The organism is Limnohabitans sp. 2KL-3, assembly GCF_001269405.1.
Classification (GTDB): domain Bacteria; phylum Pseudomonadota; class Gammaproteobacteria; order Burkholderiales; family Burkholderiaceae_C; genus Limnohabitans_A.
The window spans coordinates 1-51,614 of the sequence record NZ_CXON01000025.1; the positions used below are offsets into that span (position 1 = coordinate 1).

52 protein-coding genes are annotated in these 51,614 nt (G+C 58.4%); 20 read left to right on the forward strand and 32 right to left on the reverse strand.

Going from position 1 to position 51,614, the window contains the following annotated elements; genetic code table 11:
- Positions 1 to 1,385, reverse strand: a 1,385-nt coding sequence (gene istA, locus AMM41_RS19470; RefSeq protein WP_194944888.1) for an IS21 family transposase, incomplete at its 3' end; no start/stop codon positions are given.
- 275 nt (positions 1,386 to 1,660) lie between these two features.
- Between istA and AMM41_RS19475 the strand changes: the two genes are divergently transcribed.
- Positions 1,661 to 2,626, forward strand: coding sequence for a helix-turn-helix transcriptional regulator (locus AMM41_RS19475; RefSeq protein ID WP_089963308.1), 966 nt, complete (start codon positions 1,661 to 1,663; stop codon positions 2,624 to 2,626).
- Here AMM41_RS19475 and AMM41_RS19480 read toward each other — a convergent pair.
- On the reverse strand, positions 2,612 to 3,190 hold the full coding sequence (locus AMM41_RS19480) for a macro domain-containing protein (RefSeq protein WP_089963310.1): 579 nt from the start codon (positions 3,188 to 3,190) through the stop codon (positions 2,612 to 2,614). The genes AMM41_RS19475 and AMM41_RS19480 overlap by 15 nt on opposite strands.
- Positions 3,191 to 3,275: 85 nt before the next feature.
- Between AMM41_RS19480 and AMM41_RS19485 the strand changes: the two genes are divergently transcribed.
- Positions 3,276 to 4,922, forward strand: coding sequence for a nuclease-related domain-containing DEAD/DEAH box helicase (locus AMM41_RS19485; protein ID WP_158273286.1), 1,647 nt, complete (start codon positions 3,276 to 3,278; stop codon positions 4,920 to 4,922).
- Positions 4,923 to 5,138: 216 nt separating this feature from the next.
- Here the strand turns inward: AMM41_RS19485 and AMM41_RS19490 are convergent, their stop codons facing one another.
- The gene (locus AMM41_RS19490) at positions 5,139 to 5,423 is read right to left on the reverse strand and encodes a hypothetical protein (RefSeq protein ID WP_089963314.1); all 285 of its coding nucleotides are present in this window, start codon (positions 5,421 to 5,423) and stop codon (positions 5,139 to 5,141) included.
- A 118-nt stretch (positions 5,424 to 5,541) separates the two neighbouring features.
- A complete protein-coding gene (locus AMM41_RS19495; RefSeq protein WP_089963316.1) occupies positions 5,542 to 6,435 on the reverse strand; it encodes an NYN domain-containing protein in 894 nt (297 codons plus the stop codon).
- A 176-nt stretch (positions 6,436 to 6,611) separates the two neighbouring features.
- Between AMM41_RS19495 and AMM41_RS19500 the strand changes: the two genes are divergently transcribed.
- On the forward strand, positions 6,612 to 7,337 hold the full coding sequence (locus AMM41_RS19500) for a CoA pyrophosphatase (RefSeq protein WP_228769370.1): 726 nt from the start codon (positions 6,612 to 6,614) through the stop codon (positions 7,335 to 7,337).
- Positions 7,338 to 7,344: 7 nt separating this feature from the next.
- Positions 7,345 to 8,304 (forward strand): CobD/CbiB family protein, encoded by a 960-nt coding sequence (locus AMM41_RS19505; protein WP_089963318.1) that lies wholly within the window; start codon positions 7,345 to 7,347, stop codon positions 8,302 to 8,304.
- Between the two features lie 50 nt (positions 8,305 to 8,354).
- On the opposite strand, the gene rsgA is transcribed toward AMM41_RS19505, so the two are convergent.
- From rsgA to AMM41_RS19520, 3 genes are read right to left on the reverse strand one after another with little or no spacing between them, the layout of a single operon-like run.
- Positions 8,355 to 9,347, reverse strand: coding sequence for a ribosome small subunit-dependent GTPase A (rsgA, locus tag AMM41_RS19510; RefSeq protein WP_089963320.1), 993 nt, complete (start codon positions 9,345 to 9,347; stop codon positions 8,355 to 8,357).
- Entirely contained in the window at positions 9,348 to 9,665 is a 318-nt protein-coding gene (locus AMM41_RS19515) for a 4a-hydroxytetrahydrobiopterin dehydratase (protein ID WP_089963322.1), read from the reverse strand.
- Entirely contained in the window at positions 9,662 to 10,921 is a 1,260-nt protein-coding gene (locus tag AMM41_RS19520; RefSeq protein WP_089963324.1) for a M48 family metallopeptidase, read from the reverse strand. Before AMM41_RS19520 ends, AMM41_RS19515 begins: the two co-directional genes overlap by 4 nt.
- A gap of 89 nt (positions 10,922 to 11,010) precedes the next feature.
- Between AMM41_RS19520 and orn the strand changes: the two genes are divergently transcribed.
- Positions 11,011 to 11,595: an oligoribonuclease gene (gene orn, locus AMM41_RS19525; RefSeq protein WP_089963393.1), complete on the forward strand. Its 585-nt coding sequence runs from the start codon at positions 11,011 to 11,013 to the stop codon at positions 11,593 to 11,595.
- Positions 11,596 to 11,856: 261 nt separating this feature from the next.
- On the forward strand, positions 11,857 to 13,941 hold the full coding sequence (locus AMM41_RS19530; RefSeq protein WP_089963326.1) for a DEAD/DEAH box helicase: 2,085 nt from the start codon (positions 11,857 to 11,859) through the stop codon (positions 13,939 to 13,941).
- A gap of 217 nt (positions 13,942 to 14,158) precedes the next feature.
- On the opposite strand, the gene rplS is transcribed toward AMM41_RS19530, so the two are convergent.
- From rplS to rpsP, 4 genes are all read right to left on the reverse strand, one after another.
- Positions 14,159 to 14,542: a 50S ribosomal protein L19 gene (rplS, locus tag AMM41_RS19535; RefSeq protein WP_062405559.1), complete on the reverse strand. Its 384-nt coding sequence runs from the start codon at positions 14,540 to 14,542 to the stop codon at positions 14,159 to 14,161.
- Between the two features lie 166 nt (positions 14,543 to 14,708).
- Positions 14,709 to 15,458 (reverse strand): tRNA (guanosine(37)-N1)-methyltransferase TrmD, encoded by a 750-nt coding sequence (gene trmD / locus AMM41_RS19540; RefSeq protein ID WP_089963328.1) that lies wholly within the window; start codon positions 15,456 to 15,458, stop codon positions 14,709 to 14,711.
- A 28-nt stretch (positions 15,459 to 15,486) separates the two neighbouring features.
- A complete protein-coding gene (gene rimM, locus AMM41_RS19545) occupies positions 15,487 to 16,104 on the reverse strand; it encodes a ribosome maturation factor RimM (RefSeq protein ID WP_089963395.1) in 618 nt (205 codons plus the stop codon).
- Between the two features lie 16 nt (positions 16,105 to 16,120).
- The gene (gene rpsP / locus AMM41_RS19550; protein ID WP_089963330.1) at positions 16,121 to 16,372 is read right to left on the reverse strand and encodes a 30S ribosomal protein S16; all 252 of its coding nucleotides are present in this window, start codon (positions 16,370 to 16,372) and stop codon (positions 16,121 to 16,123) included.
- Positions 16,373 to 16,509: 137 nt separating this feature from the next.
- On the opposite strand from rpsP, the gene AMM41_RS19555 reads away from it, so the two are divergent.
- On the forward strand, positions 16,510 to 17,031 hold the full coding sequence (locus AMM41_RS19555) for a GNAT family N-acetyltransferase (protein ID WP_089963332.1): 522 nt from the start codon (positions 16,510 to 16,512) through the stop codon (positions 17,029 to 17,031).
- Positions 17,032 to 17,039: 8 nt separating this feature from the next.
- On the forward strand, positions 17,040 to 17,486 hold the full coding sequence (locus tag AMM41_RS19560; RefSeq protein WP_089963334.1) for a TM2 domain-containing protein: 447 nt from the start codon (positions 17,040 to 17,042) through the stop codon (positions 17,484 to 17,486).
- A 70-nt stretch (positions 17,487 to 17,556) separates the two neighbouring features.
- On the opposite strand, the gene AMM41_RS19565 is transcribed toward AMM41_RS19560, so the two are convergent.
- The 8 genes from AMM41_RS19565 to AMM41_RS19600 all read right to left on the reverse strand — a co-directional run bounded on the left by AMM41_RS19565 (position 17,557) and on the right by AMM41_RS19600 (position 24,195).
- Complete coding sequence (locus AMM41_RS19565; RefSeq protein ID WP_089963336.1) at positions 17,557 to 18,570, reverse strand: inorganic phosphate transporter; 1,014 nt, start codon at positions 18,568 to 18,570, stop codon at positions 17,557 to 17,559.
- Positions 18,571 to 18,591: 21 nt separating this feature from the next.
- Positions 18,592 to 19,239, reverse strand: a complete 648-nt coding sequence (locus tag AMM41_RS19570) for a DUF47 domain-containing protein (RefSeq protein ID WP_089963338.1) — start codon at positions 19,237 to 19,239, stop codon at positions 18,592 to 18,594.
- 96 nt (positions 19,240 to 19,335) lie between these two features.
- Positions 19,336 to 19,698 carry a DMT family protein gene (locus AMM41_RS19575; RefSeq protein WP_089963340.1) on the reverse strand — a complete coding sequence of 121 codons (363 nt, stop codon included), beginning with the start codon at positions 19,696 to 19,698 and terminating at the stop codon, positions 19,336 to 19,338.
- Positions 19,695 to 20,174: a 2-amino-4-hydroxy-6-hydroxymethyldihydropteridine diphosphokinase gene (gene folK, locus AMM41_RS19580; RefSeq protein ID WP_089963398.1), complete on the reverse strand. Its 480-nt coding sequence runs from the start codon at positions 20,172 to 20,174 to the stop codon at positions 19,695 to 19,697. Before folK ends, AMM41_RS19575 begins: the two co-directional genes overlap by 4 nt.
- A 31-nt stretch (positions 20,175 to 20,205) precedes the next feature.
- Positions 20,206 to 21,759, reverse strand: coding sequence for a polynucleotide adenylyltransferase PcnB (pcnB, locus tag AMM41_RS19585; RefSeq protein ID WP_089963342.1), 1,554 nt, complete (start codon positions 21,757 to 21,759; stop codon positions 20,206 to 20,208).
- Positions 21,756 to 22,424 (reverse strand): histidinol-phosphatase, encoded by a 669-nt coding sequence (locus AMM41_RS19590; RefSeq protein WP_089963344.1) that lies wholly within the window; start codon positions 22,422 to 22,424, stop codon positions 21,756 to 21,758. The genes pcnB and AMM41_RS19590 overlap by 4 nt, the downstream gene beginning before the upstream one ends.
- A complete protein-coding gene (gene hda / locus AMM41_RS19595; RefSeq protein WP_089963346.1) occupies positions 22,421 to 23,107 on the reverse strand; it encodes a DnaA regulatory inactivator Hda in 687 nt (228 codons plus the stop codon). The genes AMM41_RS19590 and hda overlap by 4 nt, the downstream gene beginning before the upstream one ends.
- Complete coding sequence (locus AMM41_RS19600; protein ID WP_089963399.1) at positions 23,104 to 24,195, reverse strand: AI-2E family transporter; 1,092 nt, start codon at positions 24,193 to 24,195, stop codon at positions 23,104 to 23,106. The genes hda and AMM41_RS19600 overlap by 4 nt, the downstream gene beginning before the upstream one ends.
- Before the next feature lie 156 nt (positions 24,196 to 24,351).
- Between AMM41_RS19600 and purM the strand changes: the two genes are divergently transcribed.
- Positions 24,352 to 25,383, forward strand: coding sequence for a phosphoribosylformylglycinamidine cyclo-ligase (purM, locus tag AMM41_RS19605; RefSeq protein ID WP_089963347.1), 1,032 nt, complete (start codon positions 24,352 to 24,354; stop codon positions 25,381 to 25,383).
- Between the two features lie 76 nt (positions 25,384 to 25,459).
- Here the strand turns inward: purM and AMM41_RS19610 are convergent, their stop codons facing one another.
- On the reverse strand, positions 25,460 to 26,320 hold the full coding sequence (locus tag AMM41_RS19610; RefSeq protein WP_089963349.1) for a SirB1 family protein: 861 nt from the start codon (positions 26,318 to 26,320) through the stop codon (positions 25,460 to 25,462).
- A gap of 18 nt (positions 26,321 to 26,338) precedes the next feature.
- Positions 26,339 to 27,904, reverse strand: coding sequence for a murein biosynthesis integral membrane protein MurJ (murJ, locus tag AMM41_RS19615; protein ID WP_089963351.1), 1,566 nt, complete (start codon positions 27,902 to 27,904; stop codon positions 26,339 to 26,341).
- 211 nt (positions 27,905 to 28,115) lie between these two features.
- Between murJ and rpsT the strand changes: the two genes are divergently transcribed.
- Entirely contained in the window at positions 28,116 to 28,424 is a 309-nt protein-coding gene (rpsT, locus tag AMM41_RS19620; RefSeq protein ID WP_089963354.1) for a 30S ribosomal protein S20, read from the forward strand.
- Positions 28,425 to 28,541: 117 nt separating this feature from the next.
- On the opposite strand, the gene AMM41_RS19625 is transcribed toward rpsT, so the two are convergent.
- Complete coding sequence (locus tag AMM41_RS19625) at positions 28,542 to 28,853, reverse strand: DUF3579 domain-containing protein (protein WP_089963356.1); 312 nt, start codon at positions 28,851 to 28,853, stop codon at positions 28,542 to 28,544.
- Positions 28,854 to 29,064: 211 nt separating this feature from the next.
- Between AMM41_RS19625 and AMM41_RS19630 the strand changes: the two genes are divergently transcribed.
- From AMM41_RS19630 to AMM41_RS19665, 8 genes are all read left to right on the forward strand, one after another.
- Positions 29,065 to 30,267 carry an aspartate aminotransferase family protein gene (locus AMM41_RS19630; protein WP_089963358.1) on the forward strand — a complete coding sequence of 401 codons (1,203 nt, stop codon included), beginning with the start codon at positions 29,065 to 29,067 and terminating at the stop codon, positions 30,265 to 30,267.
- Positions 30,264 to 31,232: an ornithine carbamoyltransferase gene (argF, locus tag AMM41_RS19635; RefSeq protein WP_089963360.1), complete on the forward strand. Its 969-nt coding sequence runs from the start codon at positions 30,264 to 30,266 to the stop codon at positions 31,230 to 31,232. The genes AMM41_RS19630 and argF overlap by 4 nt, the downstream gene beginning before the upstream one ends.
- Positions 31,233 to 31,278: 46 nt before the next feature.
- A complete protein-coding gene (locus tag AMM41_RS19640) occupies positions 31,279 to 31,587 on the forward strand; it encodes a YkgJ family cysteine cluster protein (protein WP_089963362.1) in 309 nt (102 codons plus the stop codon).
- Between the two features lie 68 nt (positions 31,588 to 31,655).
- Positions 31,656 to 32,282, forward strand: coding sequence for an arylformamidase (kynB, locus tag AMM41_RS19645; protein WP_089963364.1), 627 nt, complete (start codon positions 31,656 to 31,658; stop codon positions 32,280 to 32,282).
- Between the two features lie 22 nt (positions 32,283 to 32,304).
- Complete coding sequence (gene kynU / locus AMM41_RS19650) at positions 32,305 to 33,591, forward strand: kynureninase (protein ID WP_194944889.1); 1,287 nt, start codon at positions 32,305 to 32,307, stop codon at positions 33,589 to 33,591.
- 10 nt (positions 33,592 to 33,601) lie between these two features.
- On the forward strand, positions 33,602 to 34,513 hold the full coding sequence (kynA, locus tag AMM41_RS19655; RefSeq protein ID WP_089963366.1) for a tryptophan 2,3-dioxygenase: 912 nt from the start codon (positions 33,602 to 33,604) through the stop codon (positions 34,511 to 34,513).
- Between the two features lie 1,028 nt (positions 34,514 to 35,541).
- Complete coding sequence (locus AMM41_RS19660) at positions 35,542 to 36,009, forward strand: (2Fe-2S)-binding protein (RefSeq protein WP_089963368.1); 468 nt, start codon at positions 35,542 to 35,544, stop codon at positions 36,007 to 36,009.
- On the forward strand, positions 36,006 to 38,273 hold the full coding sequence (locus tag AMM41_RS19665) for a xanthine dehydrogenase family protein molybdopterin-binding subunit (RefSeq protein WP_089963371.1): 2,268 nt from the start codon (positions 36,006 to 36,008) through the stop codon (positions 38,271 to 38,273). The genes AMM41_RS19660 and AMM41_RS19665 overlap by 4 nt, the downstream gene beginning before the upstream one ends.
- Before the next feature lie 71 nt (positions 38,274 to 38,344).
- On the opposite strand, the gene AMM41_RS19670 is transcribed toward AMM41_RS19665, so the two are convergent.
- From AMM41_RS19670 to AMM41_RS22320, 8 genes are all read right to left on the reverse strand, one after another.
- Positions 38,345 to 40,384 (reverse strand): acyltransferase family protein, encoded by a 2,040-nt coding sequence (locus tag AMM41_RS19670; protein ID WP_089963373.1) that lies wholly within the window; start codon positions 40,382 to 40,384, stop codon positions 38,345 to 38,347.
- A gap of 585 nt (positions 40,385 to 40,969) precedes the next feature.
- Entirely contained in the window at positions 40,970 to 42,379 is a 1,410-nt protein-coding gene (locus AMM41_RS19675) for a mannose-1-phosphate guanylyltransferase/mannose-6-phosphate isomerase (protein ID WP_194944890.1), read from the reverse strand.
- 604 nt (positions 42,380 to 42,983) lie between these two features.
- The gene (locus AMM41_RS19680; RefSeq protein ID WP_228769371.1) at positions 42,984 to 43,736 is read right to left on the reverse strand and encodes a YdcF family protein; all 753 of its coding nucleotides are present in this window, start codon (positions 43,734 to 43,736) and stop codon (positions 42,984 to 42,986) included.
- Positions 43,737 to 44,470: 734 nt separating this feature from the next.
- Positions 44,471 to 44,974, reverse strand: a complete 504-nt coding sequence (locus AMM41_RS19685) for a GNAT family N-acetyltransferase (protein ID WP_089963375.1) — start codon at positions 44,972 to 44,974, stop codon at positions 44,471 to 44,473.
- Complete coding sequence (locus tag AMM41_RS19690; protein ID WP_089963377.1) at positions 44,971 to 45,249, reverse strand: type II toxin-antitoxin system TacA family antitoxin; 279 nt, start codon at positions 45,247 to 45,249, stop codon at positions 44,971 to 44,973. The genes AMM41_RS19685 and AMM41_RS19690 overlap by 4 nt, the downstream gene beginning before the upstream one ends.
- A gap of 217 nt (positions 45,250 to 45,466) precedes the next feature.
- Complete coding sequence (locus AMM41_RS19695) at positions 45,467 to 45,802, reverse strand: helix-turn-helix domain-containing protein (protein WP_089963380.1); 336 nt, start codon at positions 45,800 to 45,802, stop codon at positions 45,467 to 45,469.
- On the reverse strand, positions 45,799 to 46,161 hold the full coding sequence (locus tag AMM41_RS19700; protein ID WP_089963382.1) for a type II toxin-antitoxin system RelE/ParE family toxin: 363 nt from the start codon (positions 46,159 to 46,161) through the stop codon (positions 45,799 to 45,801). Before AMM41_RS19700 ends, AMM41_RS19695 begins: the two co-directional genes overlap by 4 nt.
- Before the next feature lie 584 nt (positions 46,162 to 46,745).
- Positions 46,746 to 46,979, reverse strand: a complete 234-nt coding sequence (locus AMM41_RS22320) for a hypothetical protein (protein WP_228769375.1) — start codon at positions 46,977 to 46,979, stop codon at positions 46,746 to 46,748.
- On the opposite strand from AMM41_RS22320, the gene AMM41_RS19705 reads away from it, so the two are divergent.
- Positions 46,908 to 48,161, forward strand: coding sequence for an IS4 family transposase (locus AMM41_RS19705; RefSeq protein ID WP_228769374.1), 1,254 nt, complete (start codon positions 46,908 to 46,910; stop codon positions 48,159 to 48,161). The two genes, AMM41_RS22320 and AMM41_RS19705, sit on opposite strands and share 72 nt — an antisense overlap.
- Positions 48,162 to 48,205: 44 nt before the next feature.
- Here the strand turns inward: AMM41_RS19705 and AMM41_RS19710 are convergent, their stop codons facing one another.
- Entirely contained in the window at positions 48,206 to 48,736 is a 531-nt protein-coding gene (locus tag AMM41_RS19710; protein ID WP_255350452.1) for an asparagine synthase-related protein, read from the reverse strand.
- A 373-nt stretch (positions 48,737 to 49,109) separates the two neighbouring features.
- Here AMM41_RS19710 and AMM41_RS19715 point away from each other — a divergent pair, with 373 nt between their 5' ends.
- Positions 49,110 to 50,339 (forward strand): IS4 family transposase, encoded by a 1,230-nt coding sequence (locus tag AMM41_RS19715; RefSeq protein ID WP_228769373.1) that lies wholly within the window; start codon positions 49,110 to 49,112, stop codon positions 50,337 to 50,339.
- On the opposite strand, the gene istB is transcribed toward AMM41_RS19715, so the two are convergent.
- Positions 50,285 to 51,049 carry an IS21-like element helper ATPase IstB gene (istB, locus tag AMM41_RS19720; RefSeq protein ID WP_089963387.1) on the reverse strand — a complete coding sequence of 255 codons (765 nt, stop codon included), beginning with the start codon at positions 51,047 to 51,049 and terminating at the stop codon, positions 50,285 to 50,287. The genes AMM41_RS19715 and istB overlap by 55 nt on opposite strands.
- Positions 51,050 to 51,614 lie beyond the last annotated feature (565 nt).

Below are 51,614 nucleotides of genomic sequence, written 5' to 3' on the forward strand. Positions count from 1 at the left end.
GACGGTGCGGTAATAAGGACTGCCGTGGGCCATGGCGCGGTGGCAGGCCGCCTCCAAGACCTMTTGGTMAAGCCGATAACGCCTTGTGCGGCGCGCAAGCGCTCCACAATCTTGTCGCTGAGCAACCAGTCGATGACCTGCTGGCAGTGGGGTCCGACCTCGCTGGCTTGCTCGTCCAGCCACTGGCGGTCACGGCCAAAGAACCACTGCGCCTGGGGTGGCAAGTGGTCGGGGGTGGTCACGCGCTGGCCCTTGCGCTGTCCGCGCGGGTGGGTGGCCACCAGCACATGGCCCTCATACAGGGCTACACAACCGTCGTTGGCGCGCAGCCACAGCGCCTTGCCCACCAGGGCAAACGGGGCCGAATACATCACATGCTCGAACTTGACGTGGCAGTCCCGGTGCGGGGTGACGGGGTGCCAAACCCCCAAGTCCGGTACTTGCGCAGGCAGGGGTTTCAAAAACGGCTGCTCCAGCGCAAACAGCGCCAGGGGCTGCTGGCGTGTGGTGCCGTGGGTACGCTGTCCCGCCTCGTGCTGCACCCAGCTCTTGGCCTGGGCGTTCAGCTCGGCCAGGTCGCGGAACTCACGGGTGGCCAGGAAGTTGCCTTTGACGTACTTGACGCCCGACTCGACGATGCCCTTCTTCTGCGGGTCATGAGGCGGGCACGGGTCAATCTTGAAGTCATAGCCTTCGGCGCACTCGGCATACGAGCGCTGGACCTGGGGGTCAAAGCGACAGGCTTTGATGATGGCGCACTTGGCGTTGTCGATGATGACGCGCTCGGGCACCCCGTTGAACCACTCAAAGGCGCGGCGGTGGCAGCCCAGCCAAGTGGACACGGTCTGATCCCAGACGAACTCCAAGTACTGGTGGCGGGAGTGGCACAGCGTCATGACGAAGGCCCAAGTGCGGCGCATTTGGCCATCGGGGTGCATCAAGAAAGGGCCAGCGCCAAAGTCGACCTGTGCGGCCTCGCCGGGCTTGAAGGACAGGCGCACAGTCAGATCGGTGCGGGGCAACTCCTGTGCGATGTCCTGCATGAGGCGATAGACGGACGAGTAACTGCCTTGGAACTGGTGCTCGCGCACGAGGGCGGCGTGGATGGCTTTGCCCTCAACGCCAGCGGCCATCCAGCGGGTGACCGCCTCGCGCCAGGGCTGGGCTTTGGAGACGGTGCTGGCGGCGCGCTTGGGTTTTGGGGCCAGGCTTTGGGCGAAGGTGGGCACATCGGGCAATGGCGCGGAGGGTTCAAGCCAGCCCAAGCTGAGCGCCAGAGCGCGAAACTGGGCAACTTTGACGCGGCCCATGAGGCCCAGGCGTGCGATCTCGCGGTCACGGTCGCCTGCGCGCAGGCGAATGAGGACGTTTCGGAATTCATGCATCTCGATCTTTCTGCGGCCCATCCATCGCTCCTGAACAAAAGGTTCAGAAGGTAGCGATGGGCAGGGTTCGAGATGTCTGTTGAGCGCAGGCGGCTGGCTCCTATATGCCGAAATTCAGCTGGCCTGTAAGTGCCGAAAACGCACTGGCTCCTATATGCCGAAAACGGGGTGGCTCCTAAATGCCGAAAACGGATTGGCCTCTATATGGTGAAAAGTGACACACGGCGCACCAAGCCAGCGCATTAGACTGCTCAAAAATAGAACCTCACGCCGCCATGTCTGAAATCGACCGCCTGTACCGCTACAAAACCTTGCTCAGCAGTCGCCGGGCCATGTCGCGAGAAGACATCTTGAACGCGCTGGAAATTTCACCGGCCACCTTCAAACGCGACCTGGCCAAACTGCGTGACCGGCTCAACTCGCCCATCGTGTTTGACCGCGACCTGGGTGGCTACCGACTTGAAAAAGCCGACAACGCCACCGAGCTGCCGGGCTTTTGGTTCAGCCAGGACGAGATCCTCGCCCTCATGACCATCCAGAGCATGATCGAGCAGCTTGAACCCGGGCTGCTGGGCCCCAAACTTCAGCCCCTTCGCAAACGGCTGGACGACATGCTCACCCACCAAGGACTCGACCCACTGCTGTTGACGCAACGGGTACGGGCCGTACACGCTGGCAAGCGACACCTGCCGCTTTTGGCTTTTGAGCATGTGGCCAAAGCCACCTTCGAGCGCAAACAAGTGCGCATCCAGCACCACAACCGCATGAGCGGCCAGACCCTCGAGCGCGACATCTCACCGCAGCAACTCATCCACTACCGCGACAACTGGTATGCAGACGCCTGGTGCCACCTGCGCAAAGAAGTGCGCAGCTTCTCGATCGACGCCATCCAACATGCCACCGTGCTGGACAAGGACGCTAAAAACATTGACCTCCAAGCCATGCGACACCAGCTCGACGGGGGCTACGGCATCTTTGGCGGTAGCCCCAAAGATTGGGCCGAACTGCGCTTCAGCGCTGCCCGTGCAGGCTGGGTGCAACACGAAAGCTGGCACCCGCAACAGCAAGGTCTGCTGCACCCTGACGGCAGCTACACCCTGCGCCTGCCCTACGCCGACGAGCGCGAGTTGATGGGCGACATCTTGCGCTTTGGCGCAGAGGTCGAAGTGATGAAACCCATGGTCTTGCGTCACCAGGTGCAAACCGAAATCGCCCGCATGGCCGCGCTATACGGGCGCTGATACAGCCGCTGACTCGCCCTGCGAAGAAGTCAATGAAGCGGGCTGCGACACAACAAGCCCTGCAGCCCGCAGTGCACCCGTGTAAAGGTCGCGCAAAAACTCGCTGGCCACACACAGGCGCAAGCGCTGCAAGTGCGGCGCAGCATCCTCGGCACACGAGAGCACCTTGGCCATGATCTGAGCCGCCAGGATGGGCGGAAACGCAAACACCCCTGTGCCTATCGCAGGCAGGGCCATGGTGCGTATGTCGTTTTGGTGAGCGCCTTGAATGGCCGCTTGCAAGGCCTGCTCCAGAATGGCTGGCGCATCGTCGTGGTGGGTGTACGAAGCCGCACGGACATGGATCACCCAAAGGTTGGGCAAATTAAATCCCGGCGTGACCAAAAAAGCGCCATAGGCCAGCGGTGCAAAAGGCTTGCAATGCTCTTCCAGCTTGGGGCCTGCGGCGGTGTGAATGGCCCCCGCCACGCCCGAGCCCAAACGCAAATTGGCATTGGCACTGTTGACCACCGCCTCCACATCGGGCTGTTTAACGATATTTCCCACAACGACTTCGATCTTCATGGCTTAACTCCTTTGAACGATCGAATCTTGAACACCCACAGGCTCAAGGCGTGAGCTATCCAAAATGGGCGTGCCAAAATTGCCCATGGCCCGAATTCACCCCAGCTTCCCACTGCACGCCCCTGCCCACCTGGGTGGCTACCGAGAACGCGACATTTTGCGCACACTGCAATACGGTTTGCCTGATGCGTTTGACGTGTTCCACAACCTGTCCTGGTCGGGCATGCAAGGCCATCAGCAAAGCTTTGGCGAATACGACTTCGTCATCGTCTCGCCCGGCGGGCAACTGCTCATTGTCGAAGTCAAAGCTGGCGACGTGAACGACAGCGAAAACGGTCTGACCAAACACTACACACGCCAAGGCCCCAAAGACATCGGCCACCAAATGCGGCGCATGCATTCAAGTTTTCTGCAGCGCATGGACAACGGCGATCTGCCACAAGTCCATGTGGGTGCACTGCTGGTGCTGCCCGACTTTCGCATGCAAGGCCCCATCGTCGGCTACCCGCCTGAGCGCATTGTCGATGCCACTCAGATCGACCAGCTCTGCCACACCATCCGCCAAAGCTTTACGCCCCACACACTGCCCGCCGACCAACGTCAACGCGTGCTGGACTTTCTGGCCAACCGCTTTGACGTAACGCCCGACGTGGCCACACACATTGGGCAATTGCAACACGCCACCACCCAACTGGCCAACGGCCTGGCCAGCTGGGTACCGCGCATCACACACGCCGACCAGCTCTACCAAATCGAAGCCACCGCAGGCTCAGGCAAAACACAGCTGGCCCTGGCCCTGCTGCGCCAAGCCGTGGCCCAAGGCCACAAAGCCCGCTATGTGTGCTTTAACCGCCCACTGGCGGACCACCTGGCCCGCCTGGCCCCGGCCAGCTGCGAAGTCACCACCTTCCACCAACTGTGCCGCGACCACGCCGAACGCCAAGGCCACACCCTGGACTTTGCAGACCCCCAAGTGTTTGCCCGCATGACGCAGCAATACCTGCAAGACGCCGCCACCCTGCCCGCCCGCCTGGGCCTGCTGATCCTGGACGAATCACAAGACCTGGACCTGGCCTGGGTCGACGCCCTGTCGCAAGCCCTGCTGCCCGAAGGCCAGCTGTATGTGATGGGCGACAGCCAGCAACAGCTGTACGAGCGCGAAGCCTTTGCGCTCGGCAGTGCCGTGCAAGTGCGCTGCATGGACAACTTCAGAAGCCCCCAACGCGTGGTGCAGATGATCAACCGCCTGCAACTCACCCCCGAGCCCGTGCTGGCCCGCAGCGCCCACACCGGAGAGCTGCCGCACTTCCATGTATGGGAGTCTGGCCTGAGCAGCGCACAAGGCCAACTGAACCAATGCCTGAAGCAGCTGTGGCAAAGCGGCTACACACCAGAACAAGTGGCCGTCATCAGTTACCGGGGTGTCCAGCAATCTGAAGCCCTGCGCCAAGACCGCTTGGGCGGGCACGCCACACGGCGCTTTACGGGCCAATACGACAACGCAGGCAACCCGCTGTGGCGCGATGGCCCGCTGCTGGTTGAAAGCCTGTACCGCTTCAAAGGCCAAAGCGCCCCCGCCGTGGTGCTGTGCGAAGTCGACTTTGAAACCCTGACCGAGCGCGACCAACACAAACTCTTTGTCGGCCTCACCCGGTCACAAATGCGTGTGGATGTGGTGCTGAGCGAACGGGCGGCGAGGGCGCTGGCCGAGTGCTTGTCGAATACACCTTGACGCCTGACTTTTACAGCAGTTCAGAACTCAATCACAAAGGACGGTTTCGGTCTGCCCCAGACAACCCATGATGGGCGCTGGGCTGAATTGATCGGTATGAGATCCTCACCGTCGTGGCGACAGGTGGTGGGTTGTGGGGCGTCATCGCGACGAGGGCATCGCTGCTACAAAAAAATCTACAGCCCCAACCAAGCTTGGCTTAAACGTGGCAAGCCTTCAGGCGCGACCCGTCATTTGTGCACCTGAGCCGAGCGACAGCATTTCAAGCCGGTTCAAAGCGCCCAAGGCCTGAACGGCTTTGCGGGTTGCGCTGGGCACATTGCCACCGCTGGCCCGCAAATAATGGAGCGCCATGGCCAGCGCGTTTTCTGCCTCTTGGTGCATCGCCAACGTGAAATGGTCTTGTGGCAAAGCGCCCGCTGTTGAGCCAATGGCTTGCGGCGTGAAGTGTGCTGCTGTTGTCATGACTTGCTGCTCCAGTTGGAAGATGTTTGATCGCATGGTCAGAATTTAGCAGCCTCAAAGTTATTTTTGTTACTTTAATGACTATTAATTGCAACAAATTGATAACAAGAAAAACCTTCCTGCAAGCACTGGCTCAACGGGGCGCGTGACGGTCTCAATCCTCGATGTCGGGGGGCAAACCGTCGCCCACCAGGGCGGGAGCAGCCGGCTCAGACACCACGGCACGCAAGGTTTCGCGCAACATTTTCTTTTCAGGCAGGCTCAAGGCCCGTGCCAAACGGTGACGCATGCGCAGCAGCAATTGACGGTCCACCTCTTGCGGAATGCCTCGGCTGATCATCAAGGCTTCTTTCAAGTCTTCGCGCAAGTCCTCGGGTTCGTCGGCCCACCATGCGGTGATGACTTCGTGCATGGATTTGCGCAGTTCTTCCACGTCTTCAACGGCCAGTCCCATGCCGGTGGGCATCTTGCCTTGCAGCATCTCGGCCAGGGCCTGTGAGTTGACCACCACGCGGCGGTCGGCCTGGGCCAAGAGCCTGGCCCAACCTGGATCGGTGCGCACCATTTGCGGCATGTTGCGGGCCGACTCGTCGGCCAGCAAATGCACGCTCACGCCGCTGAGCTGGGCTTCATCAATGGTGGCCAAAAACCGTTCATCGTCGCTGGCCACCAGCACATGGTCGCAGGCATGGTGCTCGGCCAGTTGCTTGAGGTCATGGCCCAAAGAGCGAAGCAAAGAAGCGCCGCCGTCGGCGTCGTGGGCTTGCACCAGCCGAACGATCTGATCATCAATCACCAGCCCATCCGAGCGGTCGCTGTACCAATAAATGCGTTTCAAATCAACGTCCAAGGCCGACTGCGAAAGCGCCTGCGACAACAAACCGAGCAGCCCCTGGCGGTTGACCGTCTCGCCTGTAGCACCCATGGCACCTTGCTGCGCCATCCAAATCAAAAAGCGCCCGTCAATCAGGGCCATGCAAGTACCGCTGCGGTGTTCGCCAAAGCGGCGTTCAGGACGGGCGTCGTGGGAAAAATAATCGCGTTTCATGGATTGACCTATTTGAATATGAAAAATAAAGCCGCTAAAGAATGCGGCTGTTACATTCTAAAGCCTGACCTCTGTCTCGATGAACCCAAGGCCATGTTGGGTGACATGCCTCACATCGGTGTTGAGATGGGCCATCAAGGTCTTGCAAGCTGCAAGGTCGGTTATAAATCACCCCTGTGCCTAAACCTTTGAACTTTGACCCCCGCACCGTCCCTTTTTGGCGAGTGGACCACGACATGCCTGCGGTATCGCCTGAGCTGTTGCACCCCGATGCCTTGAGGGCCCGGTTTCAGCAAAACCTGGCTTGGCAGCCTGAAGTGGAGCGCGAACCGTCCTTTTCTGACCGAACACCGGCCAAAGCGGCGGTGCTTGTGCCGATTGTGATGCGGGGTGCACACGCCACAGAGCCCACCCTTTTGTTGACGCGCCGTGCGGCCCACATGTCCACACACTCGGGGCAAATTGCCTTTCCGGGTGGCAAAGTGGACCCGGAGGATGCCGACATGCAAGCCACCGCGCTGCGCGAAGCCCAAGAAGAGGTCGGACTGCACCCGCGCCATGTGCAGGTCTTGGGTGAATTGCCTCTGTATGTCACCGGGACCGCGTTTTGGGTGACGCCTGTGGTGGCCTTGGTCACACCGGATTTTGACCTGACGCCCAACCGGGATGAGGTGGACGATGTGTTTGAGGTGCCTTTGTCTTTTTTGATGAACCCAGCGCACCACAGACGCCACAACGTGGACTGGCAAGGCAGCCAAAGAACGTGGTTTTCCATGCCTTACCTTGAGCACCAACATTTACCGTCGGGGGAAGTGCAGACTCACGAGCGGTACATTTGGGGCGCAACAGCGGCCATGCTGCGCAATTTCTACCGTTTTTTGGCCGCCAACCCGAACCCCTGAGGAAACCATGAGTTTTTTTGCCATTTTGCTGGCCTTGGTGCTCGAACAAGCGCGACCCTTGAAGACCCACAACCTGGTCTTCACCACCATTGGGCGATGGGCCGCCTGGGTTGCCCGCACCTTTGACGCGGGCACACGTCAACAAGCCTGGATCACATGGGGCATCGCGGTCATTGGCCCTGCATTGTTGAGCATGCTGGTTCACTGGGGATTGGAATTTGGCTTGGGGTGGTTCATGGCCGTCCTCTGGAACGTGGCTTTGCTTTATCTGACCTTGGGCTTTCGCCAATTCAGCCACCATTTCACGGGCATTCGGGAAGCCCTGGAAAACAGCGAAGAAAACAAGGCGCGTGAACTGCTGGCCGAATGGCAGCAGGTGCAGGTGGGGCAAATTCCGCGCAGCGAAATTGTGCGACACGTCATCGAATACTCCATGGTGGCCGCGCATCGGCATGTGTTCGGCGTGTTCTTTTGGTATGCCGTGTTGTCCATCATTGGCCTGGGGCCTGTCGGTGCGGTGGTTTACCGTTTGACCGAATTTGTGCAGCGCAAATGGCCCATGTCGGCCAACCCCAACACCGTGTCCAGTGAAGTTCTGTGTGCTGTGGCCGCCCGCGCATGGGTGGCCATGGATTGGTTGCCGTCGCGCATGACCGCGCTGGGCTTTGCGATTGTGGGCAGTTTTGAAGAGGCCATGGATGGCTGGCGAAACCACGCGCAAAATTTTCCCGAAGACAACGATGGTGTGATTTTGGCGGCCACGGCGGGGGCCATCAACATCCGACTCGGGGGCGCATCCCTTCAATCCAGCGATGACGACAGCGCTGTCTCCTCGGACAGCAGCAGCACGCCCGGTCGCTCGCCCGAGATTGCTCACTTTGCCCAAGTGGTCGGTTTGGTTTGGCGCACAGTGATCATGTGGTTGGTGCTGGTGGCCTTGCTCACCATGGCCAATTTGGTCGGTTAGTCACCCGTGTACGGCCTGGCTTCGGGCAGAACGCCCAGAGCCTGAACCGTTCACCAGCGCTGCTGGCCCAATTCCTCAAACAGCTGCGCGTAAATGCGGTGACGGCGCACGCTGATGGTGCCGGGGTGCTGCTCGGTTTCAACCTGCGCCAACACGGCGCAACCGGGCTCGTGCAAATGCGTGCAGTTGTAGAACTTGCAGCCGCCCAAGTGCTTTCGCAAATCGGGCATGCAGTCGGCCAGGCGGGTGGGCTCGATGTGGTGCAGGCCAAACTCCTGAAAACCGGGTGAATCGATCAAGGCGGTGCGTGCAGCGCCCGTTTCAGCACCCTCTTGAGCAAGCCCGTCCAGCGCGGGCACCCAGTACCAACGCGTGCTGGTGGTGGTGTGCTTGCCCGAGTTGAGGGCCAGAGAAATTTCACCCGTCTCGACCAGCGCACCGGGTACCAAACGGTTGATCAGCGTGCTTTTGCCACTGCCCGACGGGCCCAGCACCAAGGTGGTCAGGCCTTGCAAATGCTTGCACAAGGCGGCCACGCCATCGTCGGCCACCGGGCTGCGCGGGCTCAGGCTGATGGGCATGACGCTGTAGCCCATGGCGCGGTAAGGGGCCAGGCGCTCCCAAGCTTGGGCAAAGGGCTGGGCCAGGTCGCTTTTGTTGAGCGCGATGATGGGCGTGATGCGCTCGGCCTCGGCGGCCACCAAGGCGCGCGAGAGTTGGCTTTCTGAATACTCGGGGTCGGCCGCGATCAGGATCAGCACGCGGTCCAGGTTGGCCGCAAAAGATTTGGTGCGGATTTCGTCTTGCCGGTAGAACAGGTTGCGGCGCTCTTGCAGTTTTTCGATGCTGCCCTCGTCGCCTGCGATTTGCCACAGCACCTGGTCACCCACCACCACCTGGTTTTTCTTGCCCCGGGGGTGGCAAATCAGGCGTCGGCCTTCGGGGGTTTCGACCAGGCAGTGGCGGCCATAAGTGGCGACCACCAAACCCGGCTCCAGATCGAGGGCCTGGGGCAAGGCCGGGCGTGTTTTGGGTTTGTTCATTCAGGCTTTTGCCGCTAACAAGGCGTCGGTCTGGGTGGCCGCCTCAAAATCAAGTCGGCTCAGGCCGCGCACATCGTGCGTGTTCCAGCGAACCACACATCGTTTGTAAGTCAAGACCAGCTCGGGGTGATGGTTGAGCTTTTCAGACAACCAACCCACGCTGTTGACGAAGAGCAAAGCATGTGTGTGGCTGTCAAATTCAAAGGTCTTTTCAATAGCAACGTTCTCACCATCGCCCGACAAACGCCAGCCCGGAATCTGGCCCAGCGCCATGATCACTTCGGTGGGTTTGAGGGCCCTGACTTCTGGGGTGCTCATGCGGTTTTCATCCTCAGCAAACGCTCGCTGGCCGGGGGGTGCGAATAATAAAACTTCACATACCAAGGGTCGGGCGTGAGGGTCGAGGCATTGTCTTGGTACAGCTTGAGCAAGGCCGAAGACAAGTCCTTGCCCGGGGTTTGCGACACCGCATAGGCATCGGCCTCGAACTCTTGCTGGCGCGAACGCCACGAAGACACGGGCGCAAAGAACAAGGTGAACACGGGTGTGACCAGCATGAACAAGACCAGCGCCAGGGCATCGTTGCTGCCCGACAAATTCGGCATCACGCCCAGACCTGTGTAAAACCAAACCTGCTGCGCCAGCCAGCCCAGCAAGGCCAAACCGGCCAACGTCATGGCAAAGCTGGTCGCCATCATCTTGACGATGTGTTTGTGCTTGAAGTGACCCAGCTCATGGGCCAGCACCGCTTCCATTTCTGCCGGGCTCAGTTGCTTGAGCAAGGTGTCAAAAAACACCACGCGCTTGCTGGCCCCAAAGCCTGTGAAAAACGCATTGGAATGCGCCGAGCGGCGGCTTCCGTCCATCACAAAAAAACCTTTGGCGGTGAAGCCTGCGCGTTGCATCAGGCCCTGCACGCGGGCCTTGAGCGACTCGTCTTCCAAGGGCGTGAATTTGTTGAAGAGCGGCATGATCACATTCGGCGCAATGGCCATCAAAAACAACTGCCAGCCCACCAACACCCCCCAGGCCCACAGCCACCACCATTGCCCCCCGGCTTGCATGAGCCACAGCACCACCCACAAAAGCGGCAGGCCCAGCACCAAACCCAGCGCCAGGCCCTTGGCCATGTCGCCCAGCCACAAAGCCGGTGTGATCTTGTTGAAACCAAAGCGCTGCTCCACGCCAAAGGTTTGCATGAGCGACAGGGGCAATCCAATCAGACCGCCGACCAGCGTGAAGCCCAGCACCAGCGCGACTTGCTGCGTCATGCCCGGGCCCATCCAGCCCAGCAGCACCTGGTTGAGCGCATCGAGCCCGCCCAGCAGCGTCCAGCCCAGCAGCACGGCGGCATCCAGGGCAATGTCAATCTGCGACAAACGCGCTTTGGCCAAGGTGTAATCGGCCGCTTTTTGGTGGTCGGTCAAGGTCATGGTGTCGGTATAAGCCTGCGGCACCGCATCGCGGTGGCGGGCCACATGCCGCACCTGGCGGGCGTTCAGCCAGAACTTGAGCGCCACATGGGCCAGCAAGGCCACCACCAGAGTCAGGGTCAAAGTCAGGGAAGCATTCATCGCTGTATTGTAGAAGCGGCCTTGTCTGGCTGAGCTTGGCAAGGGCTTGTGTGCCCGTGCAGCGGGCCAGCATCAGCGACAATCTGCGCATGTCTGATGTGAACACCACCCCCCAAGAAGCCGCAGAGCTGCCCAAGTCCGACCAAAACCTGGTCTGGATCGATTGCGAGATGACCGGCCTGGACCCTGAAAAAGAGCGCCTGCTGGAGATCGCCGTCATCGTGACTGGCCCGCACCTCACGCCCCGCATCGAAGGGCCTGTGCTGGTGATTCACCAAAGCGACGAGCTGCTCAACCAAATGGACAAGTGGAACAAGGGCACCCACGGCAAAAGCGGCTTGATCGACAAGGTCAAAGCCTCCACGACCAGCGAAGCCGATGCCGAAGAACAGATCCTCGCGTTCTTGAAAAAATACCTGCCCAAGAGCGCGTCACCGCTGTGCGGCAACACCATCAGCCAGGACCGGCGTTTTCTGGTCAAGTTCATGCCCAAGCTGGAAGCGTTTTTCCACTACCGGAATTTGGATGTGAGTACGCTCAAAGAACTGTCACGCCGCTGGAAGCCCGAGGTGTATGCCAACTTCAAGAAGCAGCAAAAGCACACCGCCTTGGCCGATGTGCACGAATCCATCGACGAATTGGCGCATTACCGCGAGCATTTCATCCGACTGTGATTTTTTTCAGGGAAAACCCTAGCGTTTTTTCTTGATCCGTGCCATAATAGTGGGCTTGCTGCATTTCAGGTGCGGCATTTCTTACATCTCCCTTCATGCCTTGACCCAACGATAGGGTCACTCACATCGGCCAGGCTCCACGCCCAGCGCCCTCGCGAGCACCGTTTGATGGTTGATGTTTTTTCAACCTTGCGGTGCTAAGACCTTATGCAACAGCTTTCTGTTGGCGGTCGTTGTTCCGTGCGAGTTTTTTATACACACATGACTGACACTTTGAACCCAGTGCAGAGCGACTTGTCGCCTGCCGAAATCACATCCATGGCCACCGAGTCGACTGCACAAGCTGCAGCAAGCAACTTGGCCCTCGAAATCATGGCCGCCGCTGCAGCCGAAATCACCCCCGAGCCAGCCGCTGAAGTCGCGACTGAAGCAGCCGAAGAAGTGGAAGCCGTCGCCGACGTGCCCAATGGCTTCATCGAACTGGGCCTGGCCCCTGAGCTGGTGCAAGCCGTGGCCGATCTGGGTTACACCCAACCCACCGCCGTGCAATTGCGTGCCATTCCTTTGGCACTGCCCACTGCGGGCGGCTCCAAGGACGGCAAGTCCAATGGCTACACCGACCTGATGGTCTCCAGCCAAACCGGCAGCGGCAAAACCGCCGCCTTCTTGTTGCCCGTGCTGCACACGCTGATCCAGCAAATGGCCGAACAAGAAGCCGCCGAACGCGCTGAATTTGAACAAGCCTGCGCCGACGCTGCCGCCAAGGGCGAGCCCGCCCCCAAGCGTGCCAAGCGCAAAGACCCCACCAACCCACGCAACTTCAAGGCCCCAACACCCGGCGCCCTGATCCTTTGCCCTACACGTGAATTGGCCCAACAGGTGGCACAAGACGCCATCGAGCTGGTCAAGCACACACGCGGTCTGCGCGTGGCCAACGTGGTTGGCGGCATTCCTTACCAGCTGCAAATTGCCAAGCTGCAAAACGCCAACCTGGTCGTGGCCACCCCCGGCCGTTTGCTCGACCTGCAACGCTCCATGCAGATCAAGCTGGACCAAGTGCAGTTTTTGGTGGTGGACGAAGCCGACCGCATGCTTGACCTGGGCTTCTCGGACGACTTGGCCGACATCAACGACATGACCAGCCAGCGTCGCCAGACCATGATGTTCAGCGCCACGTTTGCGCCGCGCATTCAGCAACTGGCCATGCGCGTGATGCACGACGGTGGTTCTTCGGTCCAGAAAATCCAGATCGACAACCCCCAGGAAAAGCACAACAACATCAAGCAGGTGCTGTTCTGGGCCGACAACGCCCAACACAAGCGCCAGATGCTGGACCACTGGTTGCGTGACGCCACGATCGACCAAGCCATCGTTTTCTCCAGCACCCAAATCGAGTGCGACGGCTTGGCCGCTGACCTGCAGCAAGACGGCTTCTCGGCTGTGGCCCTGCACGGCGCCCTGAGCCAGGGCATGCGCAACCGCCGCCTGATGGCGCTGCGCAATGGGCAAGTCCAGATCCTGGTCGCCACCGACGTGGCCGCACGCGGCATCGACGTGCCCACCATCACCCACGTCTTCAATTTCGGCTTGCCGATGAAGGCCGAGGACTACACCCACCGCATTGGCCGCACAGGCCGTGCAGGCCGCGATGGCCTGGCTGTGACCTTTGCCGAAATCCGTGACCGCCGCAAAATCGGTGACATCGAGTCCTACACACGCCAGCCCTTCAAGGCCGAAGTGATTCCAGGCCTCGAGCCCAAAGTGCGCATGCCCGAAGCCCGCAAGCCCATGGGCCGTGGCGGTGACCGTTTTGGTGGCGAGCGCAACTACGCCAATGCTGGCGGTGGTTTCCGTGGTGGCCGTCCCGCCCCCGGTGGCCGCGACTTCGGTGGCAACCGTGACCGCGACAACGGTGGTGGCTTTGACAACCGCGCCCCGCGTGGCAATTTCCGCGACGAGCAGCCCCGCTTTGAGCAGCGCAGCGAACCCCGCTTCGATGCCCGCAAAGAGGGTGGCCGTTTTGACGCCCCACGCGGTGAGCACCGCGGTGGTGATCGCTTTGAACAGCGCGGCGCACCTGCGCACCCTTGGGACAAGGGCGACAGCCGCCCTGCCCCACGCCAAGACGCTCGCCAGGACGGTCCACGTCAAGGTGGCCGCTGGGAAGACCGTGGTGGTGACAACCGCAACGCCGCCCGTCCTGCCCCACGCGGCGCGGCAGGTGCAGGCGACAAGTTTGCACGCGGCCCCAAGCAGTTTGGTGCCAGCAACTTCAAGCCCCATGCAGCAGGCGAAGGCCCTGCCAAGCGCGGTGGCACCCGTGTGCTGAAAATCACGCGCGGTTGATGGACAGGGCGTTCAGACGCCTCTAGCGCTCTGGGCTTGATATGGCCCTGAGTCGCCCAAACTTGAAAGCCTTGCAGCCCATGCAAGGCTTTTTTTTGGGCTGCGCATATGGGGCCCGTGCAGCTTGTTCAAGACAAAGTCTGTGCTATGGCACAAGGCACAAAAAAACCGCCCTGGGCGCAAACCCGGGCGGTTTTTTTGTATGGCCGAGAAGGCTTTACGCTTTGGCAGCAGGAGCTGCTTTGCGCTGAGGCAACTTTTCTTTGATACGTGCCGACTTGCCGCTGCGGTCACGCAGGTAGTACAGCTTGGCGCGGCGGACATCACCACGACGCTTGACTTCGATGCTCGCGATCACGGGGCTGTAGGTTTGGAACGTACGCTCCACGCCTTCGCCACTGGAAACCTTGCGCACAGTGAAGCCGCTGTTCAGGCCACGGTTACGCTTGGCGATCACAACACCTTCGTAAGCTTGGACACGCTTGCGCGCACCTTCCACCACGTTGACGCTGACGATCACGGTGTCGCCGGGGGCAAATTCAGGAATCACTTTACCCAAACGGGCAATTTCTTCCTGCTCAAGAGTTTGAATCAAATTCATTTTTTGAACTCCGTCCGATCATGCCTCGCTACACAAGGGGCGTTTTGTGCTGTAAAGGCCATGCTTGAAACATGACTGAGCCAAATCGCGGCGGGTAGAGGATCGAAAAGCCTTTGATTATAACTTTTTCACAAGGCTTAGCAACACCTTGAGGCATTGCTGTGCATCAAAGAAGCTTCAGGCAGGCTTCATCTTGACGACTAAGACGGCCCGCCACACGGGCTTGCTCGACCAGCTCAGGGCGGTGCAAGGCCGTCAGGCGCAGGCTTTGCTCACGTCGCCAGCGTTCAATGTTGGCATGGTGGCCAGACATCAACGGCGCGGGAACAGCATGGCCTTGCCACACTTCGGGTCGGGTGTAATGGGGGCTATCGAGCAAACCATCGAGCGCCGGATTGAAACTGTCGAGTTGGTGGCTGCCCTCGTCATTGAGCACGCCCGGCTGCAAACGGGCCACCGCGTCCAGCAAAGCCATGGCCGCGATTTCGCCACCCGAGAGCACGAAGTCACCCAGACTGATTTGCAGGTCAACATGGTGGTCAATGAAGCGCTGGTCCACGCCTTCGTAGCGACCGCACAGCAGCACAGCGCCAGCACTGTTTGACCATTGCGCCACAGCGGTATGGTTGAGCGCCTGTCCAATCGGTGAGAACAACACCAAGGGTGCGGGCTGCTCTTCTTGTCGCTCAGCACGAATGGCCATCAGGCACTTGAACAAGGGCTCGGCCAGCATAACCATGCCCGGACCACCACCAAAAGACCGGTCATCCACCCGGCGGTAATGGCCTTCGGCATGGTCGCGGGGATTCCACAAACGCACATCGACCAAACCACTTTCGTAAGCGCGGCGTGTGATGCCACTGGTCAACAGCGGTGCAAACAGCTCGGGAAACAGGGTGATGATGTCAAAGCGCATGGGGATGGCCCTCCACGGCCGGGGCGGCTCAGTAGTCGGGCTGCCAGTCGACCGTGATGCGCTTGCCTGGCAAATCAACGCCATCAACAAAAGCCGCCACAAAAGGAATCATGCGCTCGACAGCTTTACCGCCTTCAACCTCAGGATGATCTTCGATGACCAGCACCGTTTGCGGGCCGGTGGACATGAGGTCGCGCACCTGACCCAAATTCACACCTTCGCGGTTGAGCACTTGCAGTCCGATCAGATCGACCCAGTAATACTCGCCGTCGGCCGCAGTGGGAAAACTTGAACGGGGCACAAAAATGCGTGCGCCACGCAAAGCCTCTGCGGCATTGCGGTCGTTGATGTCGTGGGCAGTGGCCACGATGGTGTCGGAATGGTCTTTGGACTCTTTGATAAGCAGCAGCAAAGGTTCTGTCCATGCGGCAGCCTCAGACTTGGCGGCAGCAGCTTCCGTGGGCCGCTTGGGTTTCATGGGCCGATCGGGCGGCAACAAAAACCAGCGCTTGGAAGAAAAAAGCGCCTCGGGCGAGGCGCTGTGGGGCAAGACCTTGAACCAGCCTTTGATGCCCCAAGCATCGGCAATGCGTCCAACCTCAATCGCGTCAGCGGGCAGAGCCGCCGTCTCTAATGGGGGTCGCATCACCAACATCAGCCGATCAGGCAGCAGCTTTGCCAGCTTGACGGATCAGGCGTTCGACAGTGGGGGAAGCTTGAGCACCAACGCCTTGCCAGTAAGTCAGGCGGTCTTGTGCAATGCGCAGACCTTCTTCGCCGCCTTTGGCTGTGGGGTTGTAGAAACCGATGCGCTCGAGGAAGCGACCATCGCGACGCACGCGCTTGTCGGCGACGACGATGTTGAAGAAAGGACGTGCTTTAGAGCCGCCGCGGTTCAAACGAATAACAACCATGATTTATCCTTGGGTGGTTGGGTTTCTCCAGAACAAATGCTGGGAAGCCCGTTTTCTTTCAGCGTTTGAGACACGCAACTGGCCACCCGGCCAGTGACACACTGAAAAGCCCACCATTATACAACGGGAGCCTTGACTTGCCACTCATCCGACCCAGCCGTGACGAAGATGTCGCGGCCATCACCGCCATTTACCGCCACCATGTGCTCAACAGCACAGGCACCTTCGAGATCGATCCGCCAACCGAGGCCGACATGGCCAGTCGCCGCGCCGAGGTGCTGTCCAAGGGTTTTCCGTATCTGGTGATCGAAGAGGGAGGCCGCCTGATGGGTTTTGCGTATTGCAATGTGTTCAAGCCCCGTGCGGCTTACCGATTTTGTGCCGAAGACTCGATTTACCTGGCCCCAGACGCCCACCGCAAGGGCATGGGCAAAGCTTTGTTGGCCGAGTTGTGCGCCCAAGCCGAACGCGCAGGGGTGCGCAAGTTTTTGGCTGTTATCGGTGACTCGGCCAATGCGGGGTCCATCGGTGTGCACACCGCCTTGGGTTTCAGCCACGTCGGCGTGCTCAAGTCCTGCGGCTGGAAGTTTGGGCGCTGGCTTGATATTGTGATGATGGAAAAGCCTTTGGGCGCTGGCGACAGCACGGCTCCGCAATAATCAGCCCCATGAAAAACAAAACAATTGCCACTTGGTTGACTTTTTTTACCGGCCCCTTGGGGCTGCACCGCTTTTACCTTTATGGTTTCAGCGACATGCTGGGCTGGTTGCTGCCCATTCCCACCGCTTTGGGGTTTTATGGGCTGGAGCGTGTGCAGCAATTTGGCCAGGACGACACACTCAGCTGGATGCTGATTCCTTTGCTGGGCTTCACCATGGCCGGCTGCGCTTTGAACGCGATTGTTTATGGCCTGACTTCAGTTGAAAAATGGAATGCCAAATTCAACCCCCAAAGTGAAGCACTCCACCCAGCTGGCCGCACCCACTGGGGCACGATCATTGGCATCGCAGTGGCCTTGCTTTTGGGCACCACCGTGTTGATGGCCAGCCTGGTGTTCAGCTTTCAGCGTTATTTTGAATACCAGATCGAAGCGGCCCGCCTGATCAGCCAATGAAAAAAGCCGCCCGATCGGTGCATTCGGGCGGCTTTCTCAAAAACAGCCGAGCAGCTGCACGCTCGTGCAATCAATCAAAGACCCGGAAACTCACCCAGTAGGCCAAGGCGGCCACAAAAGCACTGGCCGGAATGGTCAAGACCCATGCCCACACAATGTTGCCCGCCACACCCCAGCGCACGGCGCTGGCCCGCTGGGTAGAGCCCACGCCCACAATGGCCCCTGTGATGGTGTGGGTGGTCGACACCGGAATACCCAGTGTGGTGGCCAAAAACAAGGTCATGGCACCGCCCGTTTCGGCACAAAAGCCGCCCACAGGTTTGAGCTTGGTGATTTTCTGACCCATGGTCTTGACGATGCGCCAGCCGCCAAACATGGTGCCCAAACCAATCGCCAAGTAGCAACTCACGATGACCCAACCCGGGGGCGAAGCATCAGCCGTGGTGGCATAGCCCGTGGAAATCAACAGCAACCAGATGATGCCGATGGTTTTTTGCGCATCGTTGCCGCCATGCCCCAGACTGTAGGCCCCGGCAGACACCAGCTGCAAGCGACGGAACCACTTGTCCACCTTGGACGGCCGGGCACGCCTGAAGAGGTGAGCCACGGCCACCATCATCAGGGAACCCAGCAAAAAGCCGAGCAAAGGCGATACAAAAATGAAGGCCACGGTTTTCATGATGCCCGTTGAAATCAAGGCCCCTGCCCCGGCTTTGGCGATGACGGCGCCCACAATGCCGCCGATCAGGGCGTGCGATGAGCTGCTGGGGATGCCGTAATACCAGGTGATCACGTTCCAGGTGATGGCCCCCACCAGCGCACCAAACACCACATGCGTGTCGACCACACCGGGTTGCACGATGCCTTTGCCCACGGTGGCGGCCACGCTCAAGTGAAAAACAAAAATGGCGATGAAGTTGAAGAAGGCAGCAAACACCACCGCCTGCCCCGGCTTGAGCACCCCCGTGGAGACCACCGTTGCAATGGAGTTGGCCGCATCATGAAAGCCGTTCATGAAGTCAAAAATCAGGGCCAGGGCGACCAGCAAGATCACCACCCACAGGGCCGCTTGTACGGTTTCCATAGTCAGGATTCCCGCGACAGATCAGGAGTTTTCGAGGACGATGCCCTCGATCTGGTTGGCCACGTCTTCACACTTGTCGGTGATGGTTTCCAGCAATTCGTAAATGGCTTTGAGCTTGATGAGCTCGCGCACATCGGGTTCATCGCGGAAGAGTTTGCTCATGGCGCTGCGCATCACGCGGTCGGCGTCAGACTCCAGGCGGTCAATTTCTTCGCAGGTCTTCAAGGCGGCCTCGGCCACCGACGGCTCACCAATTTTGGACAGCAACTTGACCGCATGTTGCACCCGCTCGCAGCAGCGAACGGACAAATCTGTCAAACGGGTGATTTCTTCGGTCATGTGGCGCACGTCATACAGCGCCATGGTTTCAGCAGAGTCCTGGATCAGGTCGGCCACGTCGTCCATCAAGTTGATGAGGGCGTGGATTTGCTCGCGGTCGATGGGGGTAATGAAGGTTGTGTGGATCAGGCGGTTGACTTCCTGGGTCACACGGTCAGCGGCATGCTCGGCGTTGTCCACATCGCGGTTGTACTTTTCGCGCAGGTGCACATCGTTGTAATTGGCCACCAAATTGGAGAAGGCCCGAGCCGCCTCGACAATGCGGTCCGCATGTTGGTTGAAGAGTTCGAAGAAGTTGCCTTCTTTGGGCAGCAATTTGCCAAACAGCATGGAAGAGCTCCTGAAAACGGTACAAGGTCAAATGTGACAAAGGCGTGACATTGCTGAGTTTAACCGTACGAAATACAGGAATTGAGGCCCCACAAATCAGTGACTTCTGAAAATGAAATAAACCGCACCCACCATGCACAAAGCCGCCCACAAATAGTCCAGCTTGAGGGGCTCTTCAAGATAAAAGACCGCAAAAGGGACAAAAACACTCAAGGTGATGACTTCTTGCATGATCTTGAGCTGCGCCACGCTGAACTGCGTGTAACCAATGCGGTTGGCTGGCACCTGCAACAGGTATTCAAACAGGGCAATGCCCCAACTCACCAAGGCGGCGGCATACCACGGGGCTGTGGCCATGTTGCGCAGGTGCCCATACCAGGCAAAAGTCATGAACACGTTGCTGGCCAGCAAAAGCAAGAGGGTCTGCAGCGACACGGGCAAGCTGGTGAAAAAAGTCATTGGGGTGCCACTCCATCACGCTCGATGGCCTGACCCGCCACTCGCGCCAAGTCCTCAGGCCCCACACCTTGTGGCCACACATCGGCCAAGGGGACCAGCACAAAGGCCCGTTCGCGCCAACGCGGGTGGGGCAGCGTCAAGCGAGGGCTGTGCATGCAGGCATCGCCATAAAACAGCAGGTCCAGGTCCAAGCTGCGTGGGGCATTCACATAGGGTCGCAAACGACCGGCCTGGTGCTCAATGGCTTGCAAGGCGTTCAGCACATCAGGGGCCATCAAACACGTGTGAATGCGGGCCACCGCGTTGATGAAGTCGGGCCCTTGGGCTTCGTGGGGCGCTGTGCGGTACAGCGCTGAGCGGCCCGTGACTTGCGTACCGGGCAAACAGGCCAATGCGTCAAAGGCCTGCAGCACAGCCGCGCGGGCATCGCCCAAATTGGCCCCCAAGGCCACGTAGGCGGTGACTGGGTCTCGCAAGATCACCCCTGCCTGCTTTCAGCTCACAGATTCAAGCGGCGCTGCCGCCGTCACCCGCCTGATCGCCTGCAGCACCGGGCTTGCGGCGACGGCGGCGGCGTTTTTTGGCAGCTGCATCGTCACCGCTGTCAGCCTCGGCAGCAGGGCGGCTCTCGGCTGGCGCAGGTGCACCTTCGGGGCGGGGTGCCCTGCGAACGCGGGGCTTGGCCGCCAGCAAGGCTTGCTGCTCGACCTTGGCGGCTTGCACCAGGTCTTCGCGCTCTGAATCACTGGCCATGCTGAACTCTTGCCACCAGTCGGCCAGGCGCACATCCACTTCTTCGATGTCTGCCCGCAGACGCAAAAAGTCAAAGCCCGCGCGAAAGCGTGGCTGCTCGACCAAGCCAAAGGGCGTGCTGCCCACCCGTTTTTCAAAGCGCGGCTGCATCATCCAGATCTCGCGCATGTCAGCGGCCAGCTTGCCGCGACCGGACACGTCACCAATGCGGGCCTCAAACACCTCGTCGATCGCGTCTTGCAAAGCCGGGTGCGGGTGTTCCTTGCGGGCCAGTCGGGCGGCCCAGGCATCACGCACATCGGCCCACAACACACAAGCGAGCAAAAAGCTGGGGGCCACGGGTTTGCCTTCGCCCACACGGCGGTCGGTGTCGGCCAAGGCCACTTGCACAAAGGCACTGTCGGCACGCTCCACCACCACATCCAGCAAAGGGTAAATGCCGGTGGCCAGACCCAAGCCCTTGAGTTGCTCAATGGAGGCCAGTGCATGGCCTGTCTGCAGCAACTTCAACATTTCATCAAACAACCGGCTTTGGGGCACATCGGCCAACAAAGCACTGGCCTGAACCAGCGGTTTGGCGGTTTTGGCCTCGAGTTTGAAACCCAGCGGGCTGAGCTTGGCCGCAAAGCGCACGGCACGGATGATGCGCACCGGGTCTTCGCGGTACCGCGCCACCGGGTCGCCAATCATGCGCAACACCCGTTTTTTGGAATCCTGTATGCCCCCGTGGTAATCCACCACGATTTGCGACTCGGGGTCGTAGTACATGGCATTGACAGTGAAATCGCGGCGCGTGGCGTCCTCGTCCTGTGGGCCCCAGACGTTGTCGCGCAGCACCCGACCGCTGGAGTCGACCGCATGCTGCATGCCTTCGAGCTGACGTTTGCTGGTGCGCTCATTGCCTTTGACTTGTTCGGCCGCCGCGTTGTCCAGGTGGGCACGGAAGGTCGAGACTTCGATCACCTCGTTGTCGCGCCCCCGGCCGTACACCACATGCACGATGCGAAAACGACGACCGATGATGAAAGCACGGCGAAACAGGCCCTTGACCTGCTCGGGCGTGGCGTTGGTGGCCACATCAAAATCTTTGGGACGCAGCCCCAGCAGCAAGTCACGCACCGCACCGCCCACCACATAAGCCTCGTATCCGGCTTGTTGCAGTGTGCGCGTCACGTTGATGGCGCGTTCGTCCACCAAGCTGGGGTCGATGCCGTGCACCGAAGCAGGCACCTCGGTACGGCGGCCAAAATGGGGTTTGTTGCTTTTGGGGCCTTTGCCCATCAGCTTGTCGATGAATTGTTTGATCATTCTTGAAAAAGTTCGAGGATGCGCCAGCCACGCTCTGTGGCCAGTTGACGCAACCGAGCGTCAGGGTTCGTTGCCACCGGATGGTGGGCTTTTTCCAAAAGGGGCAGGTCGTTCATGGAGTCTGAATAGAACGTGATTTCTGCGTCCACCCAATCCAGCCCTTGCTGGCTCAGCCACTGGGCCACCCGGGTCACTTTACCGTCCCGAAATGACGGAATCCCCCGGATCTCGCCCGTGATCCAGCCGCTGACATCACGCTCAAGTTCCACCGCGATCAATTCGCTCACCCCAAAGGCCTGGGCAATCGGGCGGGTCACAAATTCGTTGGTAGCGGTCACGATCATGACCGTGTCCCCCGCGTGCTGGTGCGATCGTACCAGCGCCAGCGCCTCGGGCGTGATGCGCGGGCGGATCACTTCATCCATGTAACGGGCATGGGCATGGGCCGCCTCAGTGGCCCCTTTTTCCAGAGCAGCGCGGGTCGCAAATCGCACGTACTCGTGAATGTCGAGTGTGCCCGCTTGGTAATGCGCGTAGAACTCGTCGTTGCGCTGGTTGAACGCCACCGGGTCATTCCAGCCCAACTCGGTCGTGAACACACCCCAACTGTGGTCAGAGTCCAGCGGCAATAAAGTGTGGTCCAGGTCAAACAGCGCAAGTTTCATTCGTTCTCCAGCATCGCACGCACCAACGGAATGGTCAGGGCGCGTTGGGTTTGCAAGGCGTAGTGGTCCAAGTGGTCGAGCAACTGCATCAAGCTGCCCAGATCACGCGAAAAGCGCTTGAGCATGTAGGACATGACTTCATCGCTCAAAAACAAGCCTCGGGTGTCGGCCTCTTGGCGCAGCACAGCGCGGCGTTCAGGCTCACCCAGTACTTGCAGCGCTTCAATGTGTCCCCAGCCCAGGCGGCTGCGCAAGTCGTCACGCAGTTTCAGGTCGGCTGGTGGCAAAGCCCCTGCAGCCAACACCCAACGCGGCGTGCCGCTTCGGGGGGTCAAGGCATTGACGAACCAATTGAAGGCGGTGTGCTGCTGCTCGGCGTTGTACAGGTGCACATCGTCCATCAGCACAGCGGCCCAGTCGTCGTTGAACTCGGGCGGGTCCATGGTGTGGGCATCAAGCCACCCCACCTGCGCGCCCTGCTCTTGCAAGGCATGATGCACAGCGTGCAGCAAATGGGTTTTGCCCGAACCACTTTCACCCCACAAATAGCTGGGCACTGGCGAGCGGCTGGCCGAGTCTGTCCATAAACGCAAATGGCTCAATGCGGCCGCATTGGGCCCAGCAAAAAAATTGTCCAGCGTGGGTGTTGACGCGAAACCAATGTCCAAAGCCAACTGCTTCATGGTCTGTCCGACCCTTGTTCGTCCAAGCCAGAACCGCTCTTTTGGTACAAATCACTGTTCAGATACCGGTGGCGCAAACGACGCAGCGCCACCAACAACACCGCACTGGCGGGCAAAGCGATCAACACCCCCACAAACCCCATCACCTGACCAAAGGCCATCAAAGCCAAAATAACCGCCAAGGGATGCAAGCCAATGCGCTCACCCACCAGTCTGGGCGTGAGGACAAAACTCTCAATCAATTGCCCCAAGCCAAACACCACCGCCACCATCAACACCGCCTGCGCTGAGGCGAACTGGAGCAAACCGGCCAGCAAAGCCAGCAACAAACCCAAACCAAAACCCAAATAAGGCACAAACACCGCCAAGCCGGTGAACACCCCAATGGGCAAAGCCAATTCAAGGCCAAACAAACTCAGCCCCACCGCATAAAAAAGAGCCAAAGCCAGCATCACCAGCAATTGCCCTCGCAAATACTCGCCCAAGACCAAATCACTGTCGTGCATGAAGCTGTCAAAGCCGCCACGCCATGCCGGGGGCACCAATTCGAGCAACATGTTCACCAAACGGGTCCAGTCATTGAGCATGTAAAAAAGCGCCACCGGAACCAACACCGCATAACCCAAAAAAGCCAAAGCGGCACTGCCGCCCAATTTGAGCGAGGACATGAGCGGGGCCCACCAGTCATCGCGGTTGGCGCTGAGGTAGGCGACCAATTGAGATTTCAAGTCTCGCAAATCCAGCGACACATTCAAGCCCAACTGGGCCAACAAGGGGTTGATGAACTCCACCAGACGGTCGAGCAACAAGGGCAACTGCTGCTGAAGCAAAGGCCATTCGCGCACCAAAATGGGCACCAGCATGAGCAAAACACCCAAGACCAGCAAGATGGCCATGAACTCCACCAGCACCACCGCCAAGGCATTGGGCAAACGCCCCCGGGTGAGCTTGTCCAAGCGGAGCACCAAAGGGTGCAAGACATAAGCCATCACCCCCGCCACCACAAAGGGGGCCAAAACAGGCGCAAGCAGCCAAAAAACAATGACAGCGACCAAAGACACACCCAGCCATGCGGCCAAACGGGTCATCAAAAAAGGCAGAGGTGCTTGCAAGTGAGTCTCAACATTTGCGGTGACTGACCTCCAGCGGTCAGGGTCAACCCTTAAAATAAGCTTTCATTTTAGTCTGCCAGCCCGTTTATTGGCCCTTCGTAATCCAATTACCTACCCTTTCGGGTCAAAACCATGAGTCAAACTCCTCTTTCCTACAAAGACGCCGGCGTCGACATTGTTGCGGGCGACGCGCTGGTCGAGCGCATCAAACCCCTGGCCAAAAAAACCATGCGCGAAGGCGTGTTGGCGGGCATCGGCGGTTTTGGTGCCCTGTTTGAAGTGCCCAAACGCTACAAAGAACCCGTGCTGGTCAGTGGCACCGATGGCGTAGGCACCAAGCTCAAGCTGGCGTTTGAATGGAACATGCACGACACCGTGGGCATCGACCTGGTGGCCATGAGCGTGAACGACGTGCTGGTGCAAGGCGCCGAGCCCCTGTTCTTTTTGGACTACTTTGCCTGCGGCAAGCTGGACGTGGACACGGCAGCGGCGGTGGTCGGCGGCATCGCCAAAGGCTGCGAACTGTCGGGCTGCGCCTTGATCGGCGGCGAAACGGCCGAAATGCCCGGCATGTACCCCGCTGGCGAATACGATCTGGCCGGTTTTGCGGTCGGTGCGGTCGAAAAATCCAAAATCCTGACGGGACAAAATGTCCAAGTGGGTGACGTGGTGCTGGGTTTGGCTTCGAGTGGCGTGCACTCAAATGGCTTTTCACTGGTGCGCAAGTGCATTGAACGCGCGGGCAGCAACGCCCCCGCAACCCTGGACGGCAAGCCCTTCAAACAAGCCCTGATGGAGCCCACCCGCCTGTACGTTCTGAATGTCTTGGCTGCTTTGGCGGCGCACCCCATCAAGGCATTGGCCCACATCACGGGCGGCGGCTTGCTTGAAAACATTCCCCGCGTGCTGCCCGATGGCCTGGCCGCTCACCTGCAAAAAGGCAGCTGGCCACAGACCGAATTGTTTGCCTGGCTGCAAACAACCGCCGGCATTGACGACATCGAAATGAACCGCACCTTCAACAATGGCATCGGCATGGTGGTCGTCATTGAAGCCGCTCAAGCCGAGGCCTGTGCACAAACCCTGCGTGATGCCGGCGAACAAGTGTTCACCATTGGCCGCATTGCAGCCCAAGGCGATGGAGCCCAGGTGCTGGTGGCCTGAGCGCAGCGGACTTTCCAAAGGACTTGAGGCCCTGAGCAGGGCCCCAGGTCCTCGTCTTTTGGGCCTCGCAACCCCTTCAAAGCTCCGACAGCTCGCTCACGCGGTTTCTCAGCGCCACGGTGTCGGGCCCTGAAGGCACGGCCTCCAGATACAGCCTCAAGTCCTGCAAGGCCTCGTGAACATGGCCCAGCTCGGCATGCACCAGGCCCCGGTCGCGTCGCTCGGCCCAGTACTCGGGCAACAAAACCACCAAACGGTCCATCACCTGCAGCATGCGGGGCCAGTCTTCTTGTGACCTGAAAATCTCTTTCAAGTTGCGCAGCATCCGCGCCAAAATGTCGCGCTCTGGGCAGGCTTGCAAATAAAGCCCCAAAGGCGTCTCACCCTCGTCCAAGTCCGCCGCCACCGAACGATCGGCCGGGCTGCGATAGGGGCTCAAGCGTTCAGACAAATTGTCCAGCCCCAACGATTTGCCCGTGAGCGGGTCCAGCACCACCAAACCACCCGCCAAGCTCACTTTGACCAAAAAGTGTCCGGGAAACGAAATGCCCTGCGCCTGTAAGCCCAGGGCCTGCGCCAATTCCAGCCAAACGATGGCCAAAGAAATGGGAATCCCTCGGCGCGTGCGCAGGACCTCGTTCAGGTAGCTGTTTTCAGGGGCGTAATAGTCATTGGCATTGACCCCAAAACCCAAGTCTTGATAAAAGACTTGGGTCAAGATCGCCAACTGGGTCAAGTCATCGGCATCTTCTGGCAAACGTGCCTGAACCCGCCTGAGCAAGCGCTCCACATCGTCCAGCACATGCTGCACATCCAAAGTGGGTTCTTCGTCCTGAGCCAAACTGGCTGCAGCCTCGAGCAAAGGAAAATGCTCATCGCTTTGCACCAGACTGGCAAAGTAGCTGAGCGGAGTCGGCGGTGATAAATTCAAAAGCATGTCAATTCCGAAAGCCAGTCACCGTTTGAGAAAGGCCTTGAGACGCACACCCGTGGCCCACAAGACACCAAAATAAAGAAGGGCCGAGCACACCAAAATGCCCAACATCCAAGCGATGCGCAGCCAAGCTTCTTGGCGCATGGCCACCCAAGGCAGGTGATGGGCCGCCAAGCCCAACAGCGCCGACAGCAAGGCCGTTGCCAGCAGCACCTGGAACGCAAAACGCCACCAACCTGGCTGAGGTGTGTAACTGCCCCGGCGCAGCAAACCCAGCAGCAACCACAAGGCGTTGACCAAAGCCCCCAAACCAATGGACAGCGCCAGCCCGGCATGGGCCAGATAGGGCACCAACACCACGTTCAAAATTTGGGTGAGCACCAGCACCACCACGGCAATACGCACAGGTGTGCGGATGTCCTGACTGGCGTAATACCCCGGCGCAAGCACCTTGATGGCCACCAAGCCCAGCAAGCCCACACCGTAGCCCGTCAAAGCCAAGGTGGTTTGTTGCACATCCTTGTCGGTGAACGCGCCATAGTGGTAGAGCACCGACACCAGCGGTTGAGAAAACACCAGCAAGGCCGCTGCACAAGGCAGGGCCAGCAGCAACACCAGCCGCAACCCCCAGTCCAGCATGGCCGCATACCGATCGGTATCGCCCGTGGCTTTGGCTGCGGCCAACTGCGGCATCAACACCACCCCCAGCGCCACGCCCAAAATGGCGGTCGGAAACTCCATCAGGCGATCCGCATAGGTCAACCAACTCACACTGCCCGGGGCCAGGTGCGAGGCAATTTGCGTGTTGATGAGCAAAGAAATCTGGGCCACCCCCACCCCCAACAAAGCGGGGGCCATGAGGCGCAAGATGTTCAAAGTGGCAGGGTTGGTCCAAGCCCTTTTGACGGCAGACGGGCGAATGCCAATGCGGGGCAGCAAGCCCAATCGGGCCAAGGCGGGTATTTGCACCGCCAGCTGCAAAAAGCCCCCCAACATCACGCCCACGGGCATGGCATAAATGGCCTCTATTCCCTGGCGACTGAACCAAGGAGCCAGCAGCCAAGCTGCAGCGATCACACTGACGTTGAGCAGCACAGGCGTGGCCGCAGGCACAGCAAAGCGCTTCCATGTGTTCAAGATACCTGCCGACAAAGCCACCATGGACATGAAAGCGATGTAGGGGAACATCCAGCGCGTCATGTTCACGGCCGCGTTGTAACCCCGTGCATCTTGCTGCAAACCACTGGCCAAGGCCCACACCAGCCAAGGCGAGGCCAACACCCCCAGCAAAGACAAAGCCAGCACCGACCACGCCAAGGCCGTGGCAACACTGTCGATCACTTCCTTTGTGGCCTCGTCACCATGTTGGGCCCGCGTGGCGGCCAACACCGGCACAAAAGCCTGGCTGAATGCCCCTTCTGCGAACAAACGACGAAACAAATTGGGAATTCGAAAGGCCACATTGAAGGCATCGGTCAAGGCACTGGCCCCAAACATCGAAGCCATGAGCAACTCGCGCACCAACCCTGTGACCCGAGAGGCCAGGGTCAATATGGACACAACAGAAGCAGATCGTAAAAGGCTCACAGTGCAGGAGTGTAGCGACCTCTTGGCAGCGCAAAAGCAGTCATCCAAGGGCGATCAAGGGCATATCAGTTGTACGGTTCAGGACGGGGCTCGCGCTGGGTGCATGCCCAGCCTTGATGCTGGGGTCTAAAACGCAGCTGGGGACTGCAGAGCATCTGCTAGAATGCCGGGTTCGCTTGACAACATCCTCAGACATTGAAAGAACATAAATATGGCATCCGCTAAACCCAAAAAGAAAAACCCCCGTCTTGCTTCCGGTCGTAAACGCGTCCGTCAAGACGTCAAAATCAACGCCGCGAACTCTTCGCTGCGCTCGAAATACCGCACTGCTGTGAAGAACGTCGAAAAAGCCGTTGCAGCTGGCGACAAGACCAAAGCCACTGAATTGTTTGCCAAAATGCAAACCGTGGTGGACATCATTGCCGACAAAGGCATCTTCCACAAAAACAAGGCTGCTCGTGACAAGAGCCGCCTGAGCGCCAAAGTCAAGACTTTGGCTCTTGCAGCCCCAGCCGCCTGATCCGCTTATAAAGATCAACAGCCCGGCCAAACCTCATTGGCCGCCGTTTGAAACGGGTGCGCTGTCAGCGAAACAAAAAAAACCGCCTTCGGGCGGTTTTTTCATGGTCGGCCGGCATCAGGACAGATCGGGCAACAAGCAAGCTTCGACCACTTGCAAGCCATTGTCGCGGGCGAAATTCATGACAAAGTCCCAGGCCATGACGTTGTAGTCGCGCAAATCGCGGTGCACCACCACGCATTTGACGCCCCCCAAGGTGGTGGGAATGCACCAGGGTGAATAACTGAGGTGGCTGCCCGGTGTGGCGCCGCCCGGGCGAAAGGGGCTCATGACGCCTGCCAAACGCTCGGCCCAGTCGCTGGGCCGAAAGGTCTTGCCGTCCTCGGTGACCCCTTGGATAAAGACTTCTTTGGCAGTGTTGGAGACCATCGGATAGAGGTGTGAATCAGTGGAGTCCAGAGCTCGGGATCGCCGACCACTGGTTTACCCGAATATTCTATCTTATATAAGACTTGAAACCGCTCGCTCACCCGCAAAAGCGAAGTTGACAAGTCCTGAACCTGCCGGGTATTTCTGCCTCTAAAATCTGCTTTCAGCGGCCCCTCTTCGTTGGGCCGATTTTTATTTCAGGAGTTCACGCATGTCCGCTTTCATTGAAGCCGCCTCACCGCACACCATGAACACCTATGGCCGACTGCCCATCGCACTCAGCCATGGTCAAGGTTGCCGAGTTTGGGACGTCAATGGCAAGTCCTATCTGGACGCTTTGGCCGGCATTGCGGTGAACACCTTGGGCCACAACCACCCCGATTTGGTGCCTGCGCTGCAAGATCAATTGGCCAAAATGATCCACAGCTGCAACTACTTCCATGTGCCCAACGCCGAAGTGCTGGCGGCCAAGCTGGTCGAGTTGTCGGGCATGACCAATGTGTTTTTCTGCTGCACGGGGCTTGAGGCCAACGAAGCGGCCATCAAACTGGCGCGCAAATACGGCCACGACAAAGGCATCGACAAACCCGAAATCGTGGTTTACGAAAAAGCCTTCCATGGCCGCAGCATCGCTACGCTGAGCGCCACGGCCAACGAGAAGCTCAAAACAGGCTTTGGCCCCATGTTGGAGGGCTTTGTGCGCGTGCCGGTCAACGACATCGAAGCCCTGAAAAAAGCCACCGAAGGCAACCCGAATGTGGTGGCGGTGTTCATGGAAACCATCCAGGGCGAAGGCGGCATCAACCCGATGCGCATCGAATACCTGCAGCAAGTGCGCGCCCTGTGCGACCAAAAAGACTGGCTGATGATGATCGACGAGGTGCAGTGCGGCATGGGCCGCACCGGCAAATGGTTTGCCCACCAGTGGGCGGGCATCGTGCCCGACGTGATGCCCCTGGCCAAGGGCCTGGGCTCGGGCGTGCCGATTGGCGCGGTGGTGGCCGGTCCCAAAGCCGCCCACATCTTCCAGCCCGGCAACCACGGCACCACTTTTGGCGGCAACCCACTGGCCATGCGCGCCGGGGTCGAGACCATCCGCATCATGGAAAAAGACGGCCTGATGGCCAATGCGGCCAAAGTCGGTGCACATCTGCGTGGTGCGCTGGACAAGGCTCTGGCGGGCGTGCCGGGCGTGAAAGAAGTGCGTGGCCAGGGCTTGATGCTGGGCATTGAACTCGACCGCCCCTGCGGCCCGATCTGGAGCCGCGCCGCCGAAGCCGGTCTGCTGCTGAGCGTGACGGCCGACAGCGTGATCCGCCTGGTGCCGCCGCTCATCATGACCGAGGCCGAAGCCGACGAAGTGGTCGCGATTTTGGTGCCCCTGATCACCACCTTTTTGGCAGAAACCCCATGAGCCTGACCCCACCCGTGCCTGTGCGGCACTACCTGCAGTTCACCGACCTGAGCGCCGAAGAGTACGCGCATGTGTTTGCACGCGCTGCCGAGATCAAGCGCAAGTTCAAGGCTTACGAAAAGTACCACCCGCTGGCCGACCGCACGCTGGCCATGATTTTTGAAAAAGCCAGCACCCGCACGCGTGTGAGCTTTGAGGCCGGCATGTACCAGCTGGGCGGCTCGGTGGTGCACCTGACCACTGGCGACAGCCAGCTGGGCCGCTCCGAGCCCATCGAAGACAGCGCCCGCGTGATCAGCCGCATGACCGACATCGTCATGATCCGCACCTACGGCCAAGACAAGATCGAGCGCTTTGCCTCGCACTCGCGCGTGCCCGTCATCAACGGCCTGACCAACGAGTTTCACCCCTGCCAAATTCTGGCCGACCTGTTCACCCTGCTGGAGCACCGGGGCCTGGACGCCCAGGGCCAACCGGACCCGTCTTACCTGAAGGGCAAAGTGGTGGCTTGGGTGGGCGACGGCAACAACATGGCCAACACCTGGCTGCAAGCCGCCGAATTACTGGGTTTCACGGTGCACCTGAGCACGCCCAGCGGCTACGAAGTGGACCAGGCTGTGGCCGGTTTGCGCAGCGCCGACTGCTACAAAATCTTCCAAAACCCGCAAGACGCCTGCCGTGATGCCGACTTGGTCACCACCGACGTGTGGACCAGCATGGGCTACGAAGCCGAGAACGAAGCGCGTAAAAAAGCCTTTGCCAACTGGTGCGTGGACGAAGCCATGATGCAAGTGGCCAAGCCCGACGCCCTGTTCATGCACTGCCTGCCTGCGCACCGGGGCGAAGAAGTCAGCGCCGAAGTCATCGACGGCCCGCAGTCGGTGGTCTGGGACGAAGCCGAAAACCGCATGCATGTGCAAAAGGCGCTCATGGAGTTTTTGCTGTTGGGCCGCGTCCAGGCTTGATTCGTTACCCCGGACTTGATCCGGGGTCTATTCCCCTTTTCACCCCATGTCCCACTGCACCACCTGCGGCGCTTGCTGCGTGAGTTTTCGGGTGGATTTTTCCGTGTACGAATACGAAGAAGGCGGCGGCGATGTGCCTGCCGGACTGGCCTCGCCCATCACTGAGCACACCTGCCGCATGCGCGGCACCGACCACAGCCCGCCGCGCTGCGCCGCGCTCTATGGCAAAACCGGCGAAAAAGCGATTTGCGGCATTTACGAATGGCGTCCCTCGCCTTGTCGTGAATTTGAAGAAGGCAGCCCCGCTTGCGAGCAAGCGCGTCGCCGCCACGGCCTGCCTGCGCTGAACGTCTGAAGTCTTTTTCACGGGTGTTGGAAATAACCGACACCACGGTTTTTTGTGGGGTGCTACCTTCGCACACCATGAAAAAACTTTGGGACATCTCCCCACCTGTTGATGCGCAAAGCCCGGTGTTTCCGGGCGACACGCCTTACACCCAGCAATGGGCGACCACGCTGTCGGACACCTGCCCCGTGAACGTGAGCGCCATCACTTTGTCGCCCCATGTGGGCGCACATGCCGATGCCCCGCTGCACTACGACCCGCAAGGCGCGGCGGTGGGCGCTTTGGACCTGCTGCCCTTTCTGGGCCGCTGCCGCGTCATCCACGCACTGGACGCTGGCCCCTTGATCACCATCGCCCACTTGCAACACGCCCTGAACGACGTGCCCGAGCGGCTGCTGGTGCGCACCTACCGCCAGTTTCCGCTGGCGCAGTTTGACAACCAGCTCACCGGCTTTGACCCCGCCTGCGTACAGCACCTGGCCGACTTGGGCGTGATGCTGATCGGCACCGACAGCGCCAGCATCGACCCGGCCGACAGCAAAGCCTTGCCCAGCCACCAAGCGATTCGGCAGCGCGGTTTGCGCGTGTTGGAAAACCTGCTGCTCGACAACGTGCCCGAAGGCGATTACGAACTGATCGCCCTGCCCCTCAAACTCATGACCGCCGACGCCAGCCCAGTGCGTGCGGTCTTGCGCGAACTTTGAACACCCCTTGAAAGATACCCCCATGATGAACCTCACCCCCACCTTGCAAGACTGCGAACTGCTGGACGCGCAAGACCCGCTGCGCAGCCTGCGTGATCAATTTGACCTGCCCGCTGGCGTGATTTACCTGGACGGCAACTCGCTGGGCGTACTGCCCAAAACCGTCCCTGCCCGCGTGGCCCATGCTGTCACGCACGAATGGGGCACCGACCTGATCAAAAGCTGGAACACCGCAGGCTGGTTCACCCTGCCCCAGCGCGTGGGCGACAAGATTGCCCGCGTCATCGGTGCCCAGCCGGGCGAAGTGATCGCGGCGGACAGCACCTCGATCAACCTGTTCAAAGTATTGGCCGCAGCGCTGCACATCGCCAAGGCCGACCACCCGCACAAAACCAAAATCGTCAGCGAACGCAGCAACTTCCCGACTGACCTTTACATCGCAGAGGCCTTGTGCAAAGAACGCGGCTACACCCTGCAACTGGTCGAAGCCGATGAGATCGCAGCTGCCTTGCAAGCCGATGTGGCGGTGCTCATGCTCACCCATGTGAACTACCGCACCGGGGCCATGCACAACATGCAGGCCGTCACCGCCCAGGCTCATGCGCAGGGCATTCTCACCGTGTGGGACCTGGCGCACAGCGCAGGCGCCGTGCCCGTTGACCTGAACGGCTCGGGGGCCGACTTTGCGGTCGGCTGCGGCTACAAATACCTCAATGGCGGCCCCGGCGCTCCGGCTTTTGTGTGGGTGCACCCGCAGCACACCGACCGCTTTTGGCAACCCCTGGCCGGCTGGTGGGGCCACGCCGCACCCTTTGCCTTCACGCCGGATTACCAACCTGCTCAAGGCATCACCCGCTACCAGTGCGGCACCCAACCCATCTTGAGCCTCACGGCACTCGACTGCGGCCTGGACGCTTTTTTGGCCGCCGAGTCATTGGGCGGCATGGCAGCGCTGCGCCAAAAGTCGCTGGCGCTCACGGGCCTGTTCATGCAACTGGTGCGCACGCGCCTGCACGGCCACGGCTTTGGCATCGCCACACCGACTGAGGAAGCCCTGCGCGGCTCGCAAGTGAGCCTGACACGCGCCGAAGGCGCTTACGCCATCGTTCAAGCCCTGATCGCACGCGGCGTGATTGGCGATTTCAGGGCGGGCGATGGCGGCCAGCACCCGGACATCTTGCGCTTTGGTTTCACACCGCTTTATGTGGGTTATGCCGACGTGTGGCAGGCCGCAGAACACCTGTGCCAGGTCATGCAAACTGGCGAGTGGCAAGACGCTCGCTTTGCGCAAAAGAACGCAGTGACATGAAAGACCTGTCATGAGTTCATGCCCTTTCTCTTCAGCCTCCGCCTCCACCACAACCTCCATCGCTGCCAGCTCCGAAGCAGGCGATGCCACAGGCGAGCGCATCGTGCACGATGAAAAAGCCCAGCTCGACTTTGACGGCCGCATGAGTTACGGCGACTACCTGCAGCTCGACGCCATCCTGAACGCCCAAAACCCGCTCTCGCCCGACCACAACGAGATGCTGTTCATCGTGCAGCACCAAACCAGCGAGCTGTGGATGAAGCTGATGCTGCACGAGCTGCAGGCCGCCATGGCGGGCATCGCGCAAGACCAGTTGCCCGATGCCTTCAAGAAACTGGCTCGCGTCAGCCGCATCATGGAGCAACTGGTGCACGCTTGGGACGTGCTGGCCACCATGACGCCGCCCGAGTACAGCGCCATCCGCCCCTACTTGGCGCAGTCGAGCGGTTTTCAAAGCTGGCAATACCGCTGCATCGAGTTTGCGATGGGCAACAAAAACGCGGCCATGCTGCAGCCCCACGCGCATCGCCCTGATCTGTCGGCCATCGTGCAGGCCGCTTACGAAGCACCCTCGCTGTACGACGAATGCCTGCGCCTGCTGCAACGCCGAGGTCTGGAGGTGCCGGTCACCCACACCGAGCGCGACTGGCGACAGCCCTACCCTGCCAGCGAGGCGGTCGAAAACGCCTGGCTCGTGGTCTACCGCAACCCGCAGCAGCACTGGGATCTGTACCAACTGGGCGAAGAGCTGACCGATCTGGAAGACGCCTTCCGCCTCTGGCGCTTTCGGCATGTGACCACGGTGGAGCGCGTGATCGGCTTCAAGCGCGGCACGGGCGGCACCGGTGGCGTGAGCTATTTGCGCAAGATGCTCGACACGGTGCTCTTCCCGGAAATCTGGACGCTGCGCACACAACTGTGAGCACTTGGCGCGATCACCCTTCGGGTGCCCTTGGCCAACAAGCAATTTGTGGGAGTTCCGCCCTCGGGGCGATGGCTTGTGGTCTGCAAGGCTTATCGCGACGAGGGCGTCGCTCCCACAGGGGACATTGCCCTGCAATTTGTGGGAGCCCCGCCCTCGGGGCGATGGGCTGTGGTCTGCAAGGCTTATCGCGACGAGGGCGTCGCTCCTACAAGGGACATTGCCCTGCATTTTGTAGGAGCTCCGCCCCCGGGGCGATGGGCTGTGGTCTGCGAGGCTTATCGCGACGAGGGCGTCGCTCCTACAAGGGACATTGCCCTGCATTTTGTAGGAGCCCCGCCCCCGGGGCGATGGCTTGTGGTCTGCAAGGCTTATCGCGACGAGGGCGTCGCGCCTACAGGGATCATTGCCCCGCATTTTGTGGGAGCTCCGCCCCCGGGGCGATGGGCTGTGGTCTGCGAGGCTTATCGCGACGAGGGCGTCGCTCCTACAAGGGACATTTCCCTGCATTTTGTAGGAGCCCCGCCCTCGGGGCGATGGCTTGTGGTCTGCAAGGCTTATCGCGACGAGGGCATCGCTCCCACAGGGGACATTTCCCTGCAATTTGTAGGAGCCCCGCCCCCGGGGCGATGGGCTGTGGTCTGCAAGGCTTATCGCGACGAGGGCGTCGCGCCTACAGGGACATGCTCTGCATTTTGTGGGAGCCCTGCCCTCGGAGCGATGGGTCGTGGTCTGCGAGGCTTATCGCGACGAGGGCGTCGCTCCTACAGGGGACATTGCCCTGCATTTTGTAGGAGCCCCGCCCTCGGGGCGATGTGCTGTGGTCTGCTAGGCTTATCGCGACGAGGGCGTCGCTCCTACAGAGGACAGACCACAGGGGGCAGCCCACAGGGTACAGCCTACAGGTCAGAGCCCGCAGGGAAAAGGAAAGCCTACAGACAAAAGCCAACAGGGGCAAATACGTCCATGACGGGGCCACATGCGCTGGGCCGTTAACATCTCGCACCAGCAACACTCAGGGAGACCCCGTGCAACTGAACATCAACGGCCAAAGCCGCACCGCCACCGCTGACCCCAGCACGCCCCTGCTGTGGGTGCTGCGCGATGAACTTCAGCTTACGGGCACCAAATTCGGCTGCGGCATCGCCGCTTGTGGGGCCTGCACCGTGCATGTGGACGGCCAGCCTGTGCGCTCTTGCGTGACGCCCACGTCTGCGGTGGCGAACCAGCAAATCAAAACCATCGAATCCTTGGGCACGGCAGAAAAGCCCCACCCCCTGCAATCCGCATGGATCGCCGAGCAAGTGCCGCAATGCGGTTACTGCCAAAGCGGCATGCTGATGGCCGCGGCCGCCTTGCTGGACAAAAACCCCCAGCCCAGCGATGCCGACATCGACGCCGCCATGACCAACCTGTGCCGCTGTGGCACTTACCAGCGTGTGCGGGCCGCGATTCACAGTGCCGCCGCTGCCATGAAGAAAGGCGGTGCCGCATGAAACGCCGCACCTGGATTTTGAGCGCCCTGGGCGCAACTGGCGCGCTGGTGGTGGGCTGGGGCGCGATGCCCGCCCGCTCACGCTTGGGTTCGCCCGAATTGATGCTGCCCACACAAGGCGATGTGGCCCTGAACGGCTGGATCAAAATCGCCGCCGATGGCGCAGTGGTGCTGGCCATGCCGCGCAGCGAAATGGGCCAAGGCGTGCACACCGCGCTGGCCATGCTGGTGGCCGAAGAGCTGGACGTGCCCCTCGCCCGCGTGCGTCTGGCACAAGCCGGTGCCGACAGCATTTACGGCAACGTGGCCATGCTGGTGGCCAGCCTCCCCTTTCACCCGCTGGACAGCGAAGGCGAGCACAAACCCACCAAGATCAAACTGGCCGAGTGGATGGTCGGCAAGATCGCCCGCGAGCTGGGGATCAACGCCACAGGCGGATCGTCTTCGGTCGCCGACCTGTGGGAGCCACTGCGCATGGCCGCCGCCACTGCACGCGCCAGCCTGGTACAAGCCGCTGCCACCGCGTGGAAAGTACCCGTCAGCGAGATCACCGTGCGCGATGGCGTGATGCAACACGCCTCGGGCCAAAAGGCGCACTACGGCCAAATGGGTGCAGCCGCTGCGGGCAGCACTCCGGCAAACATCGCCCCCAAAGCCCGTCAAGACTGGAAGCTGATCGGCCAAAGCGCCGCACGCAGCGACATCCCCGCCAAAGTCACGGGCCAGGCGCAATTCGGCATGGACGTGCGCTTGCCCGGCATGCTGTTTGCAGCCGTGCGCATGAGCCCGATTTTGGGCGGCTCGGCAGCGTCGATCGACCGAAAAACGGCGTTAACGCTGCCCGGTGTCGAGCAAGTGGTGCAATTCAACGCCTGGGGCGGGGGAACGGCCGGTCTGGCCGTGGTGGCCAAAAACACTTGGCAGGCCCGGCAAGGCGCTCAAGCCCTGCAGGTGCAGTGGCAGCCCCCTGGCACTGGCGCGGCAGACACCGTCCGCATTCAGGCTGAGCTGCTCAAAGTGCTGAACACCGAAAGCGGCTTCACCTTCCACGAGCAAGGCCTGCCGCTCAAAGCCGAGCAAACGGCGGCCAGCCGAATCGACGCGCTGTACCAAGCGCCCTACTTGGCCCACGCCACCATGGAGCCGATGAACTGCACCGCACAGGTCAAAGACGGCAAAGTCGAAGTTTGGGTGCCCACACAGGTGCCGCAAATGGCGCGTGCCATGGCCGCCAAAGTGGCGGGCGTCAAAGAAGACGACGTCACCGTGCATGTGACGCTGCTGGGCGGCGGTTTTGGCCGCAGGCTCGAAGTCGACTTTGTCGGCCAGGCCGTGCAAGTGGCCATGGCCTGCAAGGGTGCGCCGGTGCAGTTGGTCTGGTCGCGCGAAGAAGACATGACACACGACTTTTACCGCCCGATGCACCTGGCCAAGTTCCAGGCGTCCATCGACGCGCAAGGCGAGGTCAGCAGCTTGCGCATCAAGTCGGCGGGCGACGCCATCACCCCGCGCTGGATGGCACGGGCTGCGCCGCACCTGTCGGGCCCCATCGACATGCCGGACAAAACCACATCCGAAGGCCTGTTTGACCTGCCCTACGGCTTTTTGAACCAACACATGAGCCATGTGGCCACGAAGTCGGGCGTGCCTGTGGGCTTCTGGCGCTCGGTGGGCCATTCGCACAACGCTTTTTTCTCGGAAAGCTTCATTGACGAACTGGCGATAGCCACCAAGCAAGACCCACTGGCCTTCCGCCTGAAGCTGTTGAAAGACGCCCCGCGTTACGCGGCCGTGCTCCAGCTGGCTGGAAAACAATCAGGCTGGGGCAAGCCTTTGCCCGCAGGCCGCGCACAAGGTATCGCGCTGCACAAATCCTTTGGCTCTATCGTGGCGCAAGTGGCCGAGGTCTCGGTCGAACAAGGCCAGATCCGCGTGCACCGCGTGGTTTGTGCCATCGACTGCGGCACCGTGGTCAACCCTGACACCGTGGCCCAGCAAATGCAAAGCAGCGTGGTCTATGCCTTGAGCGCTGCGTTGTATGGGCAAATCGACATCGTGGGCGGCGTGGTGCAGCAAAGCAATTTTCCGAGCTACCCCATGGTCACGCTCAGCCAGGCCCCGGTTGTGGAAACCCACATCGTGCCCAGCACCCGCCACCCGGCCGGCGTGGGCGAACCGGCCGTGCCGCCGCTGGCCCCGGCCGTGGGCAATGCGCTGTTTGCTTTGACGGGTCAACGGCAAAGAGCTTTGCCGCTGAAGGTGTAGATCACGACGGGGCAAAGCCCAGTCCAGTGCCAAACCAAAACTCAGGCACATTGATCTGCAAATGCCGATGTTTACATCGGCATTTGCCTACCCACTCCGGCATTTGCCAACACATCACCGAGCAATCCCTCAAGTTCAATTGCCCCCCATTCATTCAAATGATCTAAATCTTGATAATAGGAACGTTCGCTTGTGCCTAATACACAACGGGCTTGACGGCAATAAGCAACATCAGGATTGACGAAGATCAGGCTACTTCGTTTTGGAATCGAATCGAAAAATTCTCGATTAAATATTTGCAATTTCAAATGATCTGATTGCGATACTGAATAATTCAAAACCGCCTCTCCCAACTTCTTGTTGTCAGGCTCGTTAAACATCATGATCTTTGAATATATCTTCCTTGGTTCTGTTTTTTGCTGCGGAACTTGAAGCAAAACAATGACCTGCGCACCCAACGCTTCATATGCTTCAACGGTTTTAAGAAATTCCTTTTTAAAAACCGAACGGGATTTTTCACGTCCCATTTCATCTTCATCATTTGCATTCAAAAAATAACCATTCATTCCTTTTTCATAATCACCTTGGGTGTAGTAACTCCATCGAGCCACCAAAACCACTGTTTTAATTTTATTGTTTTTTACATATTCAAATTGACTTTTTGAAACTTTGCTACAAACACCACGATCCCAATTTCCTTTAAGAACATCAACATTGATCAAGGGAATGCAACCACCCAATCCATGATGAATGTACCCAAACTTCAGATCATGCGCCAATTTATCAAAAACAGGTTGAATTGCCGTTGAATGGCTGTCCCCAAAAACCACCATCTCTGGTTTTTGATTATTTTTTGAACCAAATTCACAAAAAGGCACTTCCCCTTTTTGATGCCCTAGACCGTCATCACAGCTTTTTCGATAATTTTGCAATTTGAATTGGGCTTCAAATTCTGCAGAATAACTAAATCTATTCTTAAAACCTTTATTAACAATTCCAATAAAACCTAATACTATAAAAAACAAACTAAATAATGACACAATCAGGAATAATTTCTTCCTTGAAATCCAATTTTTTTGCCTGAATGGATTTTCTACATAACGCCAACTCAAATACGCCAACCCAAGAGATAAAATACTCAGCATTATGAATACATGTGTCTCTGGAGTCACAATGCTTTGATGCCTTGCAAATGCAAAAATAGGTTGATGCCATAAATATGCACTGTAACTAACCAGACCAATACTCACAAATATTTTTAGACTTAATATTTTACCCAATACCGTATCTGATTTTGCATATAAAATAATCAAAATAGCACCCAACGTAGGCACCAGGGCGTATACACCCGGAAAAGGTGTCTCCTTGCTAAAATTAAAGATCGAAAACAATACCAAAGCCAACCCCAACATGCTGGCCATCTCAGAAAATAAACGACCACTTTTTTTGTGCTGATCCGACAATATATAAAAAGCTGCCAATCCACCCAACAACAACTCCCAACTGCGGGCAACCAATAAATAAAATGCAGCGGCAGGTTGTGCCAGCGAAGCCCATTGCGCATATACAAGCGAAGCAGAACCCAGCAAACCCATCATCACCAACAACCAACGCTTACCCCAACGCCAAAGCAGCATGAAAAACAAAGGGAAAAATAAATAAAATTGCTCTTCAACAGCCAAACTCCATGTATGTAAAAGCGGCTTCATTTCAGCCGCTCTTTCAAAATACCCACTTTCACTCCAAAATAAAAAATTCGATATATACAACGGTACAGCCAACAAGCTGTCTGAAAAATCTTTTAAATCATGAGGAAGAAGTAGCACCCATGAAAAAGGCAGACACACAAACATCACTAAAAACAAAGCTGGCAAAATTCTTCGTGCACGTCTTTCATAAAAATCAATGAGTGAAAATCTTTCTTTTTCCAGATCGGAGATGATCACTCCTGTGATCAGATAACCACTGATCACAAAAAAAACATCTACACCCACAAAACCACCACTGAAAGCCTCCAAGCCTGCATGAAACAGGATCACCGGCAAAACAGCAAGCGCCCTTAAGCCATCGATTTCTCGTCTATAGGTCATTTTTGATGGAAGCATGCTCATCCCAAGTCAAGCTTTTGTGGCCATGCACAGAGCTTTTGCAGGAACAAGGGTTTTTGGCCATGCTTTTGATGTTGCTGATTCTCGACCAAGCTTGGCACTTGAAGTGCAAAACTTTAAAAGGGGAAACAGTTGATTAAATTAATGGGGATCTGACCCCAATTAATTCTACAGGGAGATGCCCCTCATTTTGTAGGAGCCTCGCCCTCGGGGCGATTCTTGGTGGTCTGCGAGGCTTATCGCGACGAGGGCGTCGCTCCTACAGGGGAATATCCTGCATTTTGTAGGAGCCCCGCCCTCGGGGCGATTCTTTGTGGTCTGCGAGACTTTTCGCGACGAGGGCGTCGCTCCTACAGGGGAATATCCTGCATTTTGTAGGAGCCCCGCCCTCGGGGCGATTCTTGGTGGTTTGCGAGGCTTATCGCGACGGGGGCGTCGCTCCTACAAGGGGAATATCCTGCATTTTGAAGGAGCCCTGCCCCCGGGGCGATTCTTCGTGGTCTGTGAGGCTTTTCGCGACGAGGGCGTCGCTCCTACAAGGGGAATATCCTGCATTTTGTAGGAGCCCCGCCCCCGGGGCGATGAGGGTCAAGACCGGCCGTAGCGGTCTTCGAAGCGGACGATGTCGTCTTCGCCGAGGTAGCTGCCCACTTGCACTTCAATCAGTTCCAAGGCGATCTTGCCGGGGTTTTCCAAGGCATGCACCGAGCCCAAGGGCAAGTAAATGGACTGGTTTTCGGTCAACAAATGCTCTTGACCATCCAGCGTCACGCGGGCTGTGCCCGACACCACAATCCAATGCTCGGCGCGGTGGTGGTGCATTTGCACCGACAACTTGGCTCCCGGCAACACCGTGATGCGCTTGACCTGATAACGCCCGCCGGCATCCACCGAATCGTATTTGCCCCAAGGACGGTACACCTCTCGGTGAATTTGATGCTCGGTGCGCTGATTCGCCTTGATCTGCGCCACGATCTGTTTGACTTCGTTCACGCGCTCGCGGGGGGCCACCAACACCGCGTCTTTGGTCTGTACCACCACATGGTCTTGCAAACCCACCGTGGCCACCAATGCGTTCTCCGCAAAAATCAGGTTGTTGTGGCTGTCGTGTGACAGCACATCGCCGCGGTGCACATTGCCCTGTGCGTCGTGCGGCAGCACCTCCCACAAAGCTGCAAACGCCCCCACATCGCTCCAGCCTGCATCCATGGGCACGACCACCGCAGCATCGGTTTTTTCCATGACGGCGTAATCAATCGACTCGTCCGCACACGCCTTGAACGCCTCGGCGTCGACCCGCACAAAATCCATGTCGGCCTGGGGTGCCAGCATCGCCTTCTGGCACGCGGCCAAAATGTCTGGCCGATGCGCCTGAAGCTCGGCCAGGTATTGGCTGGCGCGGAACAAAAACATGCCGCTGTTCCAGTCATAGTCACCGCTGGCCACGTAACCCTCGGCCACAGATGCATTGGGTTTTTCGACAAACGCAGCCACCTTGAACGCGCCCTCGCCCACCGCCGCCCCGCGCTTGATATAGCCATAACCCGTCTCGGCTCGGTGCGCCACAATGCCAAAGGTCACCAAAGCGCCTGCCTCGGCCAAGGGCAAAGCGGTTTGCACAGCCGCCTGAAATGCAGGCGTGTCCTGAATCATGTGGTCGGCCGCCAACACCAACATCAAAGGGTCTGCCCCCGCCGCCGTGGCCTGCAAAGCGGCCAAAGCCACCGCAGGCGCTGTGTTGCGTCCGGCAGGTTCCAAAACAATGTTGCCCTGCAATGCCCCAATCTGACGCAACTGCTCGGCCACCAAAAAGCGGTGGTTCTCATTGCAAATGACCATCGGATGCGCCACAGGCAAACCCTGCAAACGGCTGACCGTGGCCTGCAACATCGACTGTTTTTCGCCCAAAGCCAAAAACTGCTTGGGAAAAAGTTCGCGCGACAAAGGCCACAAACGGGTGCCGGAACCACCGGCCATGATGACGGGTAAAAGTTTCATAGTCTTCAAGGATAAAGGCCAAAGACGGCCATCGGAAAAAAACATTCGGCTGATGACTCACAAACAAGGCCAGAAAGCCGTATTTTGTAGGACTACCGCTCACCTCGGGTCAAGGCGGCGTAGAAGGCAGCCTTATGTTTGTGAAAGATTGTTGAAGTATTTGTAATATTTAATTCATGTTTACTTCAATGAAAGCTACTTAGGAATAAATATCTATTGATTTGAATTTACAAATTTTTAAATTGTTCGTTCATTTGTGAATTTTGATCAAGTTTGCGGCTCACACCAGACGTTTGACTTTGATCAGGCAGCTGGATGAGCAAGTGCGCCTTTGTCTCCAAAAACCAAGAAGCCCAGCAAGCACCAAAGCTTGGCCTGGCTGGGCCCAACCATGATTGGCCATCAAAGCTTGAGACGATGGCGCAGGGTTAGCATGCTAGTTAGCGATGGCATCTTTACAAGAGCCAAAACACACATGAAATATAAATTTTTATCAATATTTACAATTTAACAATTGTAAATTTACATTCTGAGCTCTGCTAAAAAATTAGGATCTGACCCCGTTTTTTAATTGGGGTCAGATCCCAATTTTCCAAACGATGGTCTAGGGTCTTATGGCCCAAAAAGCGACGATCTCTTTGAACGCGCGGGCGCTGCCGTCCAGGCTGTTGGCGTCTGGCAACCAAGGCAGGCGGCCGTTGCTGTTGCCGACCTCGTGATCGGTGGCCACAGCGTGCACTTCAAGGCCTTGCTGCTCAAACAACTGCACGGCTCGGCGCATGTGCAAGGCCGACGTGACCAACAAAACCTTTTGAATGCCGCGCTCGCGCAACAGCTTGGCCGACATCTCAGCGTTTTGTCGTGTGTTGCGGCTGAATTCTTCGGTGAGCAAAGCCGAAGCGGGCACACCCAAATCAAGCATGAACTGCCGCATGCCCAAAGCTTCGGGCTGGGAGGATTTGGACAGATCACTGCCCCCGCTCAGCAACACCACAGGAGCCTTACCCAATGCGAAAAGCCGCGAGGCATGCCACACGCGGTCAGCAGCTTGACCCAAATTGGGCCAGGGTCGCAACGCGTCAGGCGGCTCCATGGTGCCACCCAGCACCACCACGGCCTGCGCTGCAGGAACAGCGGCCAATGGCAGCGGAGGGTACGAGGCCTCAAGCTGACCGCGAATCCAGTGACTGGCCAACGGTGTAGACCAGCACCACAACCACACAAACGCCAAGACAGCCAGCACCTGCGCTGAACGCTTTCGCCCTCTCAGGCTCAAAACCACAGCCAACGCCCAAGCCAACAAAGCCGTGCCCAGCGGGGCGATCAATAAAGTGACGAATGAGTTGAGCAGCAGCACGGGCAAATCGGTTCAGTGGTGGTTCGTAGCGTGCACAGATTTTCTCAGCGAAGGCGTTGCACTCCAATGAAAGAGGCTCTGCTTTATTAATACTTGATCAATATTGTGTAAAACTTGATATGTATTTAAAAAACTATGAATTGCTAATTACATTTTTGCTTGCTTTCAGTCTGCTCCCCCTGAGCCTCCTCAAGCCCTCTGTCAATTTTCGGGTTGACCCCAAGTGAGATTCCTGTAGAAGCCCCGCCCCCGGGGCAATGGGTGGTGGTCTGCAAGGCTTCATCGCGACGAGGGCTTCGCTCCTACAAAATGTGGGAGCCCCGCCCTCGGGGCGATGGGTGATGGTCTGCGAGGCAGTTCGCGACGAGGGCGTCGCTCCTACAAAATGTAGGAGCCCCGCCCCCGGGGCGATGGGCGGTGGTCTGCTAGGCTTCATCGCGACGAGGGCGTCGCTCCTACAAAATGTAGGAGCCCCGCCCCCGGGGCGATGGGCGGTGGTCTGCAAGGCTTCATCGCGACGAGGGCGTCGCTCCTACAAAGCCAAACAAGCCAAACAATTAATCGGGATCTGACCCCAATTTATCCACACCTGCGGGTTTAGGGTGCAGTGGCGACTGGTTTCGAACCAACCCTCAAAGCCCCAGGGTAATGCTGAGGGTCAATGATGAAAGGTGTTGGCTATCTGCCCAGAAGGGAAGCGAAAATTACGGAATTCATGTTCGTCAATGACGGTATCAGGTCAGCAAATTCTTGAGATCTTTCAACATCAGGAACAGGTGGTATGGATCGGTCGGACTGGGCTCAAACTCCCACGTTTCATACCACCTCAGCGCCATATCGTCCTTGGCATGTACAAGCAAACAGCGAATTCCAGCTATATCGGCGGCCTGGGCGGTGCGAAGCAGTGCGTCCTTGAGCAAGGCCTGACCCAGACTTTTGCGCTGATGCGCCTTGTCTACGGCAAGCCGAGCCAGAATCATGACTGGCACTGGGTGACGCGCCAGACCCTTCATGACTCTTGATGGCGTTGCCTCTGGATCGACACTGCCGACTACGAGACTATAAAAGCCGACCACCACGTCCCCCTGGCAGCAAACGTAGGTCTGCGCACTGTTGGCTTTCTGGTTGACGAGCGCGTAACGCTGAAGGAACTGATTCAGCGCTGCCTGACCGCAATCGAAAGCATCCACCTGATCCGTTGCAGCAAGCTTGCGAACAGGTGTGTAGCCATTGCTCAACCCAGCACCCCAGGTTCACGCAGCAATCTCTTCAAGCGTGTCTTGTTTTGCACCGGCCGATCCAGCGCTTCCTGAAACGCCTGCCACTGCGTTTCGTCGAGCACAAACTGGCGACGATCCGCCAGAGTCTGCTCGGCCGCCGTCACGCCCGCGTCGAGCAAGAACTCGCTGACATTCTTGTGGCTGGCACGTGCGGCATCCTGCAACAGCTGCTTAATCAGCGTGCTGGCACGCACATCGATGCGCTCGGTTTTTGAGAAATTGGCAGTGGTCATCACTTGACCTCCAGGTTAGTCATGCAGTGATTGTATGTGTCCGGACATCGTCAGTACAAGTTTTTTCATTGCCCAGGCTCTCCGTCTGTCACGATCGTTGTCCTGCCTGTTGACCCATCCAACTCCACAAAAAAACAAGGAGCCCGAAGGCTCCCTGAACATTAAAAACAATTGAAATCTGACCCCCATTAATTTAAGCGCTGCGCGCCGCGCACCCTTATGCAGCAGCCAACATGAGATGACCAATTTCCGCACTGGCAGGGCGTATCGTGATTTCAATGTCGAAACCAAGGCGCGTTAGACAGTCCATCAACTTGCGCTCAGACAGATTGGTGAAGTCTCCACGCATCATGTCAGAAACTTTAGGCTGAGTGATGCCCATCCGCTTAGCCGCTTCTTGCTGAGTCAGTCCACGGCTTTTCATCGCTTTCCTAATTTCGATCACCAAGCCAGTTTTGATTTTGAGTTTTTCGGCATCCGCTAGACCCAGGTCAGCAAAAACATTGCCTGAACCGCTGTGCACTTCAATGCCTTCAACAATTAGGGTTTTCATTTCCTCAACTCCTTTACATACGCTTCGGCAATTTTCAGCCTAGCGTGAATGATGTCCATATCCTCCTTCGGCGTGGCGATACCGCGCTTGCTTTTCTTCTGGAAGCAGTGAAGGACAAACACTACCTCGGCAAACTTAACTGTGTACACGGCTCGGTAGGTGCCGCCAACATCGTCCTCCACCACTTCAAGCACACCTGCACCACCAAAGCCCTTCAGCACTTTTGCGGCATCATGTTTGTCGCCCGACTGTGCCAGCGACAGAGCAAAGCCGAATAGACGCCGAACGTTGACAGGTAAGGCCATCAAGTCTTTGTGGCTGCTACCAATCCATTTAAGCGATTTTTCGTTTGCGAACATGGCTGAAATATACATGAAATGGTATGGCATGCCAATGCGTTAGTCCCCCCTCTGTCACGATAGATGTTCGGCCTCTAGACAAAACAAATCCAAGAAACAAACAAGGAGCCCTTGGGCTCCCCTGAACATCAAAAACAATTGGGATCTGACGCCAATTGACTGCATTTTGTAGGAGCCCCGCCCCCGGGGCGATGGCTGGTGGTCTGCGAGGATTCTCCCTGTAGGAGCCCCTCCCCCGGGGCGATGGGTCGTGGTCTGCGAGGATTCTCCCTGTAGGAGCCCCGCCCCCGGGGCGATGGGTCGTGGTCTGCGAGGATTCTCCCTGTAGGAGCCCCGCCCCCGGGGCGATGGGTGGTGGTCTGCGAGGCTTGCATCGCGACGAGGGCGTCGCTCCTACAAAATGTAGGAGCCCCGCCCCCGGGGCGATGGGTGGTGGTCTGCAAGGCTTGCATCGCGACGAGGGCGTCGCTCCAACAGAAACGACGCGCATTTAATTGGGATCTGACCCCCATGGCACTACCTTAAGCGCTACGTAAAGAAAACAGGTGGACTGGCTGTACTGCCTGACGCTAAGCTGAAGTTGTTCAAAGACAGCAACCCGCTTCAGTAGTAAGCCAGCCCACGTGCATAGTAACAAGTTCACCAGCCTCAAACACCACATGCTGCAATTGCGCCAGCAATTTGCCCAAACCGGACAATGCGGTCTTGAGCATGCATTCACCGCCCAAGAAATCGATCAAATATTCCTGGAGGAAGTTGGCCACCATCGACATCGCATCTATCCGCCCATGGTTACCTTGCGACTGTTCATCGACCAAACACTTTCCTCAGATCAGGCCTGCCAAAAAGCTGTCAGCCAAGCCCTTGTTGCCCGAGCGGCGGCTGGGCAAACGCAGTGCAGCTTGAACACTGGCCCTTATTGCAAGGCCCGCAAAAGGCTCGCCTTGGGCCTGCCCCAGCGCTTGTGCACACTCTTGGGTGAACAACTCGAGCGCAGTGCGGCACCACTTTGGGGCTGGCGTGGTCGCTCGGTCAAACTGTTTGATGCCACTACCGTCTCGATGCCAGACACTCTTGAAAATCAGGGCTCTTGGCCACAAAGTAGCCGCCAAAAACCGGGCCTGGGATTTCCGCAGGCCCGCATCGGTGCCCTCATCAGCCTGTCCAGCGGCGCTGTCATCAATTACGCAGAAGGCCCCATGAGCGGTAAATCAAGTGGCGAACAGGCCCTTTTGCGCCAAATCTCTGGGAGCTTGAGCGAGAAAGACCTTTTGTTGGCCGATGCCTTGCACAGCACTTGGTGGGCGGTGCAGATGTTGGCCCAGCGGGGCGTGGATTTGGTCATGCCCAATGACGGCAGGCGTCAAGTTGATTTCAAACAAGGGCGTATCCACAGCAAATTTGACCACGTCGTGTGGTGGCCCAAACCCAAATGCGCGGCCTGGATCGACCAAGCGCAATACGAGCAAATGCCAGCAGGACTGTGGGTGCGTGAGGTCAGCGTGAATGGAAAGATCATCGTGACCACGATGCTGGAGCCTAAGCAGGCAAGCCCTCAAGAGCTTGCTGCGCTTTACGCAATGCGCTGGAACATTGAGGTTGATTTCCGAACACTGAAGGTGGCCATGGATATGGATGTTTTACGTTGCAAGTCGCCGGACATGGTGAGAAAAGAAATCGCGATGTTTTTGTTGACCTATAACTTGGTGCGTTGGAGCATGATGCGTGCGGCGCAGTTGGTGAAGGTGGCCCCCAGAGACTTGAGCTTTACGGGTGCCCGGCGCTTGCTATTGGCTTTTGCGTCCCGCATGAGTGCGTGCTTTGTTGATAAGTTAAGTGAGCTGACGGCCACATTGCTGCGCAAGATTTCTGAGTGCGTTTTACCCAAGCGACCAGGACGAATTGAGCCACGCGCCAAAAAGCGAAGACCCAAGCCGCTGCCTTTATTGACGCTCCCACGCGTGCTGGCTCGCGAACAGATTCGGGCACAGTTTGCTTAAGGTAGTGCCATGGGGATCTGACCCCAATTAACTCCCCTGCTCCGTCAGAACGATATGCCGTATTCGCGACGCCAGAGTTCGAACATGACGAGGCCGAAGAGGCGTTCGCCGTTGAAGTGGCCTTTGTCTTGGTCGCGCATCAGCTTGTTGACGGTTTGGGCATCGAAGCTGCATTGCGGGTCGCGCAATACATCGTCAAACAGCGTCCGAAATGGGCCGCCTTTGAGCCATACGTTCATGGGAATCGAAAACCCCTGTTTGCGCTGCAGGTCAAACTCTGGGGGCAAGAGGCGTGAGCACAGGCGCTTGAGCAAGATCTTCTTTTCAGTCGGCGTTGCTTTCAGCCGCGATGGCACTTTGCCAAAGGCAAACTCGATCATGCGGTGATCCAGCAGCGGTGAGCGCACTTCGAGAGAACTCAACATGCTGGCGCGATCCACCTTGACCAAAACGCCTTCCGCCATGAAGTTGGCAAAATCCATCCGGGTCGCACGTTGCAATAGGTTGGCTTGTGAAGGCGTCCTGGCTTTGCGCACCGACTCTGCCACCAATGGCCAATTCGCACGTTTTTGCAATAAACGCGAGCGCGACTGGCCGTCAAAACACGAAGAAATGATGGGCAGGTCTTTGTCCAGATCAACACCTAAACCCTGCGCCCAGTTTCTGCCCTTAAACCCGCGGGCAAGAACATTTCTGTCGACCGTGCCACGTCCCCTCTGTCACGCAAGTTGTCCTGTCTAGTGACAAGTCAAACCGCACAAAAGCCAAGGAGTCCACAGGCTCCTTGAACAAGCAAAACAATTGTGATCTGACCCACTACTGTCCGGAGATTTTCCAGGCCCCGCCGCTAACCTCTCGATTTGTATAGATTTTTTTGATTTCAAGTCGAAATCTATTTGAGTAGTCCATTGCCTGGCAGCACACTTTGCTTTTTTGCGAGGTGCGCCCATGCACAAAGGCAAGCTTGTTTTCGCGCAGATCAACGAACACCTCCCAAAGCCAATTTTTCGCGATTGCGTCAAGCGCTACGCTGGTCGCTATCCCACGCTCAGCTTCTCGCACTGGGACCAACTCTTGTGCATGATGTTTGCCCAGCTCACAGCGCGAACAAGCCTTCGTGACATTGAGCTTTGCTTGGGCTCTCACTCGCGCAAGCTTTACCACGCAGGGTTTCGCTGCCAGGTTGCTCGCTCCACTTTGGCCGATGCCAACGAGCGACGAGACTGCAGGATCTTTGAAGACTTTGCCATGCATCTCATCGGTGTTGCTCGCAGCCTTTACGGCCAAGATGCTTTTGGGCTGGACCTGGATCAGAGTGTGTATGCCATCGACTCCACCACCATCGATTTGTGCCTGAGCTTGTTTGACTGGGCCCCTGCAACCAAGGGCCGTGCGGGTGTCAAAGTGCACACGCTGCTCGACCTTCGCGGCAACATTCCAGCCTTCATTCAAATCACAGGTTCGCGCGTGCACGATGCAACCTTTTTAGACCATCTTCGCCTGGAGGCTGGCAGTTTTTACATCATGGACAGAGGCTACGTTCACATGGCACGACTCGTGCGCTTTTGTCATGCGGGTGCCTTCTTTGTCGTGCGCTCCAAGTACCCATTGAAATACCGCGTCGTTAACTCCGTACCGACTCCGCCTGCAACCCCGAGCCTTGTGATCCTCACAGATGAGTCCATCGAGCTGACCGGGCAACAAACGCATAAAACCTATACATGGCCATTGCGCAGAATCGAGTTCTACCTTGTCGAGCAAGCCCGCCACATCACGCTTTTGACCAACCATTTTGATTTGCCAGCGAGCCACGTTGCCGAGCTTTATAAAAGCCGCTGGCAGGTCGAATTGTTCTTCAAGTGGATCAAACAAAACTTGCGTATCAAGGCATTTGTAGGCACCAGCGCCAACGCCGTCAAAACCCAAATTTGGTGCGCTGTATGCACCTACGTGGTGGTGGCCATTGTCAAAAAAAGACTCGCGTTGGAGGGGTCAATGCACGCCATCTTGCAGGTCCTCAGCTTGTCCTTGTTCGAGGTCAAGCCGCTGGCCGAACCCCTGATGGCCAGTCCAAATTCCCCCACCCGTGGCCACCCCAAATTCCCCCAGGCAGCGCTGCCAGATTATGACGTTTCAGGCTGGACGGCCAAGCGAGCAGCCGCCTCCTTGAGCCTGTAGCTCTTGCCCTCAAACTCCAACATCACGCAGCGGTGCATCAGCCTGTCCAAAATCGTGCTGGCCATCGTGGCATCCCCCAGATACTTGCCCCAGTCCTGCACTACCCGGTTCGATGTCACCACCAGGGTGCGGCGCAGCTTGTAGCGCTGGTGCACGATGGCCTGCAATGCCTCTGCTGCCTCCGCCGTGATCCGCCTGGCCAGAAACAAATCGTCCACGATCAGCAAATCCGGCTTGACCCACTCCCGCAGCAAATTCGCCCTGTCCTGGCTGCCCGCCAGCGCATACCGCGCAAACTCGGTGTCCGCCTCCAAATACCGCACGTCATAGCCTTGCAGCGTGGCCTGGTACGCCAGCGCCTTGGCCACATGGCTCTTGCCTGTACCCGGTTTGCCCACAATCAGTGCATTGGCCCCTTGGGTGATGAACTTCAAGGTGTGCAACTCAAAGCACGCGGCTCGGGGTATCTTGGGGTTAAAGCGCCAGTCCAAATCCGCCAATGAGACCTTCTCATCGAGTCCCGAGCGCTTGTAGCGGCGCTCCATCAGGACGGAGCTGCGCCGCTCCAACTCGTCTTGCAGCAAGGCGGCAAAGGTCTCCAGAAACGGCTCCTGGCTGGCCTGGGCCTGCATCGCCCGGGTGGAAAGGGTTTGCTGCATGCCCGACAGGCGCAACTGACGCAAAGCGTTGTCGATCTCGGTCATGTTCATGCCTGGCCTCCTGCTTTCTCATCCATGGCCTTGGCCACCACCGCGCTGGCAACCAAGGCTGCGTGGGTGAACAAATCTGCATACTCGTCGGCCTGGCGGATCAGCTCGTGCTGCTGAACCAAAGTGCCCTCAAGGGCCGTGGTGTCGGCGTGCACTGAGCTGGCCATGTTGGATTCCTCGTCCATGGCCGCCATGGCATCGGCAAACAAACGCTCGGCCAAGGCCTTGACTTGTTTGTAGCTGTAGACCCCTTGCGCCAAGGCTTGGGCACAGGCGCCGTCAATGCAGACAGCCGGGTAGCGTTTGGTCAATCCCACGATGCCCCAAAGCTTTCTTTGGCCCACCCGACCTTCAGCAGCAAACATCAGCTCACACAGGCGGCTGGCGTGCTCGCCAATTTCTTTGGCCTGGCCAAGGATCAACCGCGTCTCGCGTGATGGGTTGAACACCCGCTCATCCGCAGSCAGCACCACCGMGCCTGGCCGCTCGGCTTTGGCATGTGTGCGCAGCAAAGCGCCTTGCACATCCCGGATCTAGATCGGAAGAGCGTCGTGGAGGGAAAGAG

Bases quoted from the DNA above. Each gene is read 5' to 3' on its own strand.
- AMM41_RS19475 (WP_089963308.1), top strand. From the start codon at position 1,661: ATGTCTGAAATCGACCGCCTGTACCGCTACAAAACCTTGCTCAGCAGT.
- AMM41_RS19480 (WP_089963310.1), bottom strand. From the start codon at position 3,190: ATGAAGATCGAAGTCGTTGTGGGAAATATCGTTAAACAGCCCGATGTG.
- AMM41_RS19485 (WP_158273286.1), top strand. From the start codon at position 3,276: ATGGCCCGAATTCACCCCAGCTTCCCACTGCACGCCCCTGCCCACCTG.
- AMM41_RS19490 (WP_089963314.1), bottom strand. From the start codon at position 5,423: ATGCGATCAAACATCTTCCAACTGGAGCAGCAAGTCATGACAACAGCA.
- AMM41_RS19495 (WP_089963316.1), bottom strand. From the start codon at position 6,435: ATGAAACGCGATTATTTTTCCCACGACGCCCGTCCTGAACGCCGCTTT.
- AMM41_RS19505 (WP_089963318.1), top strand. From the start codon at position 7,345: ATGAGTTTTTTTGCCATTTTGCTGGCCTTGGTGCTCGAACAAGCGCGA.
- rsgA (WP_089963320.1), bottom strand. From the start codon at position 9,347: ATGAACAAACCCAAAACACGCCCGGCCTTGCCCCAGGCCCTCGATCTG.
- AMM41_RS19515 (WP_089963322.1), bottom strand. From the start codon at position 9,665: ATGAGCACCCCAGAAGTCAGGGCCCTCAAACCCACCGAAGTGATCATG.
- AMM41_RS19520 (WP_089963324.1), bottom strand. From the start codon at position 10,921: ATGAATGCTTCCCTGACTTTGACCCTGACTCTGGTGGTGGCCTTGCTG.
- orn (WP_089963393.1), top strand. From the start codon at position 11,011: ATGTCTGATGTGAACACCACCCCCCAAGAAGCCGCAGAGCTGCCCAAG.
- AMM41_RS19530 (WP_089963326.1), top strand. From the start codon at position 11,857: ATGACTGACACTTTGAACCCAGTGCAGAGCGACTTGTCGCCTGCCGAA.
- rplS (WP_062405559.1), bottom strand. From the start codon at position 14,542: ATGAATTTGATTCAAACTCTTGAGCAGGAAGAAATTGCCCGTTTGGGT.
- trmD (WP_089963328.1), bottom strand. From the start codon at position 15,458: ATGCGCTTTGACATCATCACCCTGTTTCCCGAGCTGTTTGCACCGCTG.
- rimM (WP_089963395.1), bottom strand. From the start codon at position 16,104: ATGCGACCCCCATTAGAGACGGCGGCTCTGCCCGCTGACGCGATTGAG.
- rpsP (WP_089963330.1), bottom strand. From the start codon at position 16,372: ATGGTTGTTATTCGTTTGAACCGCGGCGGCTCTAAAGCACGTCCTTTC.
- AMM41_RS19560 (WP_089963334.1), top strand. From the start codon at position 17,040: ATGAAAAACAAAACAATTGCCACTTGGTTGACTTTTTTTACCGGCCCC.
- AMM41_RS19565 (WP_089963336.1), bottom strand. From the start codon at position 18,570: ATGGAAACCGTACAAGCGGCCCTGTGGGTGGTGATCTTGCTGGTCGCC.
- AMM41_RS19570 (WP_089963338.1), bottom strand. From the start codon at position 19,239: ATGCTGTTTGGCAAATTGCTGCCCAAAGAAGGCAACTTCTTCGAACTC.
- AMM41_RS19575 (WP_089963340.1), bottom strand. From the start codon at position 19,698: ATGACTTTTTTCACCAGCTTGCCCGTGTCGCTGCAGACCCTCTTGCTT.
- pcnB (WP_089963342.1), bottom strand. From the start codon at position 21,759: ATGATCAAACAATTCATCGACAAGCTGATGGGCAAAGGCCCCAAAAGC.
- AMM41_RS19590 (WP_089963344.1), bottom strand. From the start codon at position 22,424: ATGAAACTTGCGCTGTTTGACCTGGACCACACTTTATTGCCGCTGGAC.
- hda (WP_089963346.1), bottom strand. From the start codon at position 23,107: ATGAAGCAGTTGGCTTTGGACATTGGTTTCGCGTCAACACCCACGCTG.
- AMM41_RS19600 (WP_089963399.1), bottom strand. From the start codon at position 24,195: ATGACCCGTTTGGCCGCATGGCTGGGTGTGTCTTTGGTCGCTGTCATT.
- purM (WP_089963347.1), top strand. From the start codon at position 24,352: ATGAGTCAAACTCCTCTTTCCTACAAAGACGCCGGCGTCGACATTGTT.
- AMM41_RS19610 (WP_089963349.1), bottom strand. From the start codon at position 26,320: ATGCTTTTGAATTTATCACCGCCGACTCCGCTCAGCTACTTTGCCAGT.
- rpsT (WP_089963354.1), top strand. From the start codon at position 28,116: ATGGCATCCGCTAAACCCAAAAAGAAAAACCCCCGTCTTGCTTCCGGT.
- AMM41_RS19625 (WP_089963356.1), bottom strand. From the start codon at position 28,853: ATGGTCTCCAACACTGCCAAAGAAGTCTTTATCCAAGGGGTCACCGAG.
- AMM41_RS19630 (WP_089963358.1), top strand. From the start codon at position 29,065: ATGTCCGCTTTCATTGAAGCCGCCTCACCGCACACCATGAACACCTAT.
- argF (WP_089963360.1), top strand. From the start codon at position 30,264: ATGAGCCTGACCCCACCCGTGCCTGTGCGGCACTACCTGCAGTTCACC.
- AMM41_RS19640 (WP_089963362.1), top strand. From the start codon at position 31,279: ATGTCCCACTGCACCACCTGCGGCGCTTGCTGCGTGAGTTTTCGGGTG.
- kynB (WP_089963364.1), top strand. From the start codon at position 31,656: ATGAAAAAACTTTGGGACATCTCCCCACCTGTTGATGCGCAAAGCCCG.
- kynU (WP_194944889.1), top strand. From the start codon at position 32,305: ATGATGAACCTCACCCCCACCTTGCAAGACTGCGAACTGCTGGACGCG.
- kynA (WP_089963366.1), top strand. From the start codon at position 33,602: ATGAGTTCATGCCCTTTCTCTTCAGCCTCCGCCTCCACCACAACCTCC.
- AMM41_RS19665 (WP_089963371.1), top strand. From the start codon at position 36,006: ATGAAACGCCGCACCTGGATTTTGAGCGCCCTGGGCGCAACTGGCGCG.
- AMM41_RS19670 (WP_089963373.1), bottom strand. From the start codon at position 40,384: ATGAGCATGCTTCCATCAAAAATGACCTATAGACGAGAAATCGATGGC.
- AMM41_RS19675 (WP_194944890.1), bottom strand. From the start codon at position 42,379: ATGAAACTTTTACCCGTCATCATGGCCGGTGGTTCCGGCACCCGTTTG.
- AMM41_RS19690 (WP_089963377.1), bottom strand. From the start codon at position 45,249: ATGACCACTGCCAATTTCTCAAAAACCGAGCGCATCGATGTGCGTGCC.
- AMM41_RS19695 (WP_089963380.1), bottom strand. From the start codon at position 45,802: ATGAAAACCCTAATTGTTGAAGGCATTGAAGTGCACAGCGGTTCAGGC.
- AMM41_RS19700 (WP_089963382.1), bottom strand. From the start codon at position 46,161: ATGTTCGCAAACGAAAAATCGCTTAAATGGATTGGTAGCAGCCACAAA.
- AMM41_RS19715 (WP_228769373.1), top strand. From the start codon at position 49,110: ATGCACAAAGGCAAGCTTGTTTTCGCGCAGATCAACGAACACCTCCCA.
- istB (WP_089963387.1), bottom strand. From the start codon at position 51,049: ATGAACATGACCGAGATCGACAACGCTTTGCGTCAGTTGCGCCTGTCG.